The sequence below is a fragment of the Limnohabitans sp. Jir72 genome (genome assembly GCF_003063575.1).
GTDB lineage: Bacteria > Pseudomonadota > Gammaproteobacteria > Burkholderiales > Burkholderiaceae_C > Limnohabitans_A.
Map to the genome: position 1 here is coordinate 1 of NZ_NESC01000014.1, position 54,506 is coordinate 54,506.

53 protein-coding genes and 1 pseudogene (1 of these 54 running past the window's edge) are annotated in these 54,506 nt (G+C 61.1%); 26 read left to right on the forward strand and 28 right to left on the reverse strand.

Annotated features, from left to right (window positions below; all coding sequences use genetic code 11):
* Positions 1-128: 128 nt before the first annotated feature.
* Positions 129-386, forward strand: a pseudogene (locus tag B9Z52_RS15810) (hypothetical protein); the annotation flags it as partial.
* Between the two features lie 92 nt (positions 387-478).
* Here the strand turns inward: B9Z52_RS15810 and metK are convergent.
* Positions 479-1,660, reverse strand: a complete 1,182-nt coding sequence (gene metK, locus B9Z52_RS15815; protein ID WP_108414818.1) for a methionine adenosyltransferase — start codon at positions 1,658-1,660, stop codon at positions 479-481.
* Positions 1,661-1,923: 263 nt separating this feature from the next.
* Between metK and B9Z52_RS15820 the strand changes: the two genes are divergently transcribed.
* On the forward strand, positions 1,924-2,145 hold the full coding sequence (locus B9Z52_RS15820; RefSeq protein WP_053175127.1) for a SlyX family protein: 222 nt from the start codon (positions 1,924-1,926) through the stop codon (positions 2,143-2,145).
* Positions 2,145-3,266, forward strand: a complete 1,122-nt coding sequence (locus B9Z52_RS15825) for an RNA methyltransferase (RefSeq protein WP_233251994.1) — start codon at positions 2,145-2,147, stop codon at positions 3,264-3,266. The genes B9Z52_RS15820 and B9Z52_RS15825 overlap by 1 nt, the downstream gene beginning before the upstream one ends.
* On the opposite strand, the gene B9Z52_RS15830 is transcribed toward B9Z52_RS15825, so the two are convergent.
* Positions 3,247-4,143, reverse strand: a complete 897-nt coding sequence (locus B9Z52_RS15830; protein ID WP_108414819.1) for a DMT family transporter — start codon at positions 4,141-4,143, stop codon at positions 3,247-3,249. The genes B9Z52_RS15825 and B9Z52_RS15830 overlap by 20 nt on opposite strands.
* Before the next feature lie 10 nt (positions 4,144-4,153).
* Positions 4,154-4,654 carry a methylated-DNA--[protein]-cysteine S-methyltransferase gene (locus B9Z52_RS15835; RefSeq protein ID WP_108414820.1) on the reverse strand — a complete coding sequence of 167 codons (501 nt, stop codon included), beginning with the start codon at positions 4,652-4,654 and terminating at the stop codon, positions 4,154-4,156.
* 187 nt (positions 4,655-4,841) lie between these two features.
* Here B9Z52_RS15835 and B9Z52_RS15840 point away from each other — a divergent pair, with 187 nt between their 5' ends.
* Genes B9Z52_RS15840 through B9Z52_RS15850 form a run of 3 tightly spaced genes read left to right on the forward strand, consistent with a single transcriptional unit; the run spans position 4,842 to position 8,701 of the window.
* Positions 4,842-6,245, forward strand: a complete 1,404-nt coding sequence (locus B9Z52_RS15840) for a phosphomannomutase/phosphoglucomutase (protein ID WP_108414821.1) — start codon at positions 4,842-4,844, stop codon at positions 6,243-6,245.
* Between the two features lie 23 nt (positions 6,246-6,268).
* Entirely contained in the window at positions 6,269-7,342 is a 1,074-nt protein-coding gene (locus B9Z52_RS15845; protein ID WP_108414822.1) for a glycosyltransferase family 4 protein, read from the forward strand.
* 12 nt (positions 7,343-7,354) lie between these two features.
* Entirely contained in the window at positions 7,355-8,701 is a 1,347-nt protein-coding gene (locus B9Z52_RS15850; RefSeq protein WP_233251995.1) for a 3-deoxy-D-manno-octulosonic acid transferase, read from the forward strand.
* 236 nt (positions 8,702-8,937) lie between these two features.
* Here the strand turns inward: B9Z52_RS15850 and B9Z52_RS15855 are convergent, their stop codons facing one another.
* The 7 genes from B9Z52_RS15855 to B9Z52_RS15885 form a co-directional block, all read right to left on the reverse strand.
* Positions 8,938-10,305 (reverse strand): TolC family outer membrane protein, encoded by a 1,368-nt coding sequence (locus B9Z52_RS15855; protein WP_199222120.1) that lies wholly within the window; start codon positions 10,303-10,305, stop codon positions 8,938-8,940.
* Positions 10,306-10,355: 50 nt separating this feature from the next.
* A complete protein-coding gene (locus B9Z52_RS15860) occupies positions 10,356-10,685 on the reverse strand; it encodes a rhodanese-like domain-containing protein (protein WP_108414823.1) in 330 nt (109 codons plus the stop codon).
* Positions 10,686-10,690: 5 nt separating this feature from the next.
* Entirely contained in the window at positions 10,691-11,350 is a 660-nt protein-coding gene (locus tag B9Z52_RS15865; RefSeq protein ID WP_108414824.1) for a protein-L-isoaspartate O-methyltransferase, read from the reverse strand.
* Positions 11,351-11,390: 40 nt separating this feature from the next.
* Complete coding sequence (locus tag B9Z52_RS15870) at positions 11,391-14,582, reverse strand: efflux RND transporter permease subunit (protein WP_108414825.1); 3,192 nt, start codon at positions 14,580-14,582, stop codon at positions 11,391-11,393.
* A gap of 12 nt (positions 14,583-14,594) precedes the next feature.
* Positions 14,595-15,716 carry an efflux RND transporter periplasmic adaptor subunit gene (locus tag B9Z52_RS15875; protein WP_108414826.1) on the reverse strand — a complete coding sequence of 374 codons (1,122 nt, stop codon included), beginning with the start codon at positions 15,714-15,716 and terminating at the stop codon, positions 14,595-14,597.
* A 6-nt stretch (positions 15,717-15,722) separates the two neighbouring features.
* Positions 15,723-16,373 (reverse strand): TetR/AcrR family transcriptional regulator, encoded by a 651-nt coding sequence (locus tag B9Z52_RS15880; protein WP_199222121.1) that lies wholly within the window; start codon positions 16,371-16,373, stop codon positions 15,723-15,725.
* A gap of 185 nt (positions 16,374-16,558) precedes the next feature.
* A complete protein-coding gene (locus tag B9Z52_RS15885) occupies positions 16,559-17,746 on the reverse strand; it encodes an acyl-CoA dehydrogenase (protein WP_108414828.1) in 1,188 nt (395 codons plus the stop codon).
* Positions 17,747-17,845: 99 nt separating this feature from the next.
* On the opposite strand from B9Z52_RS15885, the gene B9Z52_RS15890 reads away from it, so the two are divergent.
* The 5 genes from B9Z52_RS15890 (at position 17,846) to B9Z52_RS15910 (ending at position 22,998) form a co-directional block, all read left to right on the forward strand.
* Positions 17,846-18,724 (forward strand): LysR family transcriptional regulator, encoded by an 879-nt coding sequence (locus B9Z52_RS15890; protein WP_108414829.1) that lies wholly within the window; start codon positions 17,846-17,848, stop codon positions 18,722-18,724.
* Between the two features lie 172 nt (positions 18,725-18,896).
* On the forward strand, positions 18,897-19,430 hold the full coding sequence (msrA, locus tag B9Z52_RS15895) for a peptide-methionine (S)-S-oxide reductase MsrA (protein ID WP_108414830.1): 534 nt from the start codon (positions 18,897-18,899) through the stop codon (positions 19,428-19,430).
* Between the two features lie 46 nt (positions 19,431-19,476).
* Entirely contained in the window at positions 19,477-19,872 is a 396-nt protein-coding gene (locus tag B9Z52_RS15900) for a DUF2946 domain-containing protein (protein WP_146182875.1), read from the forward strand.
* A gap of 77 nt (positions 19,873-19,949) precedes the next feature.
* A complete protein-coding gene (locus B9Z52_RS15905) occupies positions 19,950-21,944 on the forward strand; it encodes a TonB-dependent receptor (RefSeq protein ID WP_108414832.1) in 1,995 nt (664 codons plus the stop codon).
* A gap of 100 nt (positions 21,945-22,044) precedes the next feature.
* Positions 22,045-22,998, forward strand: a complete 954-nt coding sequence (locus B9Z52_RS15910; RefSeq protein WP_108414833.1) for an AEC family transporter — start codon at positions 22,045-22,047, stop codon at positions 22,996-22,998.
* A gap of 154 nt (positions 22,999-23,152) precedes the next feature.
* Here the strand turns inward: B9Z52_RS15910 and pdxH are convergent, their stop codons facing one another.
* Positions 23,153-23,785 carry a pyridoxamine 5'-phosphate oxidase gene (pdxH, locus tag B9Z52_RS15915; protein WP_108414884.1) on the reverse strand — a complete coding sequence of 211 codons (633 nt, stop codon included), beginning with the start codon at positions 23,783-23,785 and terminating at the stop codon, positions 23,153-23,155.
* Positions 23,786-23,849: 64 nt separating this feature from the next.
* On the reverse strand, positions 23,850-24,395 hold the full coding sequence (locus B9Z52_RS15920; RefSeq protein ID WP_369907946.1) for a gamma-glutamylcyclotransferase: 546 nt from the start codon (positions 24,393-24,395) through the stop codon (positions 23,850-23,852).
* A 123-nt stretch (positions 24,396-24,518) separates the two neighbouring features.
* Here B9Z52_RS15920 and B9Z52_RS15925 point away from each other — a divergent pair, with 123 nt between their 5' ends.
* From B9Z52_RS15925 to B9Z52_RS15940, 5 genes are all read left to right on the forward strand, one after another.
* Positions 24,519-24,746: a hypothetical protein gene (locus B9Z52_RS15925; protein WP_108414834.1), complete on the forward strand. Its 228-nt coding sequence runs from the start codon at positions 24,519-24,521 to the stop codon at positions 24,744-24,746.
* Positions 24,747-24,924: 178 nt separating this feature from the next.
* Positions 24,925-26,766, forward strand: coding sequence for a phosphogluconate dehydratase (gene edd / locus B9Z52_RS15930; RefSeq protein ID WP_108414835.1), 1,842 nt, complete (start codon positions 24,925-24,927; stop codon positions 26,764-26,766).
* Positions 26,757-27,404, forward strand: a complete 648-nt coding sequence (eda, locus tag B9Z52_RS15935; protein ID WP_108414836.1) for a bifunctional 4-hydroxy-2-oxoglutarate aldolase/2-dehydro-3-deoxy-phosphogluconate aldolase — start codon at positions 26,757-26,759, stop codon at positions 27,402-27,404. The genes edd and eda overlap by 10 nt, the downstream gene beginning before the upstream one ends.
* Positions 27,405-27,482: 78 nt before the next feature.
* Complete coding sequence (locus tag B9Z52_RS17730) at positions 27,483-27,839, forward strand: hypothetical protein (protein ID WP_146182876.1); 357 nt, start codon at positions 27,483-27,485, stop codon at positions 27,837-27,839.
* A 70-nt stretch (positions 27,840-27,909) separates the two neighbouring features.
* Positions 27,910-29,058 (forward strand): DNA cytosine methyltransferase, encoded by a 1,149-nt coding sequence (locus B9Z52_RS15940; RefSeq protein WP_108414837.1) that lies wholly within the window; start codon positions 27,910-27,912, stop codon positions 29,056-29,058.
* A 124-nt stretch (positions 29,059-29,182) separates the two neighbouring features.
* Here B9Z52_RS15940 and B9Z52_RS15945 read toward each other — a convergent pair whose 3' ends face one another.
* Both B9Z52_RS15945 and gloA read right to left on the reverse strand, forming a co-directional pair.
* On the reverse strand, positions 29,183-29,860 hold the full coding sequence (locus B9Z52_RS15945) for an SDR family oxidoreductase (protein WP_108414838.1): 678 nt from the start codon (positions 29,858-29,860) through the stop codon (positions 29,183-29,185).
* A 25-nt stretch (positions 29,861-29,885) separates the two neighbouring features.
* The gene (gloA, locus tag B9Z52_RS15950) at positions 29,886-30,284 is read right to left on the reverse strand and encodes a lactoylglutathione lyase (RefSeq protein WP_108414839.1); all 399 of its coding nucleotides are present in this window, start codon (positions 30,282-30,284) and stop codon (positions 29,886-29,888) included.
* Between the two features lie 252 nt (positions 30,285-30,536).
* Between gloA and B9Z52_RS15955 the strand changes: the two genes are divergently transcribed.
* From B9Z52_RS15955 to B9Z52_RS15965, 3 genes are read left to right on the forward strand one after another with little or no spacing between them, the layout of a single operon-like run.
* Positions 30,537-30,914 (forward strand): VOC family protein, encoded by a 378-nt coding sequence (locus B9Z52_RS15955; protein ID WP_108414840.1) that lies wholly within the window; start codon positions 30,537-30,539, stop codon positions 30,912-30,914.
* Positions 30,911-31,792 carry a PA4780 family RIO1-like protein kinase gene (locus tag B9Z52_RS15960; RefSeq protein ID WP_108414841.1) on the forward strand — a complete coding sequence of 294 codons (882 nt, stop codon included), beginning with the start codon at positions 30,911-30,913 and terminating at the stop codon, positions 31,790-31,792. The genes B9Z52_RS15955 and B9Z52_RS15960 overlap by 4 nt, the downstream gene beginning before the upstream one ends.
* Positions 31,792-32,562, forward strand: coding sequence for a tRNA-uridine aminocarboxypropyltransferase (locus B9Z52_RS15965; protein ID WP_108414842.1), 771 nt, complete (start codon positions 31,792-31,794; stop codon positions 32,560-32,562). The genes B9Z52_RS15960 and B9Z52_RS15965 overlap by 1 nt, the downstream gene beginning before the upstream one ends.
* A gap of 45 nt (positions 32,563-32,607) precedes the next feature.
* Here the strand turns inward: B9Z52_RS15965 and B9Z52_RS15970 are convergent, their stop codons facing one another.
* The 5 genes from B9Z52_RS15970 to B9Z52_RS15990 form a co-directional block, all read right to left on the reverse strand.
* Complete coding sequence (locus B9Z52_RS15970; RefSeq protein WP_108414843.1) at positions 32,608-33,159, reverse strand: PaaI family thioesterase; 552 nt, start codon at positions 33,157-33,159, stop codon at positions 32,608-32,610.
* Positions 33,137-34,030 carry a DUF535 family protein gene (locus B9Z52_RS15975; protein WP_108414844.1) on the reverse strand — a complete coding sequence of 298 codons (894 nt, stop codon included), beginning with the start codon at positions 34,028-34,030 and terminating at the stop codon, positions 33,137-33,139. Before B9Z52_RS15975 ends, B9Z52_RS15970 begins: the two co-directional genes overlap by 23 nt.
* Positions 34,031-34,094: 64 nt before the next feature.
* Positions 34,095-34,991: a dioxygenase gene (locus B9Z52_RS15980; RefSeq protein ID WP_108414845.1), complete on the reverse strand. Its 897-nt coding sequence runs from the start codon at positions 34,989-34,991 to the stop codon at positions 34,095-34,097.
* Positions 34,992-35,002: 11 nt separating this feature from the next.
* On the reverse strand, positions 35,003-36,619 hold the full coding sequence (locus B9Z52_RS15985; RefSeq protein ID WP_108414846.1) for a class I adenylate-forming enzyme family protein: 1,617 nt from the start codon (positions 36,617-36,619) through the stop codon (positions 35,003-35,005).
* Positions 36,620-36,635: 16 nt separating this feature from the next.
* Positions 36,636-37,445, reverse strand: coding sequence for a citryl-CoA lyase (locus B9Z52_RS15990; protein ID WP_108414847.1), 810 nt, complete (start codon positions 37,443-37,445; stop codon positions 36,636-36,638).
* A gap of 213 nt (positions 37,446-37,658) precedes the next feature.
* On the opposite strand from B9Z52_RS15990, the gene B9Z52_RS15995 reads away from it, so the two are divergent.
* The 4 genes from B9Z52_RS15995 to B9Z52_RS16010 are packed head-to-tail and all read left to right on the forward strand — an operon-like array spanning position 37,659 to position 42,189.
* Entirely contained in the window at positions 37,659-38,852 is a 1,194-nt protein-coding gene (locus B9Z52_RS15995) for an amino acid ABC transporter substrate-binding protein (protein WP_108414848.1), read from the forward strand.
* Between the two features lies 1 nt (position 38,853).
* Positions 38,854-39,705 (forward strand): branched-chain amino acid ABC transporter permease, encoded by an 852-nt coding sequence (locus B9Z52_RS16000; RefSeq protein WP_108414849.1) that lies wholly within the window; start codon positions 38,854-38,856, stop codon positions 39,703-39,705.
* Positions 39,698-41,482, forward strand: a complete 1,785-nt coding sequence (locus B9Z52_RS16005) for a branched-chain amino acid ABC transporter ATP-binding protein/permease (RefSeq protein ID WP_108414850.1) — start codon at positions 39,698-39,700, stop codon at positions 41,480-41,482. Before B9Z52_RS16000 ends, B9Z52_RS16005 begins: the two co-directional genes overlap by 8 nt.
* A 2-nt stretch (positions 41,483-41,484) precedes the next feature.
* Entirely contained in the window at positions 41,485-42,189 is a 705-nt protein-coding gene (locus tag B9Z52_RS16010) for an ABC transporter ATP-binding protein (RefSeq protein ID WP_108414851.1), read from the forward strand.
* 37 nt (positions 42,190-42,226) lie between these two features.
* Here the strand turns inward: B9Z52_RS16010 and B9Z52_RS16015 are convergent, their stop codons facing one another.
* The 5 genes from B9Z52_RS16015 to B9Z52_RS16035 form a co-directional block, all read right to left on the reverse strand.
* A complete protein-coding gene (locus B9Z52_RS16015; protein ID WP_108414852.1) occupies positions 42,227-42,853 on the reverse strand; it encodes a 2-dehydro-3-deoxy-6-phosphogalactonate aldolase in 627 nt (208 codons plus the stop codon).
* Positions 42,850-43,758, reverse strand: a complete 909-nt coding sequence (locus tag B9Z52_RS16020; protein ID WP_108414853.1) for a 2-dehydro-3-deoxygalactonokinase — start codon at positions 43,756-43,758, stop codon at positions 42,850-42,852. Before B9Z52_RS16020 ends, B9Z52_RS16015 begins: the two co-directional genes overlap by 4 nt.
* A complete protein-coding gene (locus B9Z52_RS16025; protein WP_369907944.1) occupies positions 43,755-44,735 on the reverse strand; it encodes a sugar kinase in 981 nt (326 codons plus the stop codon). The genes B9Z52_RS16020 and B9Z52_RS16025 overlap by 4 nt, the downstream gene beginning before the upstream one ends.
* A 30-nt stretch (positions 44,736-44,765) precedes the next feature.
* Positions 44,766-45,770, reverse strand: a complete 1,005-nt coding sequence (gene denD / locus B9Z52_RS16030; protein WP_108414854.1) for a D-erythronate dehydrogenase — start codon at positions 45,768-45,770, stop codon at positions 44,766-44,768.
* 165 nt (positions 45,771-45,935) lie between these two features.
* The gene (locus B9Z52_RS16035; protein ID WP_108414855.1) at positions 45,936-47,672 is read right to left on the reverse strand and encodes an IlvD/Edd family dehydratase; all 1,737 of its coding nucleotides are present in this window, start codon (positions 47,670-47,672) and stop codon (positions 45,936-45,938) included.
* Between the two features lie 186 nt (positions 47,673-47,858).
* Here B9Z52_RS16035 and B9Z52_RS16040 point away from each other — a divergent pair, with 186 nt between their 5' ends.
* The 3 genes from B9Z52_RS16040 to B9Z52_RS16050 all read left to right on the forward strand — a co-directional run bounded on the left by B9Z52_RS16040 (position 47,859) and on the right by B9Z52_RS16050 (position 50,915).
* Positions 47,859-48,605: a FadR/GntR family transcriptional regulator gene (locus tag B9Z52_RS16040; RefSeq protein WP_108414856.1), complete on the forward strand. Its 747-nt coding sequence runs from the start codon at positions 47,859-47,861 to the stop codon at positions 48,603-48,605.
* Positions 48,606-48,647: 42 nt separating this feature from the next.
* Positions 48,648-49,655 carry a TRAP transporter substrate-binding protein gene (locus tag B9Z52_RS16045; protein WP_108414857.1) on the forward strand — a complete coding sequence of 336 codons (1,008 nt, stop codon included), beginning with the start codon at positions 48,648-48,650 and terminating at the stop codon, positions 49,653-49,655.
* 66 nt (positions 49,656-49,721) lie between these two features.
* The gene (locus B9Z52_RS16050; RefSeq protein WP_108414858.1) at positions 49,722-50,915 is read left to right on the forward strand and encodes a mandelate racemase/muconate lactonizing enzyme family protein; all 1,194 of its coding nucleotides are present in this window, start codon (positions 49,722-49,724) and stop codon (positions 50,913-50,915) included.
* 329 nt (positions 50,916-51,244) lie between these two features.
* Here the strand turns inward: B9Z52_RS16050 and B9Z52_RS16055 are convergent, their stop codons facing one another.
* The 4 genes in view from B9Z52_RS16055 to B9Z52_RS16070 are tightly spaced (at most 53 nt apart) and all read right to left on the reverse strand, a layout consistent with a single transcriptional unit that may run on beyond the window.
* A complete protein-coding gene (locus tag B9Z52_RS16055; RefSeq protein WP_108414859.1) occupies positions 51,245-51,994 on the reverse strand; it encodes an SDR family oxidoreductase in 750 nt (249 codons plus the stop codon).
* A 53-nt stretch (positions 51,995-52,047) separates the two neighbouring features.
* Complete coding sequence (locus B9Z52_RS16060) at positions 52,048-53,088, reverse strand: L-idonate 5-dehydrogenase (RefSeq protein WP_108414860.1); 1,041 nt, start codon at positions 53,086-53,088, stop codon at positions 52,048-52,050.
* 34 nt (positions 53,089-53,122) lie between these two features.
* A complete protein-coding gene (locus B9Z52_RS16065; protein ID WP_108414861.1) occupies positions 53,123-54,400 on the reverse strand; it encodes a TRAP transporter large permease in 1,278 nt (425 codons plus the stop codon).
* A 15-nt stretch (positions 54,401-54,415) separates the two neighbouring features.
* Positions 54,416-54,506, reverse strand: partial view of a TRAP transporter small permease gene (locus B9Z52_RS16070; RefSeq protein ID WP_108414862.1) — the 3' end only. Its footprint extends 449 nt past the window's final position; the window shows 91 of its 540 coding nt (coding positions 450-540); the start codon falls outside the window, past its right edge; the stop codon is at positions 54,416-54,418.

Consider the following 54,506-nt stretch of genomic DNA (forward strand, 5'->3'; position numbering starts at 1 on the left):
GCCAGATCGATGCCTACTGTTGTAACCTTCATGTCGGACGCTCCTGTCTGTTCAAGTGGTTGATTTGCATCTCCACTTTGGCACATTTCGATGCCGTGTAGGTGGGAGCGTCCATCCCATTGCTTACAATCATTGGGCACCTCAAAGCTGATCACCGCATGGACCGCTGCCACCTCAAAGGCTCAGAGGGTGATGCGTTGAATGCCGTGCTGTGCGCTGCGGGTTACAACATCCGCTGGCTGCTGCGGATGATCGTCAAGAAAGGCCTGGGCCTTTTGTTGTGCCTGTTGCAGGTGAGCGGTTTGGCGGGCTTGTTGGAGAAATTGGCCGAAATCATTGGCCACAAGCGACTGCAAAACTCAGATCAGCGCTGGGCGCTGGCTTGAAATGAATTTTGCAGGGACGACGAATTAGACTGCCACACACCTGGCGGTGAGCGGCTTTGGGGCGATGGGGTACCGCTTGTGTAAGCGGTGCTTTACAAGCCTGCAGCAGCGCGCAGCGCAGCAGCCTTGTCGGTGCGTTCCCAGGTGAAGTCGGGCTCGTCGCGGCCAAAGTGGCCATAGGCGGCGGTCTTGCTGTAGATGGGGCGCAGCAGGTCCAGCATCTGGATGATGCCTTTGGGGCGCAGGTCAAAGTGTTCGGCCACCATGGCGGACAGTTTGTCGTCTGAAATCACGCCTGTACCGGCGGTGTTGACGGTGATGTTCATGGGGCGGGCCACGCCAATGGCGTAAGCCACCTGCACCTGGCACTGGGTGGCCAGGCCAGCGGCGACGATGTTCTTGGCCACATAGCGTGCAGCGTAAGCTGCTGAGCGGTCCACCTTCGATGGGTCTTTGCCCGAGAACGCGCCACCACCGTGGGGGCAAGCGCCGCCGTAGGTGTCCACGATGATCTTGCGGCCAGTCAGGCCGCAATCGCCTTGGGGGCCACCAATGACGAAGCGGCCTGTGGGGTTGATCAGGTACTTGGTGTCTTGCAGCCACTCTTTGGGCAGCACGGGTTTGATGATTTCTTCGATGATGGCTTCGGTGAAGCTGGCTTTCATCTTGGTGGCGGTTTCCGACTGGTCGGGGCTGTGCTGGGTCGACAGCACCACGGTGTCGATGCTGTGCGGCTTGCCGTCCACATAACGCATGGTTACCTGGCTCTTGGCATCGGGGCGCAAGAAGGGCAGACGGCCGTCTTTGCGCAGCTGGGCTTGGCGCTCGACCAGGCGGTGGGCGTAATAGATGGGGGCGGGCATCAGCTCGGGTGTTTCGCTGCAGGCGTAGCCGAACATCAGGCCTTGGTCACCCGCGCCGATGTTCAAAAAGTCGTCGGATGCGTGGTCCACGCCCTGGGCGATGTCGTTGGACTGTTTGTCGTAGGCCACCAGCACGGCGCAGCCTTTGTAGTCGATGCCGTATTCGGTGTTGTCATAGCCGATGCGTTTGATGGTGTCGCGGGCCACCTGGATGTAGTCGACGTTCGCTTGCGTGGTGATCTCGCCGGCCAGCACGACCAGACCGGTGTTGGTCAAGGTTTCTGCGGCCACGCGGCTCAGCGGGTCTTGCTCAAAGATCGCGTCCAAGATCGCGTCAGAAATCTGGTCAGCGACCTTGTCGGGGTGGCCTTCCGAGACGGATTCAGAGGTGAAGAGGAAGTCGTTGGACATGAAAAAGGCTCCTAAAGTTTCAGTGGTTTGTCGGCGTTGCCGACCCTGATAACCCGGAGCCTGGCGAACGCTTTAGCAGGTTTTATGAATCGCCCTGCAAGTAGTTCAGATAACTCAGCGATTTGTGGATTGTATCAACTTGAAGGGGGAGGCTGCGTTTGCGTCTTCGACCTGCAAATACACCGCCCCCTTAGGTACTCACAGAGTTCGACACTTTCGGTGTACCGCCTGCGTGCTTCGAAAAATCATGTCCAATACACCCTATGGACATTCCCACCCCTATTGAAAACCGCTTGGTTGATCTGGAAATCAAGGCCGGCTTTACCGAGGACCTGCTGGACCAGCTCAATGCGCAGGTCTATCGCCAGCAACAGCAAATTGACGCGCTCATCCAGGAGCTGCGTCAGATGCGCGAGCGCTTGCCCGAGTCGGGCGGTGGCGCTGAAGTGCGCAATTTGCGCGACGAAATCCCGCCGCATTACTGATGAACTTCCACAGCATTCAGGACATTCGGGACCATTTGCGTGCCCTGGGTGCCAACGCATTGCACGAGCAACGTGTGCTGCGTCTGTGGACCCTAGCCAAACCGCAAAACAGCGGGCGCAGGCCGCTGGAGAGCTTCATGCCCACTGCGGTGCGAGAGGCATTGCCAGCACTCAGCGCCACGCTGGCAAGCTTGGCCACGTTGCGCGAGCAGCACCCGGGACAGGACGGCTCGGCCCGCTTGCTGGTCGGCTTGCAAGACGGTCAGACAATCGAGAGCGTTTTGTTGCCGCGAGATGGTTTGTGCGTCTCATCTCAAGTGGGCTGTGCAGTCGGTTGTGTGTTTTGCATGACTGGGCGTGAGGGCCTGGTTCGTCAGGTAGGCAGTGCCGAGATCGTGGCGCAAGTGGCGCTGGCCCGCACGCTCAGGCCCGTTAAAAAAGTCGTTTTCATGGGCATGGGCGAGCCTTCGCACAATCTGGATGCGGTCATGGAGGCCATCGATTTGTTGGGCACGGTGGGCAACATCGGCCACAAAAATCTGGTGTTTTCCACCGTGGGCGATGCGCGGGTGTTCGAGCGTTTGCCGCAAGGCCGCGTCAAGCCTGCCTTGGCCTTGTCGCTGCACACCACGCGGGCCGATTTGCGTGCGCAGTTGTTGCCACGTGCGCCGCGCCTTGACCCGCAAGATTTGGTCGAGGCGGGCGAGGTGTATGCCCGTGCCACCGGCTACCCGATCCAGTACCAGTGGACGCTGATCGAGGGGGTGAACGACAGCGCCGAAGAAATTGAGGGCATCGTGCGTTTGCTTCAAGGCAAGTACGCGCTGATGAACATGATCCCCTACAACGCGGTGCCCGATTTGCCCTATGCCCGGCCCAGCTGGGAGCGGGCTGCCGAGATCGCCCGCACCTTGCATCAGCGCGGTGTGCTGACCAAGCTGCGCCAGTCAGCGGGACAGGATGTGGACGGCGGATGCGGCCAGTTGCGCGCCCGCGATGTGCAGCGCGTGCAGCCCGTGAAAATGTTCGTGTCAGGGCCGAAGCCCCAGACCGCACACCTCGCCCCGCAGGTCGGTACCTTCAGGTCCGACGTCTCCCTGCTCAACGCCCCGGCAGCTTGACCAGCCCGCTGGACAGGGCCGTGCCCGCCAAAATGACAGCGCCGCACAGCAGCATCCAGGCGGTGACGTTTTCGCCCAGAAACAGCACGCCGTAGGCGATGGCAAAGACCGGTACCAAGAAGGTGACTGTCAAAGCGCGTGCAGGTCCAGCGCTTTCAATCAGCCTGAAATAAAGGATGTAGGCCACGCCGGTGCACAGCACGCCCACGGTGATCAAGGACCACCAGACCGAGGCGCTGGGCCAATGGTCAGGGCGGAACCACAGCGCGGGCAGCACCAGCGTCAAGGTGGCACCCATCTGGCTGCCTGTGGCAGTGACCAGCGGCGGCAGGCTGGGGATGTGTTTTTTGGTGAAGCTGGCCGACAGCGCATAACAGCTGGTGGCCCCCAGGCAGGCCAACACCGCCCAAGCCGGCGCAATGCCCGAGGCATTGGGCTTGAAGCTCGCTTGCCCACCGGCCAGCAGCAGCACCCCACCAAAGCCAACGGCCAGACCCACGGTGCGCGACAGGCCGGGCTTGTCGCCGAGCCAAAGCCAGGCCACGACCGCGCCAAACAAGGGCACAGTGGCATTCAGGATCGATGAAAAACCGGTGGTAATGTGCATCACCGCAAAGGCGTACAGGGCAAACGGGATGCCGCTGTTGAGCGCGCCCACCAACAGCACGGGCCGCCAATGCCGACGCAGATCAGTCCATTGGCCCTTGGCCAGCAAAAGCGGCACCAGGAATGCCGAGGCAATGGCCACCCGCATTGCCGCTGTGGGCAAAGCCCCCAGCTCCACTGCCGCCAGACGCATGAATAAAAAGGAGGAGCCCCAGATGGCGGCCAGGATCAAAAAGTCGGCCAGCCAGCCTTTGGCGTGAGATGAATGCATGGCGTAGATGTCAGATGCCGGGATGGCCTTCCAGTCGCAGCAGCGCCTCTTTGCGCCCCACACCGCCAGCATAGCCGGTGAGTTGACCACCGGCCCCCAGAATGCGGTGGCAGGGCACGATGATGCTGATGGGATTGCGCCCGACGGCTGCGCCTACGGCTCGCACCGCCTTGGGCTTGTTCAAGTGTTTGGCCAGATCGCCATAGCTTTGGCTTTGTCCAGAATCGATTTGGAGCAAGGCTTGCCACACCGATTGCTGGAAAGTGGTGCCATGGGACAAATCCAGTGGCAGATCGAAGCGGTGTCTTTGCCCGGTGAAGTAGGCCTGCAATTGCGCCGCTGCTTGCAACAGCAATGGCTCATCGGGGGTGTGGGTCCAGCTTTGGATTTGCGCCGGGCTGGGCCCATGGCGTTGTCCATCAAACCACAGCCCACAAACGCCCAGGCCATTGGCGGCCAGGGTGATCGGCCCCAAAGGGGTGTCTGTGCGCAGACGGCTCCAAGGTTTCATGGCGGTCTTTCCAAGGCAAGGCGAGGGATAACCATGTTAACGCCAAGCCAGCGAGTTTCGGACCTGCCTGACACCGTGTGTCGCACGGGTTTCGAACCTGCGGCCCCTACAATGTGGCCAGAATATTCAAGTCGGTCTTTCCCGCTCGGGTTGGGCTTTTCTCCAAGTCTTTTTATTCCTTCACCCCATGCAAGTCACCCCTTCGATTTTCAAAGCCTATGACATCCGCGGCGTTGTCCCTTCTACGCTGAATGAGCAGGTCGCCGAGGGCCTGGGCAAGGCCTTTGGCACGGTGGCGTTGGCCGAAGGGCAAACCACGGTGGCGGTGGGGCGCGATGGCCGTTTGAGCGGTCCGTCGTTGTCGGCCGCGCTGATTCGCGGCTTGGTGGCTGCAGGCATTCAGGTCATCGACATCGGCATGGCCACCACGCCCATGCTCTACTTTGCGGCCAACACGGCGTGCCAAAGCGGCATCCAAGTGACCGGCAGCCACAACCCCAAGGATTACAACGGCCTCAAGATGGTCTTGGCCGGCCGTGCCATTTATGGCGACGAGATCCAGGCCCTGCGCCAGATGATGGAAACCGAAACCTGGCAACTCCAAGCCGGTGGCGGCGTGTCGCATTTGGATGTGCTGGCCGACTACACCCAGCGCATCGTGGGCGACATCCGTTTGGCGCGCCCCATGAAAATCGTGGTCGATTCGGGCAACGGCATTGCCGGGGCCTCAGCCCCCGGCATCTTCCGCGCCCTGGGTTGCGAAGTGATCGAGCTGTTCAGCGAAGTCGATGGCGAGTTCCCCAACCACCACCCCGACCCCAGCAAGCCCGAAAACCTGCAAGACCTGATGAACGCCCTGAAAACCACCGGGGCCGAACTGGGCCTGGCCTTTGACGGCGACGGCGACCGATTGGGTATCGTGACGAAAGACGGCAACAACATTTACCCCGACCGCCAGATGCAATTGTTTGCCGAGGACGTGCTCAGCCGCGTGCCCGGCGGCACCATCTTGTTTGATGTGAAGTGCTCGCAGCGCCTGGCCCCAGCCATCGAGGCCGCTGGTGGCAAAGCGTTGATGTACAAAACCGGTCACTCGCTGATCAAGGCGAAGATGAAGGCCATCGAGGCCGAAGGCGGTCAGGCCCCGCTGGGCGGCGAGATGAGCGGCCACATCTTTTTCAAGGAGCGCTGGTACGGTTTCGACGATGGCACCTATGCGGGCTGCCGCTTGCTGGAAATCGTGAGCAAGAGCCCCGATGCCAACGTGGTGCTCAACGCGCTGCCCAGCAGCTTCAGCACCCCCGAGTTGAACGTGGCCTGCGCCGAAGGCGAGCCGCACAGCGTGACGCGTGCCCTGCAAGCCAAAGCGGGCAGCACCTTCAGCGCGCCCGCCAAGGTGTCTGACATCGACGGCCTGCGCGTGGACTGGCCCGATGGCTTTGGCCTGATCCGGGCCTCAAACACCACGCCCGTGCTGGTGTTGCGCTTTGAGGGCCAGACCGAAGCCGCGCTGCACCGCATCGAGGCTGACATGCTGGCCTTGCTGCGCTCGGTCAAGCCCGATGCACACATTGGCGCTGCTGCTCACTGAAAACGCTTCACCGAAAGCCCCAGATGAACCCCGCCAACGCCGTGCTCAGTCAGGACCCCGAGGTCATCGTCTTCAACCTGAAAGAGCGCTACACCGGCGTGTCGGCCACCATCAACGCGCTGGTGCCCTTGCAGGCGCACCAATGGCGGCTGGGCTTTTGCGGCACCCGCATGTCCAACGGCATTGATGGCATGACGCTGCGCGAGGCCATGAAGCTCTCGCGCAAGCCCCCTGAGGGGCGGGCGTTTCGCATCTGGCATGTTCGCCGCGACCCGGAAATGATGGCCGCGATTTTTGCGCGCGATGTGCTGCGCTTGCCCATCAAGTTGGTGTTCACCTCGGCGGCCCAGCACTTGCACGGCGCGTTTCCGCGTTGGTTGATTTCCAAAATGGACGCGGTGATCTCCACCACGCCCTTGGCCGCATCGTTTGTGCCCAACACCACGGCGGTGGTGCCGCACGGCATCGACCTGTCACGCTTTTCACCACCGGCCGACAAGCGCACGGCCTGGAAAGCATCGGGCTTGCCGGGTGAGTACGGCATTGGCGTGTTTGGCCGTGTGCGGCCCGACAAAGGCAGCGATGTGTTTGTGGACGCCATGATCGAAGCCCTGCCGCATTTGCCCGGAGCCACGGCGGTGATTGCCGGTTTGGCCCAACCCAAGCACCAGGCTTACCAAGACGAACTCAAAGCCAAAATTGCCGCTGCAGGCTTGGCCGATCGCATCGTCTTTTTGGGCGAAGTACCCGCAGGCGAAGTGCACCTGTGGTACCAGCGATGCTTGCTGTGCGTGGCTTGCCCGCGTTACGAGCCTTTTGGCCTCACGCCGTTTGAGGCGGCGGCCACCGAGTGCGCGCTGGTGTGCTCGCGTACCGGTGCGTTTGACCAATTGGCCATCCCCGGACTGACCGGCGAGATGGTGCACACGGGCGATGTCCCGGGCTTGGCGCAAGCCGTGCGCAAGGTCTTGAGCGACCGCGAGCAAGCCCTGCGCATGGGCCAGGCGGCGCGTCAGCGTGTGGTCGAGAACTTCTCTTTGGCCAAAGAGGCCGAAGGCATTGGCCGCGTCTATGCGCAACTGTTTGCGGGTGCTTGAGCGTTGAGCGCCATGCCCCAGCGTGCCATGTCTTGGCTTGAGCGCTTGTCGCTGTCGGCCTATGGGCTGTTGATGCGCGGTTTGCAGCCCTTGCTGCGCCGCAAACTGCAGCGCCGTGGCCAACAAGAGCCGGGCTATTTGCAGCAGATCCCGCAGCGTTTTGGTGTTTACGACAGCGCGGCTTTGGCACCTGGCTGTGTTTGGGTGCACGCGGTATCGCTGGGCGAGACCCGTGCGGCAGGCCTGCTGATCGACGCCTTGCGCCAGCGCCTGCCGGGCATGCGCTTGTTGCTCACGCACAGCACCGCCACCGGTTGGGCGCAGGGCCAGAGCCTGCTGCAGCCGGGTGATGTGCAAGCCTGGTTGCCTTGGGACACGCCCGAAGCCACGCGCCGCTTCTTGCAGCACCACCGCCCGCGTTGCGGCATCTTGATGGAAACCGAAGTCTGGCCCAGTTTGGTGCAGGCTTGCCAAGAGCAAGCGGTGCCTTTGGTTCTGGTCAATGCGCGGCTCAATGACAAGTCGCTGCGATCGGCTCAGCGTTTGGCGTGGCTGTCAGGGCCTGCGTACCGAGGTTTGACGGGCGTGCTGGCGCAGTCCGAGGCCGATGCTGAGCGTTTGCGTGCCTTGGGCGCGCGGGTCGATGCGGTGCTGGGTAACCTCAAATTCGATGTGCAACCCCAGCCGCAAGCGCTGTCGAGGGCGCAGCAATGGCGGGCGCAATGGACACAGGGCGGCCAAAGCCGTCCAGTGCTGATGCTGGCCAGCACCCGTGAAGGGGAAGAGGCCTTGTGGCTGGATGCACTGGCGTCCAATCCGGCGCGTTGGCAAGCCTTTGCCGATGCAGGGGTGCTGTGGTTGCTGGTGCCGCGTCATCCTCAGCGCTTTGACGAAGTGAACCAATTGTTGCAAGCCAAAGCTTGTTCGGTGTTTCGGCGCAGCGCGCTGCCGGTGGATGGCGCATGGCCTGCAGCGGCTTGTGATGCACAGGTCTGGCTGGGCGACAGCCTGGGCGAGATGCCGCAGTATTTTCATGCGGCAGACATGGCTTTTTTGGGGGGCAGTTTCATGCCGCTGGGCGGGCAAAACCTGATCGAGGCCGCCGCCTTTGGCTGCCCCATCATCATGGGGTCGCACACCTTCAACTTCGCCGAGGCCTCAGCACAGGCCGAGGCGGCTGGCGCAGCCAAGCGCGTGGCCGACATGGACGGTGCGCTGGACCAAGCGCTGGCCTGGCTGAACGACCGCGCTGCGCTGGCGCGAGCGCAACAAGCGGGCTTGGACATGGTGGCGCAAGGCAGAGGCTCCGCAGACCGATACGCCCAATCGATTGCCAGTGCAGTCAACGGTCATGATTGATGCTGCCCCATGAAGTTTGAACTGACCCTGTTTGTCAGCCTTGTGCCACGCTCATCGCCCACAGGGGTGGGCTCCTGCAAAAATCTATCCTTGCCTTTAACTGTGGGGCACGCAAGGCAAGTACAGTGACCGTGATGGCGAGCAAGGCATGGTCTCCCTTGCTGCAAAAACAGTTCAGCCCTGCTAACCAGTGAAGGCTAACAGGGCTGAGGGCTGAGGGCTTAGCAGGGGGGTGTTTATTTTTGCAGCAATGCGTTGATGCTTTGCAGGTCTTCTGCCTTGAGCGTGCCGCTGGCTTGGCGCAGTTTGAGCTGACCGACCAAAACGTCGTAACGTGCTTTGGCCAGATCGCGCTTGGTTTGGTACAGCTGGCTTTGGCTGTTGAGCACATCGATGTTGATGCGCACACCCACTTGGTAACCGAGTTTGTTGGCGTCCAGCGCGGCTTGGCTCGAGGCTTCTGCGGCCTCTAGAGCCTTGACTTGGCCCAGACCCGATTGCAGGCCCAGGTAGGCGGTGCGGGTGGCTTGGGCCACCTGGCGTTGCGCGCCTTCCAAATCATTGCGTGCTTTGTCTTCCAAAGCCAAGGTTTCACGAACGCGGTTTTGGGTGGCGAAGCCAGCGAAAATTGGAACGTTCAAACTCACGCCGGCGCTGGTGACCGTGGCTTGGTTTTGTGATGAGGCGAAAACTGTTGCTGCCCCGTTGATGTTTTTCTGAACGTTGTATCCCAATGTGAAGTCCACAGTAGGTTTATGTCCCGCTTCAGCTTTTTCTGTTTCCAGTTTAGCAATTTCTAAATTGGCTTTGGCTTGTTGAATCCCAGGGTGGATTTGTTCGCTTTGTGCGATCCATTCCTGCGGACCTGCTCCAGGCGCTTGGGGCAGTACAGCAGAAGTGGTCAAAACGGAAGGGGTCATGCCTGTTTTACCAACCAGTAATTCCAGCGCTACAGTTTTCACATTGAGATCATTTTCCGCTGCGATTTGCTGCGCCGTTACCAAGTCAAATCTCGCTTGAGCTTCACGGGTGTCTGTGATGGTGGCGGTGCCGACGTCAAAATTACGCTTGGCGCTGGCCAGCTGTTCGGCGACAGCGGATTTTTGTGCCTTCACGAAGGTCAGGCTGTCTTGAGCGCCCAATACGTCGAAATAGGCCTGGCTGGTGCGTACGATCAAATCTTGTTCTGCCTGAAGTAATGTTGCCCTGGCTGCATCCAGTCCTTTTTGGCTTTGTTGGTAAGTCGCTAAGTTTGCAGGACGGTACAAGGGCTGAGTGGCATTGATGCCTGCGGTTTGTGTCGTGTAAGAGCGATCTTGCGCTGTAAACGATGATCCATTGATGGCGTGGGCTTCAAAGTTGGATCTCGTCGCCCCAGCCCCCAATCCCACAGTGGGAAGCAAAGCGGCTTTGCCCTGATCCGCCTTGGCCAAGTTGGCTTCGTACTGCGATTTGGCCGACTGGTACCCCGCGTCATAGCCCTTGGCCATGTCGTACATGTCGACCAGACTTTGTGCCTGGCTGGTGCTGGCAAAAGCCAGTGACACGAGCATTGCCAATGGCAAGCGTTGGAACAATGTGAAAGTGGAGTGGTTGTTCGACATGGGGTGCTTTCTGAAAATCCGATGAATGGGCAAAGCGCAATGAACTGCAATCAATACACGGGCACAGTGGGGTCAACTTGCAGCGACCAGGCATGGATGCCACCGGCCACGTTGACCACCTCAAAGCCTTGCTGGGCCAGGAAGTGGGCCACTTGCTGGCTGCGCGCACCATGGTGGCACAAGCAGGCCATGGGGCGCGACCGGTCCAGCTCGTCCAGGCGTGCCGGGATGGTCTGCATGGGCATGTGCACCACGTCCAGGCTGTCGGGCCGGGCACTGGCGGTTTGAAGCTCCCAGGCTTCGCGCACGTCCAAGAGCACAGGGCGGCTAGCTTGTTGTGCGGCCCAGTCGTTCAGTTGTGCAGGCGTGATCTGTTGCATGGGGCTCAGAATGTGAAGCGTGAGGGCTCGGTGAAGCCGTTCAAGCGTGGGGCGTTGCAGTCCCATGGCTCGGTCGTGGTGAAGGTGTTGTCGCTGTTGCGGGTGACCACCGTGGCGCGCATCATGGGTTCGTCCCCCACGATGGCCACCAAACGGCCGCCAACGGTGAGCTGTTGCAGCAAGGCCGCAGGCACCTGGGCCACCGAGCCGTTGAGCAAGATGGCGTCAAAAGGACCGTCGGCGGCTGCGCCTTGGCTGCCATCGGCCACGCGCACGCTGACCTGGGTCACACCTGCTTTTTGCAAGTTGGCCTGGGCTTGAGCAGCCAAGCTGGCCTCGGTCTCGAGGCTCAGCACACTGGCGGCTTGGTGGGCCATCAGGGCGGCCATGAAGCCGGAGCCGGTGCCGATGTCGAGCACTTTGTCGCTTTTCTTCAGGGCCAGCTCTTGCAGCAGGCGGGCTTGTACGCGGGGCGCCAGCATGACCTGGTTGGCGGCAGCGCCCAGGGGGATTTCCATGTCCACAAACGCCAGCGCCTTGTGGGCGAGCGGGGCGAAGTCTTCGCGGCGAACCACCGACAACAAGTCCAGCACTTGCGGGTCCAGCACTTCCCAAGGGCGGATTTGCTGTTCGATCATGTTGAAGCGGGCCTGGTTCAGATCCATTTTTCTTACTCCTGAGGGGTTTTCCAATATCTGTCCGATTTTACTGGCCTGTGCCCACGGAGCCCTGACGCGCAGGGGCCAAACCGGCTTTTCGGCGCAGCCATTGCGCCAGGTCATCCATGTAGCAGTACACCACCGGCACGACCACCAGGGTCAGCAGCGACGAGGTGATGACCCCGCCAATGACCGCTTGGCCCATGGGGGCGCGTTGCTCGGACCCTTCGGTCATGGCAAAGGCCAGTGGCACCATGCCAAAAATCATCGCCAGCGTGGTCATCAAAATGGGGCGCAAACGCACTTTGGCAGCCATCAGCAAGGCTTCGCTGCGTTCCATTCCGGGGATGCGGCGGCCGTCCTTGTCCGTCTGATCTTCTCGGGCGCGGATGGCGAAGTCCACCAACAAGATGGCGTTTTTGGTGACCAGGCCCATCAGCATGATCACGCCGATGATGGAGAACATCGACAGGGTCGAGCGGAACACCATCAGGGCCAACACCACACCGATCAGTGTCAAAGGCAGGGCGGTCATCAGGGCCAGGGGCTGCAAAAAGCTCTTGAACTGGCTGGCCAGGATCATGTAAATGAAGATCACCGCCAGCGCCAAGGCCGAGAGGGCATAGCCAAAGGATTCGGCCATGTTCTTGGTGGAGCCGCCAAACTGGAAGCGGTAGCCCGGGGGCAGGTTCAGGCCCTCCATGACGGTTTTGATGTCGCCCGAGACTTGGCCTGCAGCGCGGTTGTAAACGTTGGCATTGATCGCCACTTCGCGCGTCAGGTCACGGCGGTTGATCTGGTTGGAGCCGGTGCTTTCGCTGATCTTGGCCACCTGACCCAGGCGCACGATCCGGGTGCTGCCATCGGCGGCGGTCATGGCAAAGGGCAGGCGTTCCAAGTCTTGCAGGTTGTTGCGGGCGTCGGGCGACAAGCGCACGTTCACGTCGTAAGTTTGGTCGTCGGGGGCGCGCCAGTTGCCCACCGTTTGCCCGGCCACCAGGGTGCGCAGCGGCCCGGCCAACTGACCAGTGCCCAGGCCCAGGTCAGACGCCGAGGTGGTGAGCACCTGCACGCCGATGGTGGGCTTGTTGGCCTTGACGCTGGAGTCCAAGTCAACCAGGCCCGGGATGGCGCGCAGCTTGTCCATGGCCTGCAGGGTCAGGCGTTCCAGCTCGCGCTGGTCGGGGCCTTGAATGGAAAATTCGATTTGCTTGTTGCCGCCCACGCTGTCGAGCAAGCCCGCGTGCGTGACGGTGATGCCGGGCACTTGTTGCAAGCGTTCGCGCAGAACCGCCGACATTTGGTCCACACTGCGCTGGCGGTCTTTGCGGTTGATCAGGCGCACATAGATGCTGGCGTTGTTCTTGCCCAGCGCGTTGCCGGTGTTGAGCGTGGCCACGGTGTAACGCACTTCAGGGAACTCGCGGATGATGCTCTCGACCTGGCGCGCTTTGGCTTCGGTGGCTTCGAGCGAACTGCCCACGGGCGTCTGGAAGTTCACCGAGGTTTCAGAAAAGTCGGCCTTGGGCACGAACTCGGTGCCCAAGAGCGGCACCATGAAGATGCTGGTCACGAACACGCCGATGGCCATCAACACGGTCTTGCGCTTGTGCTCCAGCGACCAAGCGAGGATTTTTTGGTAGCCGTCGGACAGCTTGTCGGTGCCGGTGTCAAACCAGTGGGTCACGCGGCCAATGGTTTTGTCGTAAAGCGTCACGGGCGCGTGGCGTTGGCCATGGGCTTCGATGCTCGGGTCGTGCCAGATGCTCGACAGCATGGGGTCGAGCGTGAAGCTGACAAACATCGAGATGCCCACCGCTGCCACGATGGTGATGCCGAACTCGTGGAAGAACTTGCCGATGATGCCTTCCATGAAACCGATGGGCAAAAACACCGCCACGATGGACAAGGTGGTGGCCAGCACGGCCAGGCCGATTTCGGAGGTGCCTTCCATCGAGGCGTCGTAAGCGTTCTTGCCCATTTGCACATGGCGCACGATGTTCTCGCGCACCACGATGGCGTCGTCGATCAAGAGGCCCACGCACAGCGACAAGGCCATCAGCGTGATCATGTTGATGGTGAAGCCGAACATGTTCATGAACATGAAGGTGCCGATCAGCGAGATGGGCAGCGTCAAGCCGGTGATCACGGTGGAGCGCCAGGAGTTCAGGAACAGGAACACGATCAGCACCGTCAGGATGGCGCCTTCGATCAGGGTGCGGCGCACGTTGTCCACCGCCACACGGATGGGTCGCGAGCTGTCGGTGATGGGCTCCAGACGCAAGCCGGGTGGCAGCTGATTTTGCAGCTCGGCCACGGTCTTGACCAGACCGTCGATCACCTGGATGGTGTTTTCGTCTTGTGACTTTTGCACCGACAAGAGCAAGGTGCGCTGGCCGTTGTAGAGTGCCAGCGAGTCGATTTCCTGTGCGCCGTCCTGCACGGTGGCCACTTGCGACAGGCGCACGGGCGAGCCGCCTTTGCGGGCCACGATGATCTGACCAAAGTCTTCGGGGCGCTTCATGCGCGACTCGATCTGCACCATGCGCTCTTGCTCGAGCGAGCGGATCGCACCCACGGGCAGATCCTGGTTTTCGTTGCGCACGGCGGCCACCACTTGGTCGGCGGTGATGCCCAGCGCTTCCATGGCCGAGGGTTGCAGGTACAAGTTGATCTCGCGGCGCGTGCCGCCCACCAAGGTGACCGAGCCCACGCCACGCACGTTTTCCAGGCGCTTTTTCAGGACCTGTTCGGACCAGTTGGTCATCTCCACCGCGGTGGGCACCTTGGCCTGGGTGGTGTCCGGCACCACGGCCAGCGACCAGATGGCTTTGCTGGACGGGTCAAAGCGCAACACCTTGGGTTCTTTGACTTCGGTGCGCAGGTTGGGGCGGATGGAGGCGACTTTTTCGCGCACGTCTTCGGCGGCCTTGCGACCATCGATGTGCAGCTGGAACTCGATCACCACCACCGACTGGTTCTCGTAGCTGCGGGACGTCAATGCATTGATGCCAGCGATCGAGTTGACGCCTTCTTCGATCTTTTTGGAGACTTCGCTTTCGACAATTTCGGGCGATGCGCCGGGGTATTCGGTGCTGACCACCACCACCGGAAAGTCGATGTTGGGGAACTGGTCAACTTTGAGGCGCTGGTAGGCAAACAGGCCCAGCACCACCAGGGCCAGCATGACCATGGTGGCAAAGACGGGGTTTTTCAGGCTGACGCGGGTGAACCACATGCTGTTGACCTTTTAGCGGGCCGTGGCCGTGAATTTGATCTGCACGCCTTCGCGCACAGCGCCCGCGCTGGCGGCCAGCACTTGCGCACCTTCGCTCAGGCCTTCGATGGCCACCAAGGTCTGGCCTTGGACTTCGGTGCGCGCGCCTGTTTTGACGGGCACATGGCGCACGGTGTTGTTCTCCAGCACCTGCACGTAAGGCAGCGGTTTGTCGGTGCGCACGCTGCTGAGCGGCACGGCCATGGCCTGCACGGTCTGGGTGCCCAGTGCGCCTTCGGCAAACAGGCCCTGGCGCAAGCCTTCGCGACCGGCCACACCCAGGTACACCAGCACACTGCGGCTGCCCGCTTGGGCGCTGGGGTTGATGCGCAGCACGCGGGCTTGCACCGGAGTGCTCAAGCCTTCGACTTGCAGCTGCGCCTTCATGCCCACACGCACTTGGGCGGCCTCGTTGGCGGGCAGGGCGGCTTCGAGCTCGAGTTGCGAGAGGTTCACGATTTCCACAATGCGGGCGTCAATCGCCACGCGTTCACCTTGGGGCACCAGGCGCTGTGCAATTTGGCCTGCGAACGGGGCTTTCAAATTGGCATCGTCGATCGCCTTGTTGGCCACGTCGAGCGCGGCCACGGCGGCCATGTGGGTGGCTTTGGCACCATTCAAAGTGGCTTGCGAGGTGATCAGCGCGGTTTGCGAGATGAAGCCCTGGTCCACCAGGGCCTTGTTGTTGTCGTGCTGGCGCTGGGCAATGTCCACCTGCGCTTTGGCCGAGTCGGCTTGCTGTTGCGCCTGTCGCTGGCGGGCTTGGTATTCGATCGGGTCTACACGCGCCACGACCTGGCCGGCTTGCACCGCATCGCCTTCGCGCACGTTCAGGGCCACCAGCTCCCCGGCGACCCGGGCCTTGATGAAGGCGCTTTGTGTGGCTTTGAGCGCGCCCGACACGGGCAGGCCCATGGCCAAGGCTTGGGTTTTGACGGTCAGCACATCGGTGCTGGCCAGCTCCATCACGGGCGCAGCCGCAGCTGTGGTGGCGGGTGCGCTGGCCGCTTTGCGCTGACTCAGCAAACGGGCACCTGCGACCACCAGCACGGCGATGGCCACACCCGACACGATCCAGAGGGTTGATTTTTTCATGACAGATCAAGAAGTAGACAAACCACGCACCAGCAGTTGGGCGTGTTGGGAAATGAATTGCTCGGGATCGATGTGTTCGTTCGCCGGGGAGCAGGGGCCCATGGAGTGTTTCCACATGACCAAAAACAGCAGCGGCGCCATCACGGAGTGCAGCGCCAATTCGATGTTCATGGGTTGCAACTCGCCCCGGTCAAGGCCTCTTTGCAGCGCAAAGCGCACCAGTGCCTGCCCGGGCTCGATCACCTCTTGACGGTAAAAAGAGGCCAATTCGGGGAAGTTGCTGGCTTCGCTCATCACCAGCTTGGAAATGCCGGAAGCCTTGGTGGCACCGTACCTGCGCCACCATTGGAGCAGCATCCATTCGAGCAGTTCGCCTGTGGGGCCTTGAAACTGCGCCACCTCGGCAGCGCCTTGCGTGACCGGAGCGACCACGTTTTCACGGACCACGGCTTTGAACAGGTCTTCTTTGCTGGGGAAGTACAAAAACAAGGTGCCTTTGGACACGCCTGCGCGAGCGGCCACTTCTTCGACGCGGGTGGCTGCAAAGCCTTTTTCGACGAACAAATCCAAAGCCGCCTCCAGGAGTTCTCCGGGGCGGTCTTGTTTGCGGCGTTCGCGCTTGTGGGGGGCTGATGCTTCGGTGTTCACACAAACCAGTTGGCTAATGACTGACTGGTTAGTAATGTAGTGGCTCACCTGATGCGCGTCAAGCCGGTGGCGCACACAAGAAGGTCAAGCGCTGGTCAAGAAACAGGGGCCGAAGCCCCTGAATGTGAAGTCAGTCCAACGGGGCCATCGCCAGCCACGCCGCTTGCAGGCGGCAAGGCTGTCAGGCCCGTGGCTCAGTTGGAGAACGCGGCGATGCCAGTGATGGCGCGGCCCAAAATCAAGGCGTGGACATCGTGCGTGCCTTCGTAGGTGTTGACCACTTCCAAGTTGACCAAGTGGCGGGCCACGCCGTATTCGGCGCTGATGCCGTTGCCGCCCATCATGTCGCGGGCCAAGCGGGCGATATCGAGCGCCTTGCCGCAGCTGTTGCGCTTGAGGATGGAGGTCAGGTCGACCGAGGCGGTGCCTTCGTCTTTCATGCGGCCCAGGCGCAGGCAGCCTTGCAGGCCCAGGCTGATCTCGGTCAGCATGTCGGCCAGTTTTTTCTGGATCAGCTGGTTGGCGGCCAAGGGGCGGCCAAACTGCTGGCGGTCCATCACGTACTGGCGGGCGCGGAAATAGCAGTCTTCTGCGGCACCCAAGGCGCCCCAGGCGATGCCGTAGCGTGCGCTGTTCAGGCAGGTGAAGGGGCCTTTGAGGCCACGCACTTCGGGGAAGGCGTTTTCTTCAGGGCAGAACACCTCGTCCATGACGATCTCGCCGGTGATGGAGGCACGCAGGCCGACCTTGCCGTGCACGGCGGGGGCGGACAGGCCTTTCCAGCCTTTTTCGAGGATGAAGCCACGGATGGCACCTTCATCGTCCTTGGCCCAGACCACAAACACGTCCGCGATCGGGCTGTTGGTGATCCACATCTTGGCGCCAGACAGGCTGTAGCCGCCGGGCACTTTCTTGGCGCGGGTGATCATGCTGCCGGGGTCGGAGCCGTGGTTGGGTTCGGTCAGGCCAAAGCAGCCGACCCACTCGCCACGCGCCAGCTTGGGCAGGTACTTTTGCTTTTGTTCTTCGGTGCCGAATTCGTTGATCGGCACCATCACCAGGGACGACTGCACGCTCATCATGGATCGGTAACCCGAGTCCACGCGCTCGACTTCACGCGCGACCAAGCCGTAGCAGACGTAGTTGAGGCCTGCGCCGCCGTACTGCTCGGGGATGGTGGCGCCCAACAGGCCCAGCTCGCCCATCTCGTTGAAGATCGAGCGGTCGGTGGTTTCATTCAGAAAAGCGTCCTTGACGCGGGGCAGCAAACGCTCTTGGCAGTAGGCGCGGGCGGCTTCGCTGACTTGGCGCTCGTCGTCGGTCAGTTGGGCGCTGAGGTGAAAGGGGTCTTCCCAGTTGAAGGTGTTTTTGCTTGTGGCCATGAGGGTGTCTCCGTGAAAAAGTCTTGAGCCCGATTGTCAGGGTGGCATGAATAGCTGTCTAATATTGATTATGGATGCATCAATATAAATTTTTAATACATGGAATTCCGTCACCTCCGTTATTTTCTGGCCTTGGCCGAGGAGCTGCACTTTGGCCGGGCGGCCCAGCGCCTGTCGATCTCGCAGCCGCCGCTGTCGCTCAACATCCAGCAACTCGAAGCGTCTGTGGGCGCGCAGCTCTTTACCCGCAACAGCCGGGGCGTGCAGCTCACCGCCGCAGGCCAAGCCTTTGTGCCCGCCGCCCGCGCCCTGCTGGCGCAGGCGAGCGACGCCGCCCGCGAGGCGCGTGAGGTGGCCGAGGGGCAGTCGGGCGAGCTGCACATCGGTTTTGCCGGGACCATGCTGTACTGCGGTTTGCCGCAGTTGCTCAGCCGTTTTCAGGCCAGCCATCCGCGCCTGAAGCTGGTGTTGCTGGAGCTCAGCTCCAGCGAGCAGCTGTCCGAGCTGGTGCGCGACCGGCTGGACGTGGGCTTTGTCCATACCCCCCGCGTGCCGCCGGGCTTTGACCAGGTGTTGGTGGTGAGCCAGCCGCTGGTGGCCTGCCTGCCGCTGGCGCACCCGTTGGCGCGTGCTGGGGTTGTCGGGCTGGACCAGTTGCGCGGTGAGTCACTGGTGGTGGTCTCACGCACGGTGTCGCCCGACTACCACGCCCGCATCCTGAGCGAGTGCGAGCAGGCGGGCTGGTTGCCCCCGGCGGTGCACGAGCTGCGCCACTGGCTGAGCGTGGTGTCTCTGGTGTCGCAGGGGCAGGGCGTGGCGCTGGTGCCGCAGGCCCTGCAAAAGTCGGCTTTGGCCGGGGTGGCCTTTGTGCCACTGGCCCAGGCCGATGTGCGCTACGACACACGCTGCCTGTGGCGCAGTGGCCGCGACCAGATGGCCCTGAAGGACTTTGTGCAGGCAGTGCAGCGAGTCGGATAATGGCCTGCAGCGCGTTGCCATCGCCCACAGGGGGTCGCCATGACGGGCTGTGGTTTTTGTAGGAGCCCATCCCGTGGGCGATGAGCCGTCGCAGGTGCCCTGAACGGCTTTGCCGGGGAGTCGCTTTGTGCGCCATGGCTTCTCGCATTTGAATGACTTTGAAGGAACGGACATGACAGAAACGTTGGTTTTGGGCGGCGGATGCTTTTGGTGCACCGAGGCCGTTTACGTGAAGGTGCTTGGCGTGAGCGATGTCGAGTCGGGCTACAGCAATGGTCAGACCGTGCAGCCCAGTTACGAGCAGGTGTGCACAGGCCGCACCGGCCACAACGAAGTGGTCAAGCTGGTGTACGACCCCGCGCAGATCAGCACCCGTGAGCTGCTGGAAATCTTCTTTGTGATCCACGACCCGACCACGCTCAACCGCCAGGGCCACGATGTGGGCACGCAGTACCGCAGCGGCATTTACTTCACCACCCCTGAGCAAGCCGAAGTGGCCAAGGCCATGATCGCCGAGCTGAATGCGGCGCAGGCCTTTGGCCAGCCCATCGTCACCGAGGTGCAGCCTTTAGCGAACTACAGCGCCGCAGAGGACTACCACCAGGATTTCTTTGAACGCAACCCCTATCAAGGTTATTGCCTGGCGGTGGCTGCGCCCAAGGTGACCAAGTTCCGCCAGACTTTTGCGCGCTTGGTGCGCGATTGATCTGCAGTTTGCTGGCTCACGCTGCCGTCACGGTTTTGATGTTCCAATGAGCGCAATGTCTTTTTGCTCTGCGTTTGGCGCCCTGTTGCGCAGCCGTGTTGTACCGACCTTTGGCTTGGTCCTGGCTTTGCTGTGGGCACCCATATGGGGGCAGTGGCACGGCATCGCCCACCAGGTGCAACAAGTGGTGGCGGTGTTGGACTCCTCTGCGGTTCAGGCCGAGTCGGCGGTGCCGATGGCCATGGACGATGACCACGAGCTGGGCTCAGCGCTGTGCCATGTGTTGGACCATTTGGGACATGCCTGTGCACTCACGGCTTGGCCAGAGGTGGTCAGTTTGGCACTTTTGCCCATGGCGGCAGCTGCCTGGCAGCGGTTGGTCAGTCATGGTCAGCAGCTTTGGTGGCCCGCACAGGCCAGAGCGCCGCCCCACCGGATTTGAATTCCTGATCGCTGTTTGCACGACGGGCCCAAGGCTTGGTCTGTGCGGACGAGTTTCAGTTTCCTCAGATCCGAAGCATGAAAACATATCAATCCTTTTTTCTACTGGCGTGCGCCAGTTTGTTTGCCATGGGCATCGTGCCCACCGCTTGGGGGCAAACATCTTCCACTGAAATCGTCATCACCGGCAACCCCTTGGGGCGAGAGCAAACCACCGCACCGGCCAGCGCCATGGGCCGCAGCGACTTGCTCGAACGTGGGCAGAGCACTGTGGGCGAAACCTTGAATGGTTTGCCCGGCGTGTCCAGCACCTACTTTGGCCCCAATGCCAGCCGCCCCATCATCCGGGGGCTGGACGGAGACCGCATCCGGGTGCTGAACAACAGCGCCGCCAGCGCCGATGTGTCGGCGCTGAGCTACGACCATGCGGTGCCGCTGGATGTGTTGTCCACCGAGCGCATCGAAGTCTTGCGCGGTTCAGCTGCCTTGCAATACGGCGGCAGTGCGGTGGGCGGGGTGGTCAATGTGATCGACAACCGCATCCCTCGCGAAGCCTTGTCGGGGGTGTCGGGCAAAGCCCAGCTGCAAGCAGGTACAGGCAATGACGAGCGCAGCGCGGCAGGTTTGGTGGAAGCGGGCAACGAACGCTGGGCCGTGCATGTGGACGGTTTTGATCGGCGCGCAGGCGATGTGCGCGTGCCGGTGTCGCTGGCCTGCGACCAAACGGGTGAAACCCGCTACGCTCGCCGCATCTGCAATTCGGCCAGCCAGTCGCAAGGCGGTGCCATCGGCGCGAGCACCTTTTGGGCTGACGGTTACTTAGGGGCCTCGGTCAACAGCTACCAAAGTGATTACGGCACCGTGGCCGAAGACCGGGTGACGATCGGCATGAAGACCACGCGCTATGCGCTCGAAGGCCAGGTGCGCCATTTGCCGGGCGTGTGGGACAGCGTGAAGGCCCGCGTGAGCCACACCGATTACCAGCACACCGAATTTGACGGCGGCAAGCCGGGCACGGTGTTCGCCAGTCAAGCGCAAGACTTGCGGGTGGAGGCTCGCCACCGCATGCTGGCCGGTTGGCAAGGTGTGCTGGGGGCGCAGGTGGAATCGAGCCGGTTTTCTGCCGTGGGCGATGAAGCCTTCGCACCCTTCAGCCGCACCCGCAGTCAAGCATTGTTTGTGCACGAAGAGTTGCCCACCGCTTGGGGTCAGGTCAATGCGGGCGTGCGCTGGGAATCGGTGCAGGTGCAGTCTCTGGGCAATCCTGCACTGGCGCGTTTTGAAGTCGGTACGCGGGACTTCACACCTTTGAGCCTGGCCGCTGGCGCGGCCTACAAGCTGACATCTGCCTGGGCCTTGACCGGCAATGCAGCCATGTCACAGCGCGCACCCAAAGACTACGAGCTGTTCGCCAATGGACCGCACCTGGCCACCCATGCCTGGGAGGTGGGCAACAGCAGCTTGGGCCTGGAGAAGTCGAACAGCCTGGACTTGGGACTCGATTGGAAGAGCGGACCTCAGCGCATGACCGTGACCGCTTTTGCCAGCCAGTTCGCCCATTACATTGGCTTGATGAACACGGGTGAAATGCGAGAGGGTCTTCCTGTGCAAGGCTACGAAGGCGTCAAGGCACGCTTCCAAGGTTTGGAGGTCAATGGCCGTCAGCGCCTGTGGCATGGCCCGTCTACCTTGGACTTGGACTGGCGGGCCGACACCGTGCGCGCCACCAACAGCAGCACCGGCGAGCCCTTGCCCCGCATCGCCCCCTTGCGCTTGGGCTCGACGCTGGCCTATGCCCAAGGCCCCTGGAGCGCCAAGCTCGGTGCCGACTGGCATGCCGCGCAACACCGCGTGCCCACTGGCAGCGTGGCCACCGGGGCCTACACCCTGGTCAACGCCAGCGTGTCTTACCGCCAGAAGCTGGACGCCACGGTGCTCCACTGGTTTGTCCGGCTCGACAACCTGACCGACCAATTGGCCTACAGCGCCACATCCATCTTGACCAGCACCGCGTTTGGCAAGTCGCCCTTGCCAGGCCGTTCTCTCAAGCTGGGTGTGCAAGCGAGCTTTTGAGCGCAGCAGTGCAGGGGCGTGGGTTCGGCGGTGCTGTGGGCGAAGGCTCTACGTGGTTTCCGCGGCGCCAAGAGGGTGGGTGACCGGGATAATCCCCGGCATGAACCTTGACCACCCCGTCCTTTCTTCGCTGCTGCCTGTGGTCTTGCTGATTTTCATTGGCTTCATCGCCGGGCGTGCGAAGCTGGTGCGACCCGAAGCCGTGCGCGACTTGTCCAACCTGGTGTTCTTGGTGCTCACGCAGGCCATGCTGTTTCGCACCATGAGTTCGGTGCACCTGGAGCGCTTGGAACTGCGCCCGGTGTTCCAGTACTTCGTGGTGGCCGGGGCTTTGTTCTTTGCCATGCTCTTGTTTTATGGCCGCGATTCGCGGGCCTCGGTGCTGGCGCTGGCCGGCATTTTCAGCAACACCTTGATGATCGGCGTGCCCTTGATCGGCTTGGCCTACGGGCAAGAAGGGCTGGTCTTGCTGTTCACCTTGATTTCCTTGCACGCGCTGGTGTTGCTGACGCTGGCCACTTTGGTGCTGGAGCTGCAGATGGCGCGCGAGCAAGCCGCTGAAACCGGCGAGCAGCGGCACATGCTGCGGACCGTGTGGCAAGCGGTGCGCAGTGCCATCGTGCATCCCGTGCCGCTGCCCATCTTGGCCGGTTTGCTGTATGCCCAAACCGATTGGGGCCTGCACCCTGTGGTGGACAAACCCTTGCAGTTGCTGGGCAGTGCTTTCGGCCCGGTGGCCTTGGTGTTGGTGGGCATCACCTTGTCGCAGACGGCGATCGGCGCCAAGCTCAAGGAGGCGGTGCGCTTGTCGCTGGTCAAGACCGTGGTGCACCCGCTGCTCATGGTGGCCGTGGGTTGGGCGTTGGGCCTGCGCGGCTTGCACCTGTCGGTCATGGTGGTGGTCGCTGCTTTGCCGATTGGCGCGAATGTGTTTTTGTTTTCCCAGCGTTACCGCAAGGAGGAAGACACCGTCACCGCAGCGGTGGCGGTCTCGACCGCCATGGCCTTGGTCAGCGTGACGGTGGTGATGGCGGTCTTGCCTTTGTTGGCTTAGCGGCTTCGGTCCGCGCGTTCAGAGGGAGGCGATCGCGCGCAGGGCGCTGCTCCCACGAGTCCTGTAGGAGCCGCACCCTGTGCGCGATGAATCGTGTTGGCGTGCGCGATGATGGCTTGTGCACCAGCGCCTCAAGCACTTGCTCAGACAGCCATCAAGGCGCCAGCCGTTCGCGCAGCCATTGCTCGCCCGTTTGTGTGTAACGCAGGCGGTCATGCAGGCGGCTCTTGCGGCCTTGCCAGAATTGCCAGCTGTCAGGCACCAGCCGGTAGCCGCCCCAGTGCGGTGGGCGAGGGGGCTTGAGCATGAATTGCGCGGCGTATTTGGCGGCGTTGGTCACCAACACGGTGCGCCCCTCGATCACCTGACTTTGCGGTGAGGCCCAAGCGCCAATGCGCGAGTCCAGTGGGCGGCTGTGGAAGTAGGCATCGCTTTCTTCATCTGAGACTTTTTCCACCCGGCCTTCGATGCGCACCACGCGCTCGAGCTCGACCCAGTGAAACTGCAGCGCCGCAAACGGGTTGCCTGCCAGCTCATGGCCCTTTTGGCTTTCGTAGTTGGTGTACCAGACGATGCCGCGCTCGTCGCAGCCCTTGATCAATACCACGCGGGTGCTGGGGCGCAGGTTGCTGGCCACGGTGGCCAGTGTCATGGCGTTGGGCTCGGGCACTTCGGCGGCGATGGCTTCTTGCAGCCATTGCTCAAATTGTTTCAACGGGTCTGCGTGCGAGGCGTTTTCGTTGAGTTCGGCTTTTTCGTAGCTCTTGCGCAGGTCGGCGATGTTCATGGGCCAAGTATAGGCAGCGTCTTGGAGTTCCACTTTGCTGCAGGCCATTCAAGGCCGGAAAACGTCATTCGGCATGGCGCAACAAAGTGGCCAGCGCCCGGTCTTCGATGCCATGGGCCTGCAGACTGCGGTAGGTTTGCAAGGCGTAGTCCAGCGTGGTGCCAAAGCGTCCGCTGGCTTGCTGAAAGATTTTCCGGTAAGTGTCCGCAGGCAAATCGCCGGTGAAGCAGGGGCTGCTGCGGGGCAGGGTGAAGGCCAGTGCTTTGACGGGCCCCTTGGGCGTTGCGCATGGTAGCCAGCAAGGCGTGTAGATATCCATGGGCATTTCTCGGGCCCACAGCCGGGTCAGCACCTCGTCAGCCTGTTCTTTGTCCACCCGGTAAGCCACGCCCTGACAACTGCCGCCCGGCAGCAAGGCAAACACCAGGCCTGGGCATTGCGGGCTGCCTCGGTTCAGACGGCTCCACATTTTGAGGGCGCGGTGCCAGCCCCACACCTGGGTGCGGTGTTGTTCCTGGGCCTCAAATTCGGGACGCCACAAGAGCGAGGCGTAGCCAAACACCCACAGGTCCTGGCCCATGGCGCATTGCGCGCGAAAGCGCTCCAGCAAGCTGCTTTGAAAGACCGCCGCCTCTGGCTGGCCAGGCGGGCCGATTTTGGCTTGGGTGAAGCTGTCAGTCATGTGCAACAAGGCCCCATTACAATCTGGCCACTATTTTCGGAGAAAAACCCCATGTCGACCCCTCAAGATGACAATCAACCCGTAGTTTGGGCCGTTTTGGTGGCCGTGATCGTGCTGGCCGTCGGCTTGGCCATCGGTTTCGGTATTGCCAAGAGCAAGAAAGCCGCACCCGCGGCCCCCGTGGCTGCAGCTGCAGCTGCAGCGCCTGCCGAGGCCGCTTCAGAAGCTGCATCGTCTGCGCCAGCCGCTTCTGAAGCTGCGCACGCTGACCACAAGTGAGCCCTTTCTGAGGATTTGCTCGACCCGCCTAGGCGGGTTTTTTTGTGCCTCTAACAGCCTCAAAACAGCCTGTTGTCGACTTGTACCCCATCTGTAACCGTGTAAACGGCCCAAACCGACTGTTCGCGGTTACCATCGGTGATGTAATTTTGTTACCAAGCCTCTCAGGCCCAAGTTCATGACACTTCACCCAATTTTGGCGGCCGTCACGGCCCGCATCACCGAGCGCAGCCGCCCGACCCGCCAGGCCTATTTGCAGCAGGTCAATGCCGCCGCCAACAAAGACCCCGGTGCCCAGCGTCTGGGCTGCGCCAACGTGGCCCACGCCTTTGCCGCCATGCCAGACAGCGACAAAGGCCGCGCCACCGCGCTGGACAAAATCAAAGTGGTGGCCCCGCGTGCGCCCAACATTGGCATCGTCAACGCCTACAACGACCTGCTCTCGGCCCACGCGCCGCTGCAGCATTACCCCGACTTGATCAAAGACGAAGCCCGCAAGCTGGGCGCTACCGCCCAGGTGGCTGGGGGTGTGCCCGCCATGTGCGACGGCGTCACGCAAGGCACGCCGGGCATGGAGCTGAGTTTGTTCAGCCGCGACGTGATCGCCATGGCCACCGCCGTCTCGCTCAGCCACGACGTGTTTGACGCCGCCCTGATGCTGGGCGTGTGCGACAAGATCGTGCCGGGCCTCTTGATTGGTGCTTTGCAGTTTGGCCATTTGCCCACCGTGTTTGTGCCTGCTGGCCCCATGACCAGCGGCCTGTCCAATAACGAAAAATCCAAGGTGCGCGAACAAGCGGCACTGGGCCTGGTGGGGCGCCCCGAACTGCTCGAAGCCGAATCGGCCGCCTACCACGGGGAAGGCACTTGCACCTTTTACGGCACGGCCAACAGCAACCAAATGCTGCTCGAAGCCATGGGCCTGCATGTGCCCGGCACGGCCTTCATCAACCCGGGCGAGGGCGTGCGCGCTGAACTCACCCGCGAAGCGGCCCGCACCGTGCTCGATTTGGTCAAAGCCAAAAACTTCACGCCGATTGGCCGCTTGGTCGACGAGCGCTGCATCGTCAACGCCATGGTGGCGCTTTTGGCCACGGGCGGCTCCACCAACCACCTGATCCACTGGGTGGCGGTGGCGCGTGCAGCGGGCATCGTGATCGACTGGGACGACTTCTCGGCCTTGTCGGACGTGGTGCCGCTGCTGACCCGCGTGTACCCCAACGGCAGCGCCGATGTGAACCAGTTCCAGGCCGCTGGTGGCCCGGGCTATGTGATTCGCGAATTGCTCGATGCGGGTCTGATGCACGCCGATGTGCTGACGGTGCGCCCCGGGGGCTTGCGCGAATTCACCCGCATTCCATCCGCGCCAAATGGGCAGCTGGTTTGGACAGATGCAGGTGCCAGCAAAGACGACACCGTGGTGCGCCCCGCGACCAGCCCTTTCAGCACCACGGGTGGCCTGAAACTCTTGCAAGGCAATTTGGGCCGCAGTGTGATCAAGATCTCGGCGGTGCCTGAAGCTCTGCACACCATCGAAGCACCCGCCCGCGTGTTCGGTTCGCAAGACGAGTTGCACGCCGCGTTCAAGGCCGGTGAGCTGGACCGTGATGTCGTGTGCGTGGTCCGCTGGCAAGGCCCGCAGGCCAACGGCATGCCCGAGCTGCACAAACTCACCCCGCCCCTGGCCGTGCTGCAAGGCAAGGGCTTCAAGGTGGCGCTGGTCACCGATGGCCGCATGAGCGGTGCCTCGGGCAAAGTGCCTGCGGCCATCCATGTCTCGCCCGAAGCCGCTGCCGGTGGCCCGCTGGCCAAGGTGCAAGACGGTGACCTGATTCGCCTCGATGGCGTGGCGGGCACCCTGCAAGTGCTGGTGAGCGAGGCCGAATGGGCCGCTCGCCCGCTGGCTCAAATGCCCGCCGACCTGCGCGCCGCCAATGGCGTGGGCATGGGCCGTGAACTGTTTGCCAACATGCGCCGCAACGCGCTCAAAGCCGAAGAAGGAGCCTGCACATGGCTGTAACCCTCAACCCGATGTTGACCGCCCTGCAAGTGATGCAGGACGCCCCCGTGATCCCTGTGATCGTGCTGAACGATGTGGCCCATGCCGTGCCCATGGCCCGCGCCTTGCTGGCCGGTGGCATCCGCATGCTCGAGATCACGCTGCGCACCCCGCAGGCCCTGGCCTGCATGGAAGCGATTGCCAACGAAGTCGAAGGCGCGGTGGTGGGTGCTGGCACCGTGCGCAGCCCCGCCGATGCAGCCGCCGCCGTCAAAGCGGGTGCCCGGTTTGCTGTGAGCCCAGGCTACACCCGAGCGGTGGGTCAAGCCTGCAAAGACTTGGGTCTGCCGCTGTTGCCGGGCGTGGCCACCGGCAGCGAAATCATGATCGCCCAAGAGGGCGGCTACACCGAACTCAAATTCTTCCCGGCCATGCAGGCGGGCGGCCCCGCCATGCTCAAGGCCTGGAGCGGACCGTTCTTTGATGTGAAGTTCTGCCCCACGGGCGGCGTGACACAGCAAAACGCCCTTGAGCTGCTGAGCTTGCCCAATGTGGCGTGTGTGGGGGGCTCTTGGCTGGTGCCTGCAGACGCGCTGGCAAAAGGCGATTGGGCACGCATCGAATCGTTGGCGCGTGAGGCGAGTCAGTTGCCGCGCTGAAATATTTTCCCTGCATCAGACATCATTGCTAACCGTCAAATCGATGTCTGGGAAATCGCATACGTCTGGGCCTATCCTATGGCCAACGTCGAGGACATTACGCCAACAGAAAACAGGCTCTATCACCACTTCAACAAAAAATCAAAGTTGATGAACGGAACTGTGCCACCTGTTCCAGCGAAATCATCAATCCCAAAGGCGAGTGTCAAAGTCCAGGTGATGTCTGATAAAGAAATCGCAGAAAGAAAAACGCCTGAACAACGCCTACCTCGTCAAGCAAGTCATTACGCCCAAATAGTGGGCCATTTTTTGGCAGTAAAAAACTCAACGCAAATCGCTGGTGCCATGGATGCGCACTTCCAAAGATTGCTCAGATACCATTCTTCGTTGGTTAAATCAGCGGTGTCTTATGCGGACGACAGCACTGAAAGTTAAAGACCATGACTCCAAATTGCCACAGATCATTTAGAATAACTGTATAAATTAACAGCCTAGGGGTGTCGCGATGCACACTTTTTACGAATTCTTCGCTGGCGGCGGTATGGCGCGAGCTGGATTAGGTTCGGATTGGCAATGCTTGTTTGCAAACGACATCAGTGCGACAAAAGGGAATTCTTATTCTGCCAACTGGGGCAGTGACCATCTTGCAGTTAAAGATATCTATGACGTTCAAGCTCGGGAACTTCCGGGCAGTGCAACCATGGCTTGGGGCTCTTTTCCCTGCCAAGACCTCTCGCTCGCTGGGGATGGTGCAGGGCTAGAAGGCGAACGCTCAGGTGCATTTTGGGGATTTTGGAAACTGATGTGTGATCTTCATGCGGAAGGCCGAAAACCCAAGATGGTGGTTTTGGAGAATGTGTTTGGTGCACTCACTTCCCGTGATGGCAAGGATTTTGAACTGATTGCCGAAGCTATCGCTTCGCAAGGATTCCTTGTAGGTGCCATGTTGATTGATGCAATTCACTTCTTGCCTCAATCCAGGCCTCGCTTGTTCATTGTTGGTGTAGATGCCAGTTTGAAGTTACCTGAGTCGTCACATACCAACACCCCAAATCCTGCATGGCATCCTGCCGCCATGGTCCGTGCGCATAACCGTCTGACAGGTCAAGCCAAGGCTGCTTGGCGATGGTGGTCTGTGCCGCAACAGGACAAGCCCCTGCTTACCCTGGACCGCTTGATTGAGGCTGATCCGCAAAGCGTTAAGTGGCACTCCGAAGAAGAAACCCGTCAACTGATCGAGATGATGGCACCACTGCATCGGAGAAAAGTACTGGCCGCACAAGCAAGCAAATCGCTGCGCGTAGGAACCATCTACAAACGTACACGCAGCGGCGTTCAAAGAGCAGAGGTTCGCTTTGATGGCATTGCAGGTTGTTTACGCACCCCAGGAGGAGGTTCAAGCAGGCAAACAATCATGGTCGTGCATGGGCCCAACATCAAAAGTCGATTGATTTCAACCCGTGAAGCTGCTCGATTGATGGGACTGCCAGACCACTACAAATTGCCAGAAAAGTACAACGAGGCTTATCACCTTCTGGGCGACGGGGTTGTAGTGCCTGTTGTTGAGCATTTGAGCCATCATCTTTTATTGCCTATCGTCAAACTGAACCAACCCGTTAGCCATCAACGCAATCGACCTTCGCGTGCGGCCTGATTGTTTCCCTATGCCTCGTTCAGCGTGCTGACACACAGCTAAGCTTGATTTATGTCTTCAAGCGATGAAGCGGATGACCGGTTTTTTCTAAAGCCATCGCCGAAGTTGCAATGAATGTGCGCATTCAGCGCACCGCCCACCCTCCCGACATCGGGAACACCTGTCCAACAAAGCAGCTGGCCGCATCGCTGCACAGGTAGGCCACAAAGCGGGCATCTTCTTCGGCCTTGACCAGACGACCCAGCGGCACTTCGCGCTTGAGGCGTTCCTGAAAGCGCGGGTTGGCCTGCACCTCGGGCGGGAAGTAGGTGGGGTTGTCGACAAAGTTCTGCGCCACGGCATTGAGCTGGATGTTGTCCGGGGCCAGCTCCACCCCCGCCGCCTGCACATAGGCCAGTTGCGCGCCGCGCGCCGCGCTGTAGCTGGCCGCGCGCTTCATGCCGCGCAAGGCCGAGGCGCTGCCCATCACCACGATCTTGCCGCCACCACGGGCCTTCATGCCGGGCACCACCGCCCGCACCAAGCGGGGCAGCGGGTCCACCATCACCTCAAACACCTGCCGCCACTCGGCTTCGTCAATTTGCGTGACGGGCGTGGACGGCGCAGGCAGCGCCAGGTTGATGACCAGCGCATCGAGCGGCCCGGCCGCCTCGATCACGGCCTGCGCGTCATGCGGGTGGGTGAGCAGGCGCTCGTCGGCGATCACTTCGGCGCCGCAGGCCCGCAACGCGTCGCACAGGGCCGGGCCCATGAAGTCTTTGGCCTGGGTCACCAGGATGCGTTGTCCAGTCAGTGAAGTCACGCGCTTGTCTCCGGATGCGAAGGGCTCACAGCTGGGCGTATTCGGCCCGCTGAATCAGCTCGATCTTGTAGCCGTCGGGATCCGTCACAAAGGCAATGACCGTGCTGCCGCCTTTGACGGGGCCGGGTTCGCGGGTCACGTTGCCGCCAGCGGCTTTGATTTTTTCACAAGCGGCATAGGCATCGGGCACACCCAGAGCGATGTGGCCGTAGGCACTGCCCATCTCGTAGCTTTCCACGCCCCAGTTGTAGGTCAGTTCAATTTCAGCATGGTCCGGGTTGGTGCCGTAACCGACAAAAGCGAGCGAGTATTTGTACTCCGGGTTTTCCGAGGTGCGTTGCAGCGTCATGCCCAGCACCTGGGTGTAGAAGTCGATCGCGCGTTGCAGGTTGCCTACGCGCAGCATGGTGTGAAGAAGTCTCATGAGATGGATCCAAGGGTGAAGAGTTGTTTTTGATCCAAGGCCATTGCAAAGGGCAGGCCTTTGTGGGGACAGCGATGGGGGACTGAGAGGGTCTCAAGCGCGTAGCTTGCCCCATGGCGCTTGGCGTTGCAATCCCTTGGGCGACGGCATGCATGCCGTCCCCATCCCCAAACCACTCGGCAGACAAAGCACGCTGGCAGATGGTCCACAATCGACGGGTCCAATATCGGACTTCATTCAATGGGGATTGCAATGTTCAGCCATGTCATGGTCGGGGTGAAAGACCTCGAAGCCTCTAAAAAGTTTTACGACGCCGTGTTGGGCACCTTGGGTCAGGCCCCAGGGGTGGGCAACAACAACCGTTATTTTTACCGCAGTCCCGCCGGTTCGTTTGGCATCACCACGCCCATCAATGGCGAAGCCGCCAGCGTGGGCAACGGCAGCACCTATGGGTTCAAAGCCACTTCGATCGAGCAAGCCGATGCCTTCCATGCCGCAGGCATTGCCCATGGCGGCGTGACTTGCGAAGACCCACCCGGTTGGCGTGAAGGCCCTGCAGGCAAGCTCTACCTGGCTTATCTGCGCGACCCGGACGGCCACAAAATCTGCGTCTTGCATCGCCCTGGATGAAGGCTCCGCCAAGGCTGCAAACCCTGGTTGACGAGGGTTTGATCGACACCGTGGTCCGCCAGCTCATGAGCGGCAAAGAGGCCATGGTGTTTGTGGTGCGTTGTGGCGACGAAACCCGCTGCGCCAAGATCTACAAAGAAGCCACCCACCGCAGCTTTCGGCAAGCGGTGGACTACACCGAAAACCGCAAAGTCAAAAACTCGCGCTCGGCCCGCGCCATGGCCAAAGGCAGCAAGTTTGGCAGGCAAGAGCAAGAAGCTGCTTGGCAAAGCGCCGAGGTGGATGCGCTCTACCGTCTGGCCGCAGCCGGTGTGCGCGTGCCCCGGCCCTTCAACTTTTTTGACGGCGTGCTGCTCATGGAGCTGGTGACCGACGCGCACGGCGACGCCGCCCCGCGCCTGAACGATGTGGCCTTCACGCCAGATCAAGCCCTGCAGCACCACGCCACCTTGATTGGCGAAGTGGTGCGCATGCTGTGCGCGGGTGTGGTGCACGGTGATTTGTCGGAGTTCAACATCTTGCTGGCGCACATGCCCGGTGAGGGCGATCAGCCGGGTGTGGACGAGCCGGTCATCATCGACTTGCCGCAGGCCGTGGACGCTGCTGGCAACAACCACGCCCAGCGCATGCTGCTGCGCGATGTGGCCAACCTGCGCGACTACTTCGGGCAATATGCGCCCGCACTGCTCAAGACCGACTACGGCCCTGAAATCTGGAGCCTCTACCAGGCCGGATTGCTCAGCAACGAGACCCCGCTGACGGGGCATTTTGAGCGCTCCACCGCCGATGTGGACATGGCTGCTGTGTTGCGTGAGATCGACGATGCGCGTGACGAAGAAGCCGCTCGCCGATTGCGCATGGCCACGCCAGCGGTTTGATGGGAAATGATCGTTTGAAAACGCCCCATGCCGTCTCACGTCTGCGCACCGAGCGACTGGCTCGAAGCGCCAAGCCCTTCATGGCCCGTGGCGGCATCAAAGGCGAGCGTTGCCCCGGCTGCCGCCTGGTGCCCAGCCACTGCATCTGTGCGCTGAGCCCCGAGCTGCCCACGCAAGCGGGCATGTGTTTGCTCATGGCCGACATCGAGCCCCTCAAGCCCAGCAACACCGGCTGGCTGATCGCCGATGTGGTGCAAGACACCTTCGCCTTTGGCTGGGCACGCACAGAGGTCGACCCGGCCTTGCTGGCGCTGCTGGCCGATCCGCAATGGCAAGCCTTTGTGGTGTTTCCGGGCGAATTTGTGGCCAGCGAGCGGGTGGTGCACGAGCTGCCGGTTTTGCCCGAAGGTCGGCGCCCCTTGTTCGTCATGCTCGACGCCACCTGGCCCGAAGCCCGCAAGATGTTTCGCAAAAGCCCGTACCTGAACCATTTGCCTGTGCTCAGTTTGAAGCCTGAACAACTGTCACGCTACCAGCTGCGCCGCTCAAGACGGGACGACCATTTGTGCACCAGCGAAGTGGCATCGCTGTGCCTGGAATTGACAGGCGAGTCCCAAGCCGCCCAGACTTTGCAGGCCTATCTGGACGTGTACACGCACCATTACTTGCAAGCCAAGCACCAGTTGCCGCCCGACCTGCAAGGGGTAGCGCACGCCCAATGGCGTGCAGTCAGAAGAGAGATGGCACCAACGACCTTGCCTGAACTTTGAGGCCATGCACCGTGCCCTGCACGAAGGGTGGCATGGCGTGCCGGCTCAGGCAGCTGTTTTGCCCGGCATTTCAAAAACCAGACAGGCCGTGCTGGCATGGGCGTACAGCGTGCCATCGGGCCCGACCAGCCGGGCTTCGGCGGTGGCCAGTTGGCGGCCGCAGTGCACCACTTGGCCAATGGCCCGCACGCGCTGCACTTTGGGGGTGAGGGCTTTGACCAGCTTCACGCTCAGGTCGGCCGTGGTGTAGCCCCGACCCGGGGGCATCATGGTGTGCACGGCGCAGCCCAGCGCCGAGTCGAGCAAGGTGGCAAACCAGCCGCCGTGCACCGTGCCCAGCGGGTTCATGTGGTCCAGCCCGGGCGCGCCCTGAAAGATGGCTTGGCCTTCACTCACGTCCACCAGCACAAAGTTCAAAGTCTTGGCGATGCTGGCATACGGCAACTCGCCTGCAAGGAGACCCTGCATCACTTGAAGGCCGGTTTTGCCCTCAATTTGCGCACGCGTGGCCACGCCGGGGCCAGCGCCTGCGTCCATGCGGGCACGGATCACGCGCTCTTCTTCGATCCAGCGGTCAAGCTGCGACGGGGTGGTCATCTCGGTGTTCCTCAAAGTAGGTTTTCAAACCGGCATACATGTCGTTCAGTAAGGTTTGTTTGCGTTTGGCTTCGGCCCGTTTTTTGGAGGCGATCTCGCTCAGGTCGATGTCTTTTTCGCCCAGAGGCGCGATCTCGTAAAAACCATCACTGGCCAATTGCGCACCGGCCTCGGTCCAAGTTTTGTCGTAGTTGGCGGTGATGCGCCAACGTCGCCAAAGGTTCAGGGCCACACGGTTTTTGTTGGACACCATGCGCACCGATGTGCAACCCAAAATAAAAGCCACATGGCGTGCGGCGTGCAGCATCACGTTGACCGGACGCAGGGCATGCAGGTCGGTGGTGGCCTGGCGCACCCACTGCTGGGCGTCGTCGCGTGAGGTGCCTTGCAGACGACCGATCACCATCACCAAGCGATCCTGGTGTTTTTGCAAAGTGAAGTTGAGCTCAAACAAGGTCTCGTTCTTGTAGATGAGGTTCAAGCAATACTCGCCCTCGCGTTGGCCTTGCCAGCCTGCGCTCAGATCAATGCGAAACTCTTCGCCGCTTTTCGTTGGGCCTCGGTAGAGCGTGAATTTGTCCAACAATCCTTGGGACGTCAGCGTGGTCAGCCCGAGTTCTTTGACCAAGTTGTAATGCGCGATCAAGGTGTCCACACGCTGACCGCAACTGAGCCCATCGCAAAGATACGGGCGCAAGATTTTGGTGAACAGTTTGGGCTGACGCATCAACCCTGCTGTCAAAAACGGGTGGTCAGCGATGTAATTCAACCAACGGGCAGTGGCTTGTGGATAGACCCAGCGGCCAACGCGTATCTTGAGCAGATCCTTGGTTTTGTAATGGGGGCTGGATCTGTAATCGGGCAAGGACATGGGCAGGGCAGGTGAAGCGGACTGCTGATTTTAGGGCTTCACCGGGATGCCCATGTCACCTCCTTCATTTCAAGGCGTCGGTCATCACGAAGTTGTATTCCAGCGTGAAGAAGTCCCGGTCCATGACTTTGCCTTCCGGTGCCGAGCCCGGGGTTTGAGGCTTGAAGTCTGCAATCAAGGAGGGGCGAACGCCAAACACGGCATCGCTGTAGAGGTTCTTGCTGGTGCGGTCAAAGATGTGGGTGATCAGTGGGCGCTGGCCAGGGGCCTGAATGCGGAAGTGCAAATGCGCAGGGCGCCAGCTTCTTCCAGTGGTGGCCTGGAGCATCTGGATGGCGGTGCCGTCTTGCGGGACAGGATAGTCCACAGGCAACACGGACCAGAAGCTGTAGCGCCCATCGGCGCCCGTGGTCAGCACCGCACGCGCCCAGGGGCCGTTTTCTTCAATGCCGTCTTGCACGTCGTACAAGCCCCGGTCGTCCGAATGCCAGACATCGATCACGGCATTCGCCACGGGTTGGCCGTGGATGTCCAGGATCTGGCCTTGGGCATACATGGGGGTGCCAGCTGCACCGGCGCTGATGTCTTCGCCCATGGCGAAATGCGGTGCGTTTTCCAGCAGGAAGGGACCGACCAGTGTGGGTTCTGTGGCGTGTTCAGGGCGGGGGTAGTCTTGCGTCACGGTCAGCATGGACAGGCCAAAGGCGTCCGAGAAGATCATGAATTCGTTGCGGCCCGGCGAGCACCATTTGCCGGTCTCCTCCAGAAAGCTCATCGCGAAAGCCCATTCCTCGGCGGTGAGTTTGACCTCTTTGGCAAAGCTGTGGATGTGCTTGATCAAGGACAGCATCAGCTCACGCAGGCGAGGGTCGGGCGTTTTGGCGTAACGCGCCAGCACCTCTTCGGTGATCAGGTGCAAAGCGTCGTAGCGGTGTTCGGTGGTGTTGGGTGTATCGCTCATGGTGGTACTTCCTAGGATGAAAAATCGGTGGCCTGGCGGCGCAAGTTGTCTGCGGGTTTGAGTCTGAATTTGGCGATCTTCATGGAGCCGGTGTGCGGCAGACTGTCGACCATGACGATGTAGCGGGGGCGCTTGATGGGCGACAGGTGCACCTTTGCATAGGCATGCACCGCTTCGGGCGTGATGGTGGTACCGGGGCGTGGCACCACGGCCAACAAAATTTCTTCTTCGCCCAGCTCAGAGGCCACGCCAATCGATGCGCATTCGAGGATATCCGGGTGGCTGCCAATGGCCGAATCGATCTCGGCGCCCGAGATGTTTTCGCCTCGGCGGCGGATGATGTCTTTCTTGCGGGTGAAGAAAAACAAAAAATCATCGGCATCGCGGCGCACCAGATCGCCAGTGAGGAACCAGCCGTCTTTGAAGCTGGCCGCGGTTTGCTCGGGGTCTTTGAAGTAGCCCTGCATCAGGGTGGGTGTCTTGACCGCCAGCTCACCCACTTCGCCCATGGGCAGCTCCTGGCCGTCCTCATCGATCACCCGCACTTGTGGCCGTTCAATGGCCGGATCGGGGTGCGGCGAGATGCAGCCCATGCTGCCCAATTTGTGCGGGCCCATGAAGGGGTTGCTCAGCACGCCGGGGATTTCGGTCATGCCATAGCACTCGATCAGCACCGGCACATGAAAGCGCTGCTGGAAAGTGTCCAGCAAATCGCGGTTCAAAGGTGCCAAAAACATCTTGCGCAGGCTGTGTTGGGGGGCGAATTCTTCGATCGGCCTGCGCGCCAAAATGGCCGCTGCGGACATGATCACATTGACTTCGGTGGCGCGGGTCTCGGCGGCCTGTTGCCAGAAGGTGGATGCCGAAAAGCGGCGGATCAAAATCAAGGTGCCACCACAAGCCATGGCGCCGCCCAGCGAATACATCAGGGCATTGATGTGGAACAGCGGCAGCACGCACATCAACCGCTCATCGGGCTGCAGGTACATGCGGTGCACAAACGCTTCGGCCGTGAGCAAATAGCTGCGTTGACTGTGCATCACTCCCTTGGGGAAACCGGTGGTCCCCGAGGTGTAGATGATCATGCAGGTGCTGTCGGCCGTGCCTGCGTGCGTGTGCTTGTCTGGGGTGCAGTCTTGCCACTGATGCAGCAAAGAGATTTCTCCGCCGGGCTGGTCGTGCTCGATCACCACTTGCCAAGGCACAGCTTTCATTTGGCATGTGGCCTCTTGCACTTTGTTCAGCGCTTCGGGCGAGCAGATGACGCCGCGCACGCCCGCATGCTCAAAAATGTATTGGGCTTCGCGTGCTTCAAATTCGGGGTTGCAGGGCACCAAGATGGCGCCCACGCGTGCGCAGGCGATGAGCAAGACCACCGTCGCTGGATGGTTGTAGGCCATCAGCCCGATGCGCTCGCCCGCGTGAATGCCTCGGGCCAGCAGCCAAGCCACGGCGCGGTCGGCTTGTTCGGCGCACGCTTGCCAGGTCATCGCTGTGCCCTGGTACTCGACCATGGGTTGCGTGCTCAATCGGCGAAGCCGTGCCTGAAAGAATTGATCGATCGAGAAGTCGTGCGCATCAAATTGGCGCAGCACTTCCAAAGGCGTCATGAGCGTTGTTGCGGTCATGGTGTCCAACCCTTGTTCAACGGGCCACGGGTGGGCCGTCGTAGGTCATGGCGTGCTCGGCCGCACTGGCGAGTTTGAAGCCGATGGGTCGGGTTTGCTCTTCCAGAATGTGCGCCACCAGCGAAGCGGTGCGGGCCAGCAAAGGAATGCCTTTGAGCGCACCGGCCGGGTAGCCCGCGTCCAGCAACACGGCTGGAATGGCCGCCGACACGTTCATGGGGAAGGGCCTGCCATACACGCCCTCGACTTGCGAGGCGAGCGCCTCGAGGGCGCGCACATGCGCACCTGCCACACCCCATTGCCGGGCCAGTTCGATCAGTTTGGTGGCGCGTGGATCGCCGAGTTTGTGCACCGGGTGCCCAAAGCCGGGCAGGGCTTGCTTGGCGGCGCGAAAGGCTTGCAGGCGTTCGCGCGCCACATCTTCTAACGATTGTCCTTGTTGCGTTGATTGGGCGAGCATCTCGATCAAAAGATGTCCGGCTGTCTCAGAGGCCCCCAAAATCACCGGACCGCAACCCAGCAGGCCTGCAGCTACGGCGCCTTGCACCGATTCGGGCGCTGCGGCCAGGGTCATGCGTGCGGCTTGAACCGAAGGCACCAGACCGTGCTCGGCCAAGGACACCATGGTGGCATCGGCCACGCGCACGAGGTTGTCGCTGGGCGTTTCGCCCGTCAACAAAAAAAGGAAATAGGCGGTGAACGATTGCTGGCCAATCACATCGCGGCAGAGGTCTTTGCCGCGCACCACAATCCGGTCCACTTCGGCAATCGCCATGTGCGTGGAGCCCGAGGGCGTGAAGGCGCTGGAGGCGGGGGAGTTGCTCATGGTCAATGGCTCTGTGAAATATAAAAAGTGCAAATGAAGGTGTTGTGTCAACACGCACCGTGCATGTCACTGTGAAGCGCATGACCGCAAGTTCGCAAGCGCTTTGGCGACAGCGCCTCAAGGGGTTATTCCCAATGAGCGGATGTGCGTTGGCTTCCATAATGGATTTTCAAGTTTTGCGATTTTCATCAACAAAGTTCTGAGGAATCAACCATGCAAAAGCGGCCTTTCCTGAAAGCACTGGGTTCGACCTTGTTGCTCACTTCGACCTCGACATGGCTGCATGCGCAGACCAAACCGATCCGGGTGGGCAGCACCTTGTCTTTGACAGGCCCTTTGGCAGGCACGGCGGTGATGCACAAAATCGCCGGTGACATCTTCATCGAGCAACTGAACAAACGTGGTGGCTTGCTGGGGCGTCCTGTTGAGTGGGTGGTCAAGGATGACCAGTCCAAACCCGACCTCGCACGCACCTTGTACGAGCAGTTGATCTCGGGTGAGAACGTTGACTTGCTGATGGGGCCATATGCCACGGCCAACTCGTTGGCCGCCATGGGCGTGGCCCAACGCAACGGCAAAGTGTTGATCACCAATTCTTTCGGCATCCCTTCGCTGGCCAAGTACGACATGCACTTTCCTGCGTATGTCATGGGCATCGATCCGGGCACCACGGTGCCCAACACCTTGCTCGATGCGATCGCTGCCGGTGGCGCCAAACCGCAATCGGTGGCCATCGTGACCAGCAAATTCCCCTCGGTGGTGTTCTTGTCGGTCGGTGCGCGCGAGGTCTTCAAGAAACGAGGCCTGCGCGAAGCCTTGTGGCTGGAGTGGGAGTTCGGCAACCGCGACTTCGGGCCGATTGCATCGCGCTTGAAAGAGGCCAATGCCGATGTGGTCTGGATCGGCTCGATCGGTGCAGAAAGCTTGCAGCTGCTCGAGGCGATGAACAAGATCGACTACAAGCCCAAGATCCATTTCCATGTGTACCCCACACCCGGCCCGCTGGCGCAATCGCCGCTGGCTGCCAATGCGCTGACCTTGACCACCTTCGAGCAGCATGCGCCTTTCACCAACAACCCGACTTATGCCGAAGCGATCAAGCTGTACAACGAGCGCGCGGCCAAAGCCAATTTGCCCGACACCGTGTTCGAGCTGCAAGCGGCCAATGCTTTCACGGGTTGGCAATTCTTGGAAGCTGGCGTCAAAGGCGCAGGCAGTCTGGAAGACGCCAAGATTTCCGCATGGCTCAAGAAGAACCGCGTGGACACCATCGTGGGCAAAGTCCGCTTCGATGGCCCCAACAACTATGGCGATGACCTGAACCGCATCAAGCAACTGCAAGGCGGCAAGTGGGTCGTGATCCACCCCAAAGACGTCGCGCTGCCCGGCAGCAAGATGCAGTTCTGACATGCCCAGCGCAGGGCTTTTACTTCAAGCGCTCGCTTCCGGTGTCTTTCTCGGTGCCTTGTATGGCCTCATCGGCCTGGGCATCGGCTTGGGCTGGGGCTTGCTCAGGCAGATCAACTTGGCGCATTTCGCCTGGGTGTTTCTGTCGGCCTACATCACCTACGAGCTCAAGACCCGGCTGGGTGTCGACCCCTTGATCTCACTGGTGGTGTTGGTGCCGCTGTTTGCTGCACTGGGCATGGCTTTGCAGGCGGTGTTTGCCCGATTCGCCATCACGCCTTTCAACTCTTTGTTGGTGACGTTTGGCATCACCGTGTCGGTGGAGGCTTTGCTGCAGTGGATCTGGAGCGCAGATTTCCGCCGCATGGCTTCTTTTTACGACGAGCACAAATTTCGTCTCGGCAGCGTGGTGGTGACCTACTCCGAAGCCCTGACCTTGGCCATGTCTTTGGCCGCTGTGGGCTTGGTGTGGTGGCTGCTGCACCGCACCGACATGGGCAAGTCCGTGCGCGCCAGTGCCGAGGACCCAGCGATTGCCACGGCCTTTGGCATCAACGCCAAGCGCCTGGCCATTGGGTTGGCGGGCTTGTGTGCGGCGCTGGCCGCTTGTGCCGGTGTTTGCGTGGCCTTGACCTTCACCTTGGCGCCTTCCCAGATTTTTTCTTGGGTGGGGGTGGTGTTCGCGGTGGTGATGATTGGACGGCTGGGATCGGCTTTGACGCCCTTGCTCGGTGGCCTGGCCATTGGCATCAGCGAGTCCATGACCCAGGCCTTGATTGCGCCCACCTGGGCGCCCTTGGTGGCGTTCACGGTGTTGATCCTGATTCTTTTGCTCAGGCGTGGTGATGAATAAGATTCAGCGAATTTCCCTTCTGTTCGTGGTGCTGGCCTTGCTGTTTGCAGCGCCTTATCTTGGTCTTCCGGTTCATCTTCAGTCATTGCTGTATGTGATCTTTTTCTGGATGACGCTGGCCACCTCTTGGAACATGCTCTCGGGCTATTCTGGCTATTTTTCATTTGGCCACGGGGCGTTTTTTGGTGTCGGCATGTACGGCATGGCCACGCTGGCCGCCAAGGCCGACTGGCCTGTGGTGCCCGCTGCGCTGGGCAGTGGTGTGCTGGCGGCACTGTTGGCGCTGGCCATCGGGGCACTGGTGTTCAATGTGCGCAAGATCCGTGGCGAATCCTTTGCCCTGATCACCTTGGCGGTGGGCTTTGTGTTGGCCACAGTGGTGGTCAACACCCCGATCGATGGGGGCCCCGGCGTTTATCTGATGGGGGTCAACTTGCCGCAGTGGGGACCCAAGCCGGCTTCCACTTTTTACTACGCCAGTTTGGTGTTGACGGTCTTGTGCGTGGCGGCTGCATGGTGGCTGTTCCATGCCCGCGCGGGCCTGGGCTTGCTGGCCATCCACGACGACGAAGATGCCGCCGAGGTCAATGGCGTGCCCACTTTCTGGCTCAAGATGGGCGCTTTTGCGCTGTCGAGTTTCTTTGCCGGGGTCATGGGCGGCATCCATGCTTTGTACGTCTCTTACGTGACGGTGGGCGAGACCTTCAACATCACCGTGCCTTTGACGGTGGTGCTCATGAGCGTGCTGGGCGGCAGCCGCCACTGGGCGGGCCCCATGCTCGGCGGCATCTTGATCACGCTTTTGCTCAACGCATTCACAGCTGGTGAAAGTGCGTTGGTCGGCAAGATGATCATTGGCCTGGTGCTGGCAGGCGCGGTGCTGGTCATGCCGCGTGGCATTTTGGGTACATGGCAGTTGCGCCAACACAAACGCCTGATTCAGCGCAGCCAGAACTTGTCTGGCGATGCACACACGTCAGATCATGGCAACGAAGAGGCTGTGGTGATCGAACGCCCTTTGAGTCGTCCTGCCGAGGCCGCTGATCGCACCTTGGTGTTGCAAGTTCGTGGCCTGAGCAAACAGTTCTCGGGTATTCGCGCCTTGAACCAGGTCGACCTCGATTTGTACCAAGGCGAAATTTTGGGCTTGCTGGGCCCCAACGGCTCTGGCAAGTCCACCTTCATCAACGTGGTCACGGGCCATTACAAACCCACCGAAGGCACGGTGTTGCTGCGTGGGCAGTCTTGCGCAGGCTGGCCTGCCCACCGTATCCGCCGTCAGGGCTTGTCGCGCACCTACCAAATTCCACGGCCTTTCAACGGTTTGACCGTCTTGCAAAACGTCACCTTGGCAGCGCATTACGGCGGTGCCCGCTTGACGGACGCCCAAGCCCAGGCCGAAGCGCAAGAGTGGATGCTGTTCACCGGCCTGCAAGACAAGGGCGATCACTTTCCCGATGAACTCAATTTGCACCAACGCAAATTTTTGGAGCTGGCCCGTGCGCTGGCGGCGCGTCCGCAGGTGCTCTTGCTCGACGAGGTCTTGTCGGGTCTGACGCCCTCCGAGATTGGCGCTGCGGTGCAGACCATCCGACGCATCCGTGAGCGAGGCACCTCGATTGTGTTTGTCGAACACGTCATGAGTGCGGTGCTGGCCCTGTCTGATCGGCTGGTGGTGCTCAACCAAGGTGAAGTGATTGCCGAAGGCCCGCCGCAGGATGTGATGTCCCGCCCCGAGGTGGTGCGGGCTTATCTGGGCGATGAGGCGGCGGTGTAACCATGCTCCACATAGATCAAATCCAAGTCAATTACGGTGCAGCCCCAGCCCTGTGGGATGTGTCCTTGCAGATCAACGCGGGCGAGTTGGTCTCGGTCATTGGTCCCAATGGCGCGGGCAAGACCACCTTGATCCAGGCCATCATGGGCATGAACGCCTTGAAGCAAGGCAAGATCGAATGGGAAGGCGAGACCATCTCGGCGCTGCCCGCTCACCGCTTGTGCGAAAAAGGCCTGGCCCTGGTGCCCGAAAGCCGCAGGCTGTTCACCGGCATGACGGTGCGCGAGAACCTGGAGTTGGGTGCCATGCACCCAGCTGCGCGCGCTGTGCGTGCGCGCACTTTCGAACAGGTGTGCGACCTCTTTCCTGCCGTGCGTGCCAAGCTTGGCCAGGTGTCCGGCACCTTGTCGGGCGGTCAACAGCAAATGGTGGCCATTGGCCGGGCCATGATGGCTTTGCCCCGCTTGTTGTTGCTCGACGAGCCCTCCTTGGGCCTGGCGCCCAGCATTGTGGGCGAGATGTTCCGGGCCATCGAAGCCATTCACCAAAGCGGCACGGCCGTGATGCTGGTGGAGCAAAACGTCAGCCGCGCGTTGGCGATTTCACAGCGCACCTATGTGCTCGAAAACGGTCGTGTGGTCACCTCGGGGGTGTCATCCGAGTTGAGCCGCCGCGATGAAATCCGCAAGGCTTATTTGGGCGTTTGAGCCGAGGCGAAACCCCTCAAGCGTTGAGCGATTGGGATCAGCCCCGCAAGGCTTGCACAAAGCGCTGCGCAGCGGCGCCCACCTCTTGGGCCGATTGACCCGGCTTGTACAAAGCCGACCCCAAACCAAAGCCCTTGGCCCCTGCGCTCAAGTAGGCGGCCATGTTGTCGGGCGTGATGCTGCCCACGGGCAGCAAGGCGGTGCCGCTGGGCAACACCGCGCGCATGGCCTTGAGCACGCTGGGGGTGATCATTTCTGCTGGGAAAAGTTTCAAGGCATGGGCACCCGCATGCAGGGCCGCAAAGGCCTCGCTGGGCGTGGCCACACCGGGCACACAGGCCAGGCCCAGGCGCACGGCTTCGTGCACCACAGCGGGGTCAAAGTGCGGAGAGATGATGATGCGCCCGCCTGCGGCCTGCACGTCGCGCACTTGGGCACTGGTGAGCACCGTGCCCGCACCGATCAGATGGTCCGGGTGCTGCGCGGCCAAGGCGGCGATGCTCTCCAAAGGCCGCGGCGAGTTGAGCGGCACTTCGATCAAGGCAAAGCCTTTGTCCACCAAGGCCTGGCCGACGGCCGGTGCCTCTTCGGGCCTGAGGCCCCGCAAGATGGCCACCAGCGGCAGTTGATCCAGGGCTTGCGCGAATTGTTCGGCAGTGTTCATGCGGTGTGTGTCCAAGGTTTTGCCAAAGCGGCGTGTCCGGCCCAGGTGGCTTCGTCGCCCAAGCATTGGCTGTCCATGCCCAAGGCGAGTAAAGCTGCCGCATAGCGCTGCGTGAGCACGGCGCTGCCCACCAGCAGCACGGCGCTGCCGGGACGGGCCATGGCCCGCAGCTCTTCGCCGATCAACAGGCCAGATAAAAAGGAGGCGTGCTGCACGGCAGGCAGGCTGCCAAACAGCGCCAGTGTGCGGGTGGCAAAAATGCTCGACAGCACGCTGGGTGTGCGCTGCGCCAATTGCGCGCCCTGCAAAAAAGCGCCTTCATGCCAAGGCGCATCGACCTGCAGGGTGCGCGAGAGGATCGAGTGCTGGCTCAGCAAGGCAAACACTTCGCCGGTCATGAAGCTGCGAAAACCTTGCACGCGGTCCGCCTCCACTTGTGCCCATTTGCTGTGTGTACCGGGCAAGACCACGGTCGCATCGCGCCGGCCTGTCAACGACAGCGCACCAAAAATCTGGATCTCTTCGCCGCGCATCACATCGTGCTGTGGTACCGGCAATCCGTCATTGTGCAGACAGCTCAGGCCCGGCACGATCGCCATGCGGCCTGCTTGCAACCAATGCAGGGCAGAGGCCAATTCCTCAAAGCCCGCAGGGCAATGGCAGTAGGGCGCTTCTTGCCAGCCCTGCTGGCTGCCCGCCATGCCCGAGATCAGGCACAAGGCGTCCGGCGTTTGCATCCAGTCGCCAAAGCATGCGTCAAACACCGCTTCAAACTGGCCTTTGGCCACGGTCATGATGCCGCGTTGGAATTGTCGTGATTCCAGGACCTGACCTGCAGCATCCAGCCTCGCCCCACGCAAACTGCTGGTGCCCCAATCGACGGCGATCAAAGGGCGTGTGCTCATGGCTTTAGGCTTTTCAGCACGGCATCGGGGCGGGGCAAGGGCGCGACCGCGCCATAGCCTTGCACCGACAGGGCCGCGGCCGCATTGGCATAGGCGGTGGCTTTCCAAAGCTCATCGCCTTTGGACAGGCGTGCCAGCAAATTGCCTGCAAAGCAGTCACCGGCGCCCGTGGCGTCCACCGCTTGGACCGTCAGGCCGGGCACCTGCCGCTGGGTTTGGCCGTCAGAGGCCAGTGCGCCTTCGGCACCCAGTTTGAGCACCACCTGCTGTGCGCCTTGCGCATGGCTCCACGCGATGATGGACTGTGGGTCGGTCAGACCGGTCAGCGCCGTGATGTCCTCCAAGCTGGGCAGAAACAAATCGCACAGACCGATGGCGTGGGTGATGCACGCTTGCGCCCTGGCCAGCGGCCACAGCGACAAGCGCAAGTTGGAGTCGAACGCCACAAGCGTGCCTGAGGCGCGGGCCAGCTGCATCGCTGCGAAAGCCGCATCGCAGGCCGAGGCAGAAATCGCCAGGCTGATGCCCGACAGGTGCAACCAGCGGCTGCGCGCTATGGCGGCTTGCCAGCGGGGCACATCGGCAGGCTGCATGCGGCTGGCGGCCGAGCCTGCGCGTGCGTAGCTGAAGTGGTGGCCCTGTGCGTCGTGGCTCACAAAGTACATGCCGGTGGGCGCTTGGCTCTCGCGCAGCACGGCAGCCGTGTCTACGTTTTCGCGCTGCCACAGGTCCATCAGGCGATCACCCCAGCGGTCGGTGCCCAGGCGCGTGAGGTAGGCCACTTGCGCGCCAGCGCGGGCGGCGGCAATGGCGGCATTGCTGGTGTCGCCGCCAAAGCCTTGCAAGTACAAAGGGGGCTCGGCCTGGGTCTGGTTGAACTCGACCATGGCCTCGCCCAAGGCGACGATGTCCTGTGTTTTCTGGGTTTTCATGTGCAGGAGCCGCACCCCGTGCGCGATGGCCTGTGATGCATCCATGAATGCGCGCTCACCTGTTGGCTTGTGTGTTCAGTTCAAACCCTTCAAGGCGTCGGCGGGGTAAGCGGGTCGCGTTTTGCAGTCTTCGATGTACTGTTCAATGATGGCTTCAAAGCTGGCATCGGCGCGCAGCCCCAAGGCGTGTGCGCGCTCGAAGGTGCAGCCTTTGGCCCAGTTGTCCACAATGCCCGCAATGCGTTCATCGCGTTCAAACTTCACGCGGGCTCGCACAGCGGGGCCAGCCACTTTTTCCAGCGCGGTCATCATCTGGCCCACGCTCACATTCAGGCCGGGCAGGTTCAGTGCCATGCGCCCACCAATGGCTTCACGGCTGGCTTCAAACACGGTGATCAAGCCGTGGATGGTGGTGCCCGGTGAGGACATGGGGTGCGAGACGCTGGCGTCCACCGGGCATGTGGTCTCGACACCGGCCAGTGGCTCGCGGATGATGCCGCTGAAAAACGAAGACGCTGCGCCATTGGGCTTGCCGGGGCGCACGCTCACTGTCATCAGGCGAGCGGCGCGACCGTCGATGTAGCCTTTGCGGGTGTAGTCGGCCACCATGTGCTCGATCATCAGCTTGTGCGTGCCGTAAGAGGTTTGCGGCGTGGGCAAGGTGGTGTCGGCCACCAAGGCTGGCATGGGGTTGGCCGCATCGGGCCCGAACACCGCCACCGAGCTGGCAAACACCAGGCGGGAAGCTTTGCCCGAAGCCCGGATGCTGTCCAGCAACAAGCGCGAGCTGTCCACGTTGGAGCGCAGGCCCAGGTCAAAGTCGATCTCGCACTCGCCCGACACGGCAGACGCCAGGTGGAACACGCCGTCAAAGCCGCTCTTGAACAAGTCGCCTTGTTCCAGCATGGGGCCCGCATGGCCCTTGACCCGAGGGTCGGTCAGCAGGTCGGCGGGGGCGGGGAAGAGGTCGGCAATGACCACTTCATGGACGGTCTGGCCGTTGAGTTGGCCTTTTTTCAAAATCTCGCGGGCCAGTCGAGCGCCCAAAAATCCGGCACCGCCGGTGATCAAAATGCGCATGATGAGTTCCTTGGTTTATTCAGAGCGATGTGCAATTTTTGCAGAAACCTACCGAATGGGCGATCCGGTATTTTTTGTAGGAGCCCACCCCGTGGGCGATTGTGCGTGGACCACAAAGGCCCGTATCGCCCACAGGGTGGGCTCCTGCGAAAGAAATGCGGTCTATCAATGGTTGTCTTTGGGCACGGCCGCGCCGCGCTGGCCGACCAAAAAGTCCATGTCGGCGCCTTCGTCGGCTTGCAGCACATGGTCAATGTAGAGCTTCCAGTAACCCGAGTTCATGGCCGGTGCGGGCTTTTCCCACAAGGCCAGGCGGCGCGCCAGCTCTTCGTCGCTGATGAGCAGTTGCAGTTTGCGCTCGGGCACGTTGAGTTCAATCATGTCGCCGTTTTGAACCACGGCCAGTGGCCCGCCCGCAGCGGCTTCTGGCGTGGTGTGGAGCACCACGGTGCCATACGCCGTGCCGCTCATGCGGGCGTCCGAGATGCGCACCATGTCGGTGATGCCCTTGCGCAGCACCTTGGGCGGCAGCGGCATATTGCCCACCTCGGCCATGCCGGGGTAGCCCTTGGGGCCGCAGTTCTTCAACACCAAAATGCAGTTTTCGTCGACGTCCAAGTTCTCGTCGTCGATGCGTTTGTGGAAGTCGGTGCTGTCTTCAAACACCACCGCACGTCCGGTGTGCACCATCAGTGCGGGTGTGGCAGCGCTGGGCTTGATGACCGCGCCGCGCGGGGCCAAGTTGCCGCGCAAGATGGCGATGCCCGCTTTTTCCTTGAAGGGTTCGTCGAACTTCTTGATCACGCGCGGGTCGTAGTTCACGGCGCCCGCGATGTTCTCGCTCACGCTTTTGCCGGTCACGGTGATGATGTCTTTGTGCAGCAAGTGCTCGATTTCTTTCATGATGACGGGCAAGCCACCGGCGTAGCAAAAGTCCTCCATCAGGTGGTCACCTGAGGGTTGCAAATTCAGCAGGCAAGGCAGATCGCTGCCCAAACGCTCGAAGTCGTCCACGGTGAGCTTCAGGCCCAAGCGGCCGGCAATGGCGATCAAGTGGATCACCGCATTGGTCGAGCCGCCAATGGCCGCCAGCGTGCGGATGGCGTTTTCAAAAGCCTCGCGGGTCAGCACTTGGCTGATGGTCTGGTCGGTGTGCACCATCTCCACGATGCGGCGACCAGCCTCGCGGGCCAGCACATTGCGGCGGCCGTCCACGGCCGGGTAAGTGGCGTTGCCGGGCAGGCCAATGCCCAGGGCTTCGACCATGCTGGCCATGGTGCTGGCTGTGCCCATGGTCATGCAGTGGCCATGGCTGCGGTGCATGCAGCTCTCCGCTTCAAAGAAGTCTTGCAGCTTGAGCGTGCCCGCACGCACTTGCTCGCTCATGCTCCAAACGCCGGTGCCCGAACCCAATTCTTGCCCGCGCCATTTGCCGTTCAGCATGGGGCCGCCCGACACGCCAATGGTGGGCAAGCCCACGCTGGATGCGCCCATCAGCAAGCTGGGGGTGGTTTTGTCGCAGCCCATGAGCAGCACCACACCGTCGATCGGGTTGCCACGGATGCTTTCTTCCACGTCCATGCTGGCCAGGTTGCGGTACAACATGGCGGTGGGGCGCAACAGCGTTTCGCCCAGCGACATGACGGGGAATTCGAGCGGGAAGCCGCCCGCCTCGTACACGCCGATCTTGACCTGCTCGGCCAAGGTGCGGAAGTGCGAGTTGCAAGGCGTGAGTTCGCTGAAGGTGTTGCAAATGCCGATGACCGGACGACCGTCAAACTGGTCGTGCGGTACGCCCTTGCCCTTGACCCAGCTGCGGTAAGCAAAGCCATCGCGGTCTTGGCGGCCAAACCATTGCTGGCTGCGCAGGTCTTCGGGTTTTTTGCGTGGGGAGGAGGACATGGTGATGGAGCCTGAATCAGAGGGTTGGCGAATGCATTCAATCGTATGATGAATGATTTTGGCTTGCCACCATGTAAACCCTGAGACAGGGTCAAGTTCGGGTCGTGAAATGCCCGGCTTCAGGGTTTTCCTGAGTTTTGCATTCGGTCATTCATCATATGATTGACCGAAATTACCCCATCGTTCATGGTCAAAAACGCACACGGTCACACACTGGATTTGCTGGGACAAGCCATCTTGTCAGGCCAATACCCTGTGGGCGCGAGTTTGCCGCCAGAGCCCCTGCTGTGCGAGCAGTTTGGCGTCAGCCGCACAGTGGTGCGCGAAGCCATCAAGTCCTTGGTGGCCAAGGGCCTGCTCATCACGGGTCCCAAGCTCGGCACCCGGGTGCTGACCGATGCGCAGTGGAACTGGTTCGACCCCGATGTGATCACCTGGCAGGCGCAAGCGGGGTTGACCCCTGAGTTCCTGCGTGACCTGCAAGAGTTGCGCCGTGTGGTGGAGCCCGCCGCTGTGCGCCTGGCGGCAGAAAAAGCCACAGACCAGGATATCGCGCAGATCGAAGAAGCTTATGCCGGCATGAAGCTGGCGGTGGAGCAGGGCGGCGACTACGTGGTGCACGACCTGCGCTTTCACCAAGGCTTGCTGCACGCCTCGCACAACCGCATGCTGATCCAAATGGGCAAAGCCTTGAGTGCCTTGCTGCGCACCAGTTTTGAGCTTTCGACCCGTATCCAGGACGGTCCCCGCAGTTCATTGCCCTTGCACCGGGCGGTGCTGGATGCCGTGATCAAACATGCCCCGGACAAAGCCGAGAAAGCCATCATGGTCTTGATCAACGGTGCCAATGAAGACATTGAGCGTGTGGTGTCCAGCCGCAAAAAGCTCCCACGCATGTCGGGCTCGCCGACACGCTTGAGAAAAGTGACTTGATTTTTTGATTTTCAACCCAGTGTTTTATTCAAGGAGACAAACATGTTCAAACGCAGAAATCTGGTGACCCTCTTGGCGGGCACCTTCCTGGTGGCCAGTGGTGCCATGGCGCAATTTGCCGAGCGCAACATCAAGTTCACCAACGGCATCAACGACGACCACCCCGTGGCCTTCGGTGTGAAAAAGATGCAAGAAATCCTGGCCGCCAAATCCGGCGGAAAAATGAAGATCACTGCCTTCTGGGGCGGCATGGCCGGTGGTGACTTGCAGGCCACACAGGCTTTGCGTGCGGGCACACAAGAGATGGTGTGCACCTCCAGCTCGCCGCTGGTGGGCATCGTCAAAGAGCTGGGTGTGTTCGACTTGCCTTTCCTCTTTGCCAACGAAAAAGAAGCCGACATGGTGCTCGATGGCCCCGCTGGCAAGTATTTCAATGCCAAGCTCGAAGCGGCTGGCTTGGTGAACTTGTCTTATTGGGAAAACGGTTTCCGTAACTTGACCAACAGCAAGCGCCCTGTGGCCAAGCTGGAAGACTTTGACGGCGTCAAGGTCCGCGTGATGCAAAACAACATCTTCTTGGACACATTCAAGACCCTGGGCACCAACGCCGTGCCCATGGCTTTCCCTGAGGTGTTCTCGGCCTTGGAAAGCCGTGCCATCGACGGTCAGGAAAACCCCTTTGTGACCATTGAAACCTCCAAGTTCAATGAAGTGCAAAAGTACCTGAGCGTGACACGCCACGCCTACACGCCCTTCCTGATCCTTTACAGCAAAAAGCTGTGGGACCAGCTGAGCCCTCAAGAGCAAGCGCTCTTGCGTGAAGCTGCGATGGAAGGCCAGAAAGTCGAACGCGCGGCCAACAGAGCTTTGAACGAAAAATCGCTCGCATCGCTCAAAACCAAAGGCATGCTGATCAATGAAGTCAGCGCAGCCGAGCAAAGCCGCATCCGAGCCAAAGTGGCCTCGGTGTACGACAAGCACAAGGACTCGATTGGCGCTGACGCCATCAAAGTGGTGCAAGACGAACTCAAGAAAGCACGCGGCGGTTGATCCCCTGCCGTCAGCCCCACAGCCACAAGCTGTGGGGCTTTTTTAACGTCTGAAATTGAAGTCACCATGAAAATCACCCAACTTGAAACCATCCGCCTGGACGAATTTCCCAACATCATTTGGGTGCGGCTGCACACCGACGAAGGCCTGGTGGGGCTGGGCGAAACCTTCATGGGTGCGCAGGCGGTCGAGGCCTATCTGCACGAATGGGTGGCCCCCAAGCTGGTGGGGCAAGACCCGTTGGCCATCGAGTCGCGTTTGCGCGACATCACGGGTTATCTGGGCTGGCGCGGGTCCGGTGTCGAGACGCGTGGCAACTCGGCGGTGGACATCGCGCTGTGGGACATCTTTGGCAAAGCCGCTGGCATGCCGGTGTACACCGCTTTGGGCGGCAAAAGCCGCGACGAGATCCGTGTGTACAACACCTGCGCGGGCTACCAGTACATCCGCAGCAACGTCAACCAGACCAGCAGCAATTGGGGTCTGGGCAACAACGCCGGGCCTTACGAAGACCTGCAAGGCTTTTTGCACCGCGCGGGCGAAGTGGCCGAGTCGCTGCTCTCCGAGGGCATCACCGGCATGAAGATCTGGCCCTTTGACATGGCCGCTGAAAAATCACATGGCCAGTACATCAGCCCGCAAGACCTGAACACGGCACTGGAGCCGTTTCGCAAGATCCGAAATGCGGTGGGCGACAAGATGGACATCATGGTCGAGTTCCACAGCCTGTGGCGCTTGCCCATGGCGCAAAAGATTGCCCGTGCCTTGCAAGAGTTCGACACCTTTTGGCACGAAGACGCGATCCGCATGGACAGCCTCGATTTGCTCAAGCAGTACGCGGTGGACTGCAAGGCGCTGATCTGTGCGAGCGAGACGCTCAGCTACAAATGGGGCTTCAAGGATTATTTGCAAACCGGTGTGGGTGGTGTGGCCATGCTCGACCTGAGCTGGTGCGGAGGCCTGACCGAAGCACGCAAGATCGCCGCCATGGCCGACGCTTGGCAACTGCCCGTCGCCCCGCACGATTGCACTGGGCCGGTGGTGTGGGCCGCGTCCACGCACTTGTCGCTGCACGCGCCCAATGCGCTGATTCAAGAAAGCGTGCGCGCCTTCTACTCTGGCTGGTACAAGGAGTTGGTGACTGAATTGCCGCAAGTGAAAAACGGCATGATAAGTTTGAATGACAAGCCGGGTTTGGGTTTGGAGTTGTTGCCCGACTTGCACAAGCGGGCCGATGCGGTGGTGCGCGTGAGCCGCTGAGGGACAGAGACGGACCGTCTTGGTTTCTGATCAACCATCGCCCACGGGGTGGGCTCCTACAAAAAGATCAACCATCGCTCAGGGGGTGGTCTCCTACAAAAGGATCAACCATCGCCCACGGGGTGGGATCCTATAAAAGGCTTAACCATCGCCCACGGGGTGGGCTCCTACAACTTCCCTGTAGGAGCCCACCCCGTGGGCGATGGCGGTTTCAAAGCGCAAAAAAAGTTCTTACCCCAAGCAGAGGCCGCAACGGTGAGATGTGGGATTTCTGTAGGAGCCCACCCCGTGGGCGATGTGCATGGAACACGCCCACTGGGATCAACAAATCAACCGCGACCGACAAACGGCATGTTGGTGGCCATCACCGTGGTGAACAGGATGTTGGCCGACAAGGGCAGGCGCGACATGGTCAAGAAGGTGTCGACCACGGCCGACATGTCCATGCGCGGTTCGGCCTTGATGCTGCCGTCGGCCTGGGCCACGCCTTTGGCCATGCGCTCGGTCATGTCCGAGGCCACGTTGCCGATGTCGATCTGGCCTACCGCAATGTTGAAGGCCCGTCCGTCCAGCGAGGCGGCACGGGTCAGGCCCGAGACGGCGTGTTTGGTCGCGGTGTAGGCGATCGAGCCGTAGCGTGGCACATGGGCCGAGATCGAGCCGTTGTTGATGATGCGGCCGCCTTGCGGGCTTTGCTCTTGCATCAACTTGAAGGCGTGCGAGAGGCAATAAAAAGCACCGTTGAGGTTGACGTCCACCATGCGGCGCCAGTCGTCGCCGGTCACATCACCGGGCATGGTGGTGGGCAACGAGATGCCCGCGTTGTTGAACAGCAGGTCCAAGCGACCGAATTGGGCGCGGACTTTCTTGAACAAGGCCTTGACCTGTTCTTCGCTGGACACATCGGCGGGCATGGCCACGCCATTGGCGGCGTTGGCACCGGCTTTGGCGATGGTCTCTTGCAGTGCGTCGGCACGGCGGCCGACCAGCACCACTTGCCAGCCTTCATTGAGCAATCCAAGGGCACAAGCTTGGCCAATGCCAGAGCTGGCACCGGTGACGAGGGCAACTTTTTTCATGGGGAGAGACTTTCAGAAATTCAGAAAAAACGGTTCAGCAAGGTGAGCGATTTTCACGCATCGGCGAAGGCGATCTGGACCTTGAGCGATTGGCTTTTGTCGGCAGCCAAGTCAAAGGCTTCGATGGCGCGGTCCATCGGCAGCACGCCGGTGATGACGGGCTTGCCATTGACCAGGCCTTCGTTCAAAAAGCGCACAGCGGTGGCGAATTCCGCATGGAAGCGGAAGGTGCCGCGCAGGTCGACTTCCTTGGCCACGATCTGTGTCATGGGCAGGCTGATGTCGCCGCCCATGCCCACGGTGACGAGCACGCCACGCGGCACGATGGTGTCCAGACCCACGCGCAAGGCCGCTTCGCTGCCCGAGGCTTCAAAGACGGCATCAAACTGGCCTTTGTCCACTTTGTACTTGTCCAGCGCTTCGGCCTGGGTCTTGAGGTTGATGGTCTCGTCTGCGCCCATCTCTTGGGCGCACTTCAAAGGCAAGTCGGCGATGTCGGCCGCCACGATGCGGGCGGCACCGGCGCGGCGCAAAGCGCCAATCAGCAGCGAGCCAATCGGGCCGCAACCGGTCACCAGCACCTGCTTGCCCAGCACGCCGCCTGCGCGCTGTATGGCATGCAGGCCAACCGACAGGGGCTCGGCCAAAGCCGCTTCAGACAGGCTCAGGTGGTCGGCGATCGGGTGGGCCTGGTAGCCCTCAATCACCAGCTGTTCGCTGAACGCCCCTTGGATGTGCGGGAAGGGCATGGCGCTGCCGTAGAACCGCATGTTCAGGCAGTGGTTGTGCTGGCCCGCTTGGCAAAAGCGGCAGTGGCCGCAAGGGCGCGAAGGCGAGATGGCGATGCGCTGGCCCACGGCCACGCCTTGCACGTTGGCGCCCACGGTCTGGACGATGCCGGAGACTTCGTGGCCCAGGGCAATTGGCTCTTTGATGCGCACGGTGCCAAAGCCGCCGTGCTGGGCGTAGTGCAGATCAGAGCCGCAAATGCCGCCATAGGCGACGCGCACTTGGAGCTGCTCTGGTTTCAGGGCAGGCAACTCACGCTCTTCCAGTCGCAAATCGCGGGGACCGTGGCAAATGACAGAACGCATGGGTTCAACTTTCAAATCGGTTGGGAGGATGGGTTCAATACATCATGCGCGCAGGCACCATGACCAGCGCCGGGAACATCACCATCAGGAACATGACGATGAACTGCATGGTCATGAAAGGCAGCACGCCACGCGTCACATCGTCCATGCGCATGCGGCCCACGCCCGCCACCACGTTGAGCACGGTGCCCACAGGCGGGGTCACCAGGCCAATCGAGTTGTTGATGATGAACAGCACGCCGAAGTAAACCGGGTCAATTCCAGCGGCTTTGACGATGGGCATCAGCACGGGGGTCAAAATCAAGATGGTAGGTGTCATGTCCATGGCGGTGCCCACCACCATGCACAAGATCATGATGACGAACATCAGCAGCGTGGGCTTGTCGATCAGCGGTTGCAGCAGCTCGACCAACTGCGCGGGCAGGTTGGCCACGGCGATCAACCAGGCGGACACCATGGCCGCAGCCACCAGGAACATGACCAAAGCCGTGGTCATGGCGGCGCGCTCGAACACCTCGTACAGCTGTTTCCAATTCAGTTCGCGGTACACCACACCGGCCACAAACAGGGCGTACACCGCGGCCACCACAGCAGCTTCTGTGGGCGTGAAGACGCCCATGCGCAAGCCCACCAAAATGATCAAAGGCAGCATCAAGGCCCAGCCTGCGCTGCGCATCGAGGCCATCACTTCGGCAAACGTTTTGCGTGGAGGGGGTGTCAGGTCTTCTTTGCGGGTGAGGTACCACCAAGTGATCCACAAACCTGCGCCGAGCAAGATGCCTGGAAAGATGCCAGCCAAAAACAGCTTGCTGATCGACACGTTGGCGGCGACACCAAAGATCACAAAACCAATCGATGGTGGAATGACCGGACCGATCACACCACACGCGGCGATCAGGCCACCACTGCGGGCCTTGTCGTGACCGGCTTTGACCATCATGGGCAGCATCAGCGCGGTGAGCGCTGCGGCATCGGCCACGGCCGAGCCCGACAGGGCCGACAGCAAGCAGGCAGCGACGATGGTCACATAACCCAGACCGCCACGAATGTGGCCCACCAGCGACATGGCGAAGTCCACGATGCGGCGCGACAGGCCGCCGGTGTTCATCACTTCGCCCGCCAACATGAAGAAGGGCACGGCCAAGAGCGGGAAGCTGTTGGCCCCCTCGATCACGTTGAGCGCAAGAATTTGCGCGTCAAAAATGTTCATGTGCCACATCAGGGCCACGCCGCAAATGAGCAAAGAAAAGGCAATCGGCACGCCCAGCGCCATGGCGGCGAGCAAAGAGCCAACGAAGATAAAAATGGTCATGTTGTGCTCCAGTGCTTATCGTTGTGCGGTGGGCAGGTCCAGGGTGTCTTCTTCCGACTCCCGAACGCCAATCAATTCCGAGTCTTTCAACTCGCCACGGGCCAGA

Excerpts from the sequence above, each read along its gene's own strand:
- B9Z52_RS15835 (WP_108414820.1), bottom strand. The coding sequence starts at position 4,654 with ATGAAACCTTGGAGCCGTCTGCGCACAGACACCCCTTTGGGGCCGATC.
- B9Z52_RS15905 (WP_108414832.1), top strand. The coding sequence starts at position 19,950 with ATGAAAACATATCAATCCTTTTTTCTACTGGCGTGCGCCAGTTTGTTT.
- B9Z52_RS16050 (WP_108414858.1), top strand. The coding sequence starts at position 49,722 with ATGAAAATCACCCAACTTGAAACCATCCGCCTGGACGAATTTCCCAAC.
- B9Z52_RS15865 (WP_108414824.1), bottom strand. The coding sequence starts at position 11,350 with ATGGATCTGAACCAGGCCCGCTTCAACATGATCGAACAGCAAATCCGC.
- B9Z52_RS15995 (WP_108414848.1), top strand. The coding sequence starts at position 37,659 with ATGCAAAAGCGGCCTTTCCTGAAAGCACTGGGTTCGACCTTGTTGCTC.
- B9Z52_RS16000 (WP_108414849.1), top strand. The coding sequence starts at position 38,854 with ATGCCCAGCGCAGGGCTTTTACTTCAAGCGCTCGCTTCCGGTGTCTTT.
- B9Z52_RS15910 (WP_108414833.1), top strand. The coding sequence starts at position 22,045 with ATGAACCTTGACCACCCCGTCCTTTCTTCGCTGCTGCCTGTGGTCTTG.
- B9Z52_RS15925 (WP_108414834.1), top strand. The coding sequence starts at position 24,519 with ATGTCGACCCCTCAAGATGACAATCAACCCGTAGTTTGGGCCGTTTTG.
- B9Z52_RS16015 (WP_108414852.1), bottom strand. The coding sequence starts at position 42,853 with ATGAACACTGCCGAACAATTCGCGCAAGCCCTGGATCAACTGCCGCTG.
- B9Z52_RS15955 (WP_108414840.1), top strand. The coding sequence starts at position 30,537 with ATGTTCAGCCATGTCATGGTCGGGGTGAAAGACCTCGAAGCCTCTAAA.
- eda (WP_108414836.1), top strand. The coding sequence starts at position 26,757 with ATGGCTGTAACCCTCAACCCGATGTTGACCGCCCTGCAAGTGATGCAG.
- B9Z52_RS15855 (WP_199222120.1), bottom strand. The coding sequence starts at position 10,305 with ATGTCGAACAACCACTCCACTTTCACATTGTTCCAACGCTTGCCATTG.
- B9Z52_RS16060 (WP_108414860.1), bottom strand. The coding sequence starts at position 53,088 with ATGCGTTCTGTCATTTGCCACGGTCCCCGCGATTTGCGACTGGAAGAG.
- B9Z52_RS15990 (WP_108414847.1), bottom strand. The coding sequence starts at position 37,445 with ATGAGCAACTCCCCCGCCTCCAGCGCCTTCACGCCCTCGGGCTCCACG.
- B9Z52_RS15940 (WP_108414837.1), top strand. The coding sequence starts at position 27,910 with ATGCACACTTTTTACGAATTCTTCGCTGGCGGCGGTATGGCGCGAGCT.
- edd (WP_108414835.1), top strand. The coding sequence starts at position 24,925 with ATGACACTTCACCCAATTTTGGCGGCCGTCACGGCCCGCATCACCGAG.
- B9Z52_RS15825 (WP_233251994.1), top strand. The coding sequence starts at position 2,145 with ATGAACTTCCACAGCATTCAGGACATTCGGGACCATTTGCGTGCCCTG.
- B9Z52_RS15900 (WP_146182875.1), top strand. The coding sequence starts at position 19,477 with ATGAGCGCAATGTCTTTTTGCTCTGCGTTTGGCGCCCTGTTGCGCAGC.
- B9Z52_RS15890 (WP_108414829.1), top strand. The coding sequence starts at position 17,846 with ATGGAATTCCGTCACCTCCGTTATTTTCTGGCCTTGGCCGAGGAGCTG.
- B9Z52_RS15860 (WP_108414823.1), bottom strand. The coding sequence starts at position 10,685 with ATGCAACAGATCACGCCTGCACAACTGAACGACTGGGCCGCACAACAA.
- pdxH (WP_108414884.1), bottom strand. The coding sequence starts at position 23,785 with ATGAACATCGCCGACCTGCGCAAGAGCTACGAAAAAGCCGAACTCAAC.
- B9Z52_RS15870 (WP_108414825.1), bottom strand. The coding sequence starts at position 14,582 with ATGTGGTTCACCCGCGTCAGCCTGAAAAACCCCGTCTTTGCCACCATG.
- B9Z52_RS16040 (WP_108414856.1), top strand. The coding sequence starts at position 47,859 with ATGGTCAAAAACGCACACGGTCACACACTGGATTTGCTGGGACAAGCC.
- B9Z52_RS15820 (WP_053175127.1), top strand. The coding sequence starts at position 1,924 with ATGGACATTCCCACCCCTATTGAAAACCGCTTGGTTGATCTGGAAATC.
- B9Z52_RS16010 (WP_108414851.1), top strand. The coding sequence starts at position 41,485 with ATGCTCCACATAGATCAAATCCAAGTCAATTACGGTGCAGCCCCAGCC.
- gloA (WP_108414839.1), bottom strand. The coding sequence starts at position 30,284 with ATGAGACTTCTTCACACCATGCTGCGCGTAGGCAACCTGCAACGCGCG.
- msrA (WP_108414830.1), top strand. The coding sequence starts at position 18,897 with ATGACAGAAACGTTGGTTTTGGGCGGCGGATGCTTTTGGTGCACCGAG.
- B9Z52_RS16045 (WP_108414857.1), top strand. The coding sequence starts at position 48,648 with ATGTTCAAACGCAGAAATCTGGTGACCCTCTTGGCGGGCACCTTCCTG.
- B9Z52_RS16035 (WP_108414855.1), bottom strand. The coding sequence starts at position 47,672 with ATGTCCTCCTCCCCACGCAAAAAACCCGAAGACCTGCGCAGCCAGCAA.
- B9Z52_RS15980 (WP_108414845.1), bottom strand. The coding sequence starts at position 34,991 with ATGAGCGATACACCCAACACCACCGAACACCGCTACGACGCTTTGCAC.
- B9Z52_RS15970 (WP_108414843.1), bottom strand. The coding sequence starts at position 33,159 with ATGACCACCCCGTCGCAGCTTGACCGCTGGATCGAAGAAGAGCGCGTG.
- B9Z52_RS15885 (WP_108414828.1), bottom strand. The coding sequence starts at position 17,746 with ATGGCCACAAGCAAAAACACCTTCAACTGGGAAGACCCCTTTCACCTC.
- B9Z52_RS15975 (WP_108414844.1), bottom strand. The coding sequence starts at position 34,030 with ATGTCCTTGCCCGATTACAGATCCAGCCCCCATTACAAAACCAAGGAT.
- denD (WP_108414854.1), bottom strand. The coding sequence starts at position 45,770 with ATGCGCATTTTGATCACCGGCGGTGCCGGATTTTTGGGCGCTCGACTG.
- B9Z52_RS15960 (WP_108414841.1), top strand. The coding sequence starts at position 30,911 with ATGAAGGCTCCGCCAAGGCTGCAAACCCTGGTTGACGAGGGTTTGATC.
- B9Z52_RS15965 (WP_108414842.1), top strand. The coding sequence starts at position 31,792 with ATGGGAAATGATCGTTTGAAAACGCCCCATGCCGTCTCACGTCTGCGC.
- B9Z52_RS15840 (WP_108414821.1), top strand. The coding sequence starts at position 4,842 with ATGCAAGTCACCCCTTCGATTTTCAAAGCCTATGACATCCGCGGCGTT.
- B9Z52_RS16020 (WP_108414853.1), bottom strand. The coding sequence starts at position 43,758 with ATGAGCACACGCCCTTTGATCGCCGTCGATTGGGGCACCAGCAGTTTG.
- B9Z52_RS16055 (WP_108414859.1), bottom strand. The coding sequence starts at position 51,994 with ATGAAAAAAGTTGCCCTCGTCACCGGTGCCAGCTCTGGCATTGGCCAA.
- B9Z52_RS17730 (WP_146182876.1), top strand. The coding sequence starts at position 27,483 with ATGGCCAACGTCGAGGACATTACGCCAACAGAAAACAGGCTCTATCAC.
- B9Z52_RS15830 (WP_108414819.1), bottom strand. The coding sequence starts at position 4,143 with ATGCATTCATCTCACGCCAAAGGCTGGCTGGCCGACTTTTTGATCCTG.
- B9Z52_RS16005 (WP_108414850.1), top strand. The coding sequence starts at position 39,698 with ATGAATAAGATTCAGCGAATTTCCCTTCTGTTCGTGGTGCTGGCCTTG.
- B9Z52_RS15985 (WP_108414846.1), bottom strand. The coding sequence starts at position 36,619 with ATGACCGCAACAACGCTCATGACGCCTTTGGAAGTGCTGCGCCAATTT.
- B9Z52_RS15850 (WP_233251995.1), top strand. The coding sequence starts at position 7,355 with ATGCCCCAGCGTGCCATGTCTTGGCTTGAGCGCTTGTCGCTGTCGGCC.
- metK (WP_108414818.1), bottom strand. The coding sequence starts at position 1,660 with ATGTCCAACGACTTCCTCTTCACCTCTGAATCCGTCTCGGAAGGCCAC.
- B9Z52_RS15875 (WP_108414826.1), bottom strand. The coding sequence starts at position 15,716 with ATGAAAAAATCAACCCTCTGGATCGTGTCGGGTGTGGCCATCGCCGTG.
- B9Z52_RS15845 (WP_108414822.1), top strand. The coding sequence starts at position 6,269 with ATGAACCCCGCCAACGCCGTGCTCAGTCAGGACCCCGAGGTCATCGTC.
- B9Z52_RS16025 (WP_369907944.1), bottom strand. The coding sequence starts at position 44,735 with ATGGATGCATCACAGGCCATCGCGCACGGGGTGCGGCTCCTGCACATG.
- B9Z52_RS16065 (WP_108414861.1), bottom strand. The coding sequence starts at position 54,400 with ATGACCATTTTTATCTTCGTTGGCTCTTTGCTCGCCGCCATGGCGCTG.